At 64.6% G+C, this 56577-nt stretch carries 51 protein-coding genes (1 of these 51 only partly in view); 19 read left to right on the top strand and 32 right to left on the bottom strand.

All coding sequences use genetic code 11. The annotated features are described in order from the left end of the window. From AC0V2Y_RS03325 to AC0V2Y_RS03305, 5 genes are all read left to right on the top strand, one after another. Window positions 1-804: the 3' portion of a carbohydrate ABC transporter permease gene (locus tag AC0V2Y_RS03325; RefSeq protein WP_475416891.1), read on the top strand. It extends 111 nt beyond the left edge of the window; 804 of the gene's 915 nt are visible here — the last part of the coding sequence; its start codon lies beyond the left edge, outside the window; it ends in the stop codon at window positions 802-804. Between the two features lie 8 nt (window positions 805-812). After that, complete coding sequence (locus tag AC0V2Y_RS03320; protein ID WP_070218105.1) at window positions 813-1652, top strand: carbohydrate ABC transporter permease; 840 nt, start codon at window positions 813-815, stop codon at window positions 1650-1652. Window positions 1653-1662: 10 nt separating this feature from the next. Further along, entirely contained in the window at window positions 1663-2796 is a 1134-nt protein-coding gene (locus tag AC0V2Y_RS03315; protein ID WP_475416892.1) for an ABC transporter ATP-binding protein, read from the top strand. Between the two features lie 92 nt (window positions 2797-2888). Further along, window positions 2889-4124: a carbohydrate porin gene (locus AC0V2Y_RS03310; RefSeq protein ID WP_475416893.1), complete on the top strand. Its 1236-nt coding sequence runs from the start codon at window positions 2889-2891 to the stop codon at window positions 4122-4124. Window positions 4125-4222: 98 nt separating this feature from the next. Continuing rightward, the gene (locus AC0V2Y_RS03305) at window positions 4223-5245 is read left to right on the top strand and encodes a ParB/Srx family N-terminal domain-containing protein (protein ID WP_475416894.1); all 1023 of its coding nucleotides are present in this window, start codon (window positions 4223-4225) and stop codon (window positions 5243-5245) included. A gap of 71 nt (window positions 5246-5316) precedes the next feature. Here AC0V2Y_RS03305 and AC0V2Y_RS03300 read toward each other — a convergent pair whose 3' ends face one another. From AC0V2Y_RS03300 to AC0V2Y_RS03280, 5 genes are all read right to left on the bottom strand, one after another. After that, a complete protein-coding gene (locus AC0V2Y_RS03300) occupies window positions 5317-6426 on the bottom strand; it encodes an ABC transporter ATP-binding protein (RefSeq protein ID WP_475416895.1) in 1110 nt (369 codons plus the stop codon). Window positions 6427-6435: 9 nt separating this feature from the next. After that, window positions 6436-7305, bottom strand: coding sequence for a carbohydrate ABC transporter permease (locus AC0V2Y_RS03295; protein WP_070290751.1), 870 nt, complete (start codon window positions 7303-7305; stop codon window positions 6436-6438). Then, window positions 7302-8186 carry a carbohydrate ABC transporter permease gene (locus AC0V2Y_RS03290; protein ID WP_034777935.1) on the bottom strand — a complete coding sequence of 295 codons (885 nt, stop codon included), beginning with the start codon at window positions 8184-8186 and terminating at the stop codon, window positions 7302-7304. The genes AC0V2Y_RS03295 and AC0V2Y_RS03290 overlap by 4 nt, the downstream gene beginning before the upstream one ends. Window positions 8187-8301: 115 nt before the next feature. Continuing rightward, the gene (locus AC0V2Y_RS03285) at window positions 8302-9555 is read right to left on the bottom strand and encodes an ABC transporter substrate-binding protein (RefSeq protein ID WP_475416896.1); all 1254 of its coding nucleotides are present in this window, start codon (window positions 9553-9555) and stop codon (window positions 8302-8304) included. Between the two features lie 269 nt (window positions 9556-9824). Continuing rightward, a complete protein-coding gene (locus tag AC0V2Y_RS03280) occupies window positions 9825-11111 on the bottom strand; it encodes a carbohydrate porin (protein WP_475416897.1) in 1287 nt (428 codons plus the stop codon). Window positions 11112-11456: 345 nt separating this feature from the next. On the opposite strand from AC0V2Y_RS03280, the gene AC0V2Y_RS03275 reads away from it, so the two are divergent. Both AC0V2Y_RS03275 and AC0V2Y_RS03270 read left to right on the top strand, forming a co-directional pair. Further along, entirely contained in the window at window positions 11457-13370 is a 1914-nt protein-coding gene (locus AC0V2Y_RS03275; RefSeq protein WP_475416898.1) for a glucokinase, read from the top strand. Then, entirely contained in the window at window positions 13354-14418 is a 1065-nt protein-coding gene (locus tag AC0V2Y_RS03270; protein WP_475416899.1) for a LacI family DNA-binding transcriptional regulator, read from the top strand. The genes AC0V2Y_RS03275 and AC0V2Y_RS03270 overlap by 17 nt, the downstream gene beginning before the upstream one ends. Before the next feature lie 20 nt (window positions 14419-14438). On the opposite strand, the gene AC0V2Y_RS03265 is transcribed toward AC0V2Y_RS03270, so the two are convergent. The 5 genes from AC0V2Y_RS03265 to AC0V2Y_RS03245 form a co-directional block, all read right to left on the bottom strand. Further along, the gene (locus AC0V2Y_RS03265; RefSeq protein WP_475416900.1) at window positions 14439-14891 is read right to left on the bottom strand and encodes a hemerythrin domain-containing protein; all 453 of its coding nucleotides are present in this window, start codon (window positions 14889-14891) and stop codon (window positions 14439-14441) included. 264 nt (window positions 14892-15155) lie between these two features. Continuing rightward, window positions 15156-16088: a carbohydrate kinase family protein gene (locus tag AC0V2Y_RS03260; RefSeq protein WP_475416901.1), complete on the bottom strand. Its 933-nt coding sequence runs from the start codon at window positions 16086-16088 to the stop codon at window positions 15156-15158. After that, complete coding sequence (locus tag AC0V2Y_RS03255) at window positions 16085-17299, bottom strand: AGE family epimerase/isomerase (protein WP_475416902.1); 1215 nt, start codon at window positions 17297-17299, stop codon at window positions 16085-16087. Before AC0V2Y_RS03255 ends, AC0V2Y_RS03260 begins: the two co-directional genes overlap by 4 nt. A 68-nt stretch (window positions 17300-17367) precedes the next feature. Next, window positions 17368-18369: a tetratricopeptide repeat protein gene (locus tag AC0V2Y_RS03250; protein ID WP_475416903.1), complete on the bottom strand. Its 1002-nt coding sequence runs from the start codon at window positions 18367-18369 to the stop codon at window positions 17368-17370. Continuing rightward, window positions 18366-19208, bottom strand: coding sequence for a tetratricopeptide repeat protein (locus AC0V2Y_RS03245; RefSeq protein WP_475416904.1), 843 nt, complete (start codon window positions 19206-19208; stop codon window positions 18366-18368). The genes AC0V2Y_RS03250 and AC0V2Y_RS03245 overlap by 4 nt, the downstream gene beginning before the upstream one ends. Before the next feature lie 134 nt (window positions 19209-19342). On the opposite strand from AC0V2Y_RS03245, the gene AC0V2Y_RS03240 reads away from it, so the two are divergent. Continuing rightward, a complete protein-coding gene (locus tag AC0V2Y_RS03240) occupies window positions 19343-19732 on the top strand; it encodes a DUF1090 family protein (RefSeq protein ID WP_475416905.1) in 390 nt (129 codons plus the stop codon). Here the strand turns inward: AC0V2Y_RS03240 and mmsB are convergent. Genes mmsB through AC0V2Y_RS03225 form a run of 3 tightly spaced genes read right to left on the bottom strand, consistent with a single transcriptional unit; the run spans window position 19729 to window position 23391 of the window. Continuing rightward, window positions 19729-20622 (bottom strand): 3-hydroxyisobutyrate dehydrogenase, encoded by an 894-nt coding sequence (mmsB, locus tag AC0V2Y_RS03235; protein ID WP_475416906.1) that lies wholly within the window; start codon window positions 20620-20622, stop codon window positions 19729-19731. The two genes, AC0V2Y_RS03240 and mmsB, sit on opposite strands and share 4 nt — an antisense overlap. Window positions 20623-20632: 10 nt before the next feature. Next, the gene (locus tag AC0V2Y_RS03230; protein ID WP_475416907.1) at window positions 20633-22147 is read right to left on the bottom strand and encodes a CoA-acylating methylmalonate-semialdehyde dehydrogenase; all 1515 of its coding nucleotides are present in this window, start codon (window positions 22145-22147) and stop codon (window positions 20633-20635) included. 26 nt (window positions 22148-22173) lie between these two features. Further along, complete coding sequence (locus AC0V2Y_RS03225) at window positions 22174-23391, bottom strand: ABC transporter substrate-binding protein (protein WP_475416908.1); 1218 nt, start codon at window positions 23389-23391, stop codon at window positions 22174-22176. Window positions 23392-23511: 120 nt separating this feature from the next. Here AC0V2Y_RS03225 and AC0V2Y_RS03220 point away from each other — a divergent pair, with 120 nt between their 5' ends. The 3 genes from AC0V2Y_RS03220 to AC0V2Y_RS03210 all read left to right on the top strand — a co-directional run bounded on the left by AC0V2Y_RS03220 (window position 23512) and on the right by AC0V2Y_RS03210 (window position 27108). Then, window positions 23512-24429 carry a LysR family transcriptional regulator gene (locus tag AC0V2Y_RS03220; RefSeq protein WP_475416936.1) on the top strand — a complete coding sequence of 306 codons (918 nt, stop codon included), beginning with the start codon at window positions 23512-23514 and terminating at the stop codon, window positions 24427-24429. Between the two features lie 170 nt (window positions 24430-24599). After that, window positions 24600-25130, top strand: coding sequence for an isochorismatase family protein (locus AC0V2Y_RS03215; RefSeq protein ID WP_475416909.1), 531 nt, complete (start codon window positions 24600-24602; stop codon window positions 25128-25130). 106 nt (window positions 25131-25236) lie between these two features. Continuing rightward, window positions 25237-27108 (top strand): carboxypeptidase-like regulatory domain-containing protein, encoded by a 1872-nt coding sequence (locus tag AC0V2Y_RS03210; RefSeq protein ID WP_475416910.1) that lies wholly within the window; start codon window positions 25237-25239, stop codon window positions 27106-27108. Between the two features lie 21 nt (window positions 27109-27129). Here AC0V2Y_RS03210 and AC0V2Y_RS03205 read toward each other — a convergent pair whose 3' ends face one another. The 3 genes from AC0V2Y_RS03205 to AC0V2Y_RS03195 are packed head-to-tail and all read right to left on the bottom strand — an operon-like array spanning window position 27130 to window position 31348. Beyond that, a complete protein-coding gene (locus AC0V2Y_RS03205; RefSeq protein WP_475416911.1) occupies window positions 27130-28287 on the bottom strand; it encodes an acetyltransferase domain-containing protein in 1158 nt (385 codons plus the stop codon). A gap of 3 nt (window positions 28288-28290) precedes the next feature. Continuing rightward, window positions 28291-30381, bottom strand: a complete 2091-nt coding sequence (locus tag AC0V2Y_RS03200; RefSeq protein WP_475416912.1) for a TonB-dependent siderophore receptor — start codon at window positions 30379-30381, stop codon at window positions 28291-28293. A gap of 55 nt (window positions 30382-30436) precedes the next feature. Next, on the bottom strand, window positions 30437-31348 hold the full coding sequence (locus tag AC0V2Y_RS03195) for a LysR family transcriptional regulator (protein WP_475416913.1): 912 nt from the start codon (window positions 31346-31348) through the stop codon (window positions 30437-30439). Window positions 31349-31467: 119 nt separating this feature from the next. Here AC0V2Y_RS03195 and AC0V2Y_RS03190 point away from each other — a divergent pair, with 119 nt between their 5' ends. Together AC0V2Y_RS03190 and AC0V2Y_RS03185 are read left to right on the top strand one after the other, a co-directional pair. Continuing rightward, entirely contained in the window at window positions 31468-32454 is a 987-nt protein-coding gene (locus AC0V2Y_RS03190; protein WP_475416914.1) for a zinc-dependent alcohol dehydrogenase family protein, read from the top strand. Between the two features lie 73 nt (window positions 32455-32527). Further along, entirely contained in the window at window positions 32528-32851 is a 324-nt protein-coding gene (locus AC0V2Y_RS03185) for a tetratricopeptide repeat protein (protein ID WP_475416915.1), read from the top strand. A gap of 5 nt (window positions 32852-32856) precedes the next feature. On the opposite strand, the gene bla is transcribed toward AC0V2Y_RS03185, so the two are convergent. The 12 genes from bla to AC0V2Y_RS03125 form a co-directional block, all read right to left on the bottom strand. After that, the gene (bla, locus tag AC0V2Y_RS03180; RefSeq protein ID WP_475416916.1) at window positions 32857-33786 is read right to left on the bottom strand and encodes a subclass B3 metallo-beta-lactamase; all 930 of its coding nucleotides are present in this window, start codon (window positions 33784-33786) and stop codon (window positions 32857-32859) included. Between the two features lie 81 nt (window positions 33787-33867). After that, window positions 33868-35631 (bottom strand): M56 family metallopeptidase, encoded by a 1764-nt coding sequence (locus tag AC0V2Y_RS03175; protein ID WP_475416917.1) that lies wholly within the window; start codon window positions 35629-35631, stop codon window positions 33868-33870. Next, window positions 35628-36020, bottom strand: coding sequence for a BlaI/MecI/CopY family transcriptional regulator (locus AC0V2Y_RS03170; protein ID WP_475416918.1), 393 nt, complete (start codon window positions 36018-36020; stop codon window positions 35628-35630). The genes AC0V2Y_RS03175 and AC0V2Y_RS03170 overlap by 4 nt, the downstream gene beginning before the upstream one ends. 61 nt (window positions 36021-36081) lie before the next feature. Then, window positions 36082-37575, bottom strand: a complete 1494-nt coding sequence (locus tag AC0V2Y_RS03165) for a hypothetical protein (protein WP_475416919.1) — start codon at window positions 37573-37575, stop codon at window positions 36082-36084. A 98-nt stretch (window positions 37576-37673) separates the two neighbouring features. Beyond that, entirely contained in the window at window positions 37674-39020 is a 1347-nt protein-coding gene (locus AC0V2Y_RS03160) for a DUF3422 family protein (protein ID WP_475416920.1), read from the bottom strand. A 121-nt stretch (window positions 39021-39141) separates the two neighbouring features. Continuing rightward, window positions 39142-40350, bottom strand: coding sequence for a multidrug effflux MFS transporter (locus AC0V2Y_RS03155; RefSeq protein ID WP_475416921.1), 1209 nt, complete (start codon window positions 40348-40350; stop codon window positions 39142-39144). Next, window positions 40347-41021, bottom strand: a complete 675-nt coding sequence (locus AC0V2Y_RS03150; protein ID WP_475416922.1) for a CerR family C-terminal domain-containing protein — start codon at window positions 41019-41021, stop codon at window positions 40347-40349. The genes AC0V2Y_RS03155 and AC0V2Y_RS03150 overlap by 4 nt, the downstream gene beginning before the upstream one ends. A 122-nt stretch (window positions 41022-41143) precedes the next feature. After that, a complete protein-coding gene (locus tag AC0V2Y_RS03145; protein WP_475416923.1) occupies window positions 41144-41608 on the bottom strand; it encodes a copper chaperone PCu(A)C in 465 nt (154 codons plus the stop codon). A gap of 17 nt (window positions 41609-41625) precedes the next feature. Next, window positions 41626-42222, bottom strand: coding sequence for an SCO family protein (locus AC0V2Y_RS03140; RefSeq protein ID WP_475416924.1), 597 nt, complete (start codon window positions 42220-42222; stop codon window positions 41626-41628). 62 nt (window positions 42223-42284) lie between these two features. Beyond that, on the bottom strand, window positions 42285-42671 hold the full coding sequence (locus AC0V2Y_RS03135; protein ID WP_475416925.1) for a DUF2946 domain-containing protein: 387 nt from the start codon (window positions 42669-42671) through the stop codon (window positions 42285-42287). Between the two features lie 20 nt (window positions 42672-42691). Next, window positions 42692-43315, bottom strand: a complete 624-nt coding sequence (locus tag AC0V2Y_RS03130; RefSeq protein WP_475416926.1) for a helix-turn-helix transcriptional regulator — start codon at window positions 43313-43315, stop codon at window positions 42692-42694. Window positions 43316-43377: 62 nt separating this feature from the next. Next, a complete protein-coding gene (locus AC0V2Y_RS03125) occupies window positions 43378-44079 on the bottom strand; it encodes a Crp/Fnr family transcriptional regulator (RefSeq protein WP_475416927.1) in 702 nt (233 codons plus the stop codon). Between the two features lie 115 nt (window positions 44080-44194). Between AC0V2Y_RS03125 and AC0V2Y_RS03120 the strand changes: the two genes are divergently transcribed. Then, window positions 44195-45829 (top strand): acyl-CoA synthetase, encoded by a 1635-nt coding sequence (locus AC0V2Y_RS03120; RefSeq protein WP_475416928.1) that lies wholly within the window; start codon window positions 44195-44197, stop codon window positions 45827-45829. Window positions 45830-45833: 4 nt separating this feature from the next. Here the strand turns inward: AC0V2Y_RS03120 and AC0V2Y_RS03115 are convergent, their stop codons facing one another. The 3 genes from AC0V2Y_RS03115 to AC0V2Y_RS03105 form a co-directional block, all read right to left on the bottom strand. After that, window positions 45834-47240: an MFS transporter gene (locus tag AC0V2Y_RS03115; protein WP_475416929.1), complete on the bottom strand. Its 1407-nt coding sequence runs from the start codon at window positions 47238-47240 to the stop codon at window positions 45834-45836. A gap of 77 nt (window positions 47241-47317) precedes the next feature. Beyond that, a complete protein-coding gene (locus AC0V2Y_RS03110; protein ID WP_475416930.1) occupies window positions 47318-48034 on the bottom strand; it encodes a ribonuclease T2 family protein in 717 nt (238 codons plus the stop codon). A 70-nt stretch (window positions 48035-48104) separates the two neighbouring features. Then, a complete protein-coding gene (locus AC0V2Y_RS03105) occupies window positions 48105-49205 on the bottom strand; it encodes a branched-chain amino acid aminotransferase (protein ID WP_086147210.1) in 1101 nt (366 codons plus the stop codon). 196 nt (window positions 49206-49401) lie between these two features. Here AC0V2Y_RS03105 and AC0V2Y_RS03100 point away from each other — a divergent pair, with 196 nt between their 5' ends. From AC0V2Y_RS03100 to AC0V2Y_RS03085, 4 genes are all read left to right on the top strand, one after another. Further along, a complete protein-coding gene (locus AC0V2Y_RS03100) occupies window positions 49402-51948 on the top strand; it encodes a PepSY domain-containing protein (RefSeq protein WP_475416931.1) in 2547 nt (848 codons plus the stop codon). A 135-nt stretch (window positions 51949-52083) separates the two neighbouring features. After that, on the top strand, window positions 52084-52269 hold the full coding sequence (locus AC0V2Y_RS03095) for a hypothetical protein (RefSeq protein WP_070222074.1): 186 nt from the start codon (window positions 52084-52086) through the stop codon (window positions 52267-52269). A 140-nt stretch (window positions 52270-52409) separates the two neighbouring features. Continuing rightward, window positions 52410-52565 carry a hypothetical protein gene (locus tag AC0V2Y_RS03090; RefSeq protein ID WP_175445243.1) on the top strand — a complete coding sequence of 52 codons (156 nt, stop codon included), beginning with the start codon at window positions 52410-52412 and terminating at the stop codon, window positions 52563-52565. Window positions 52566-52864: 299 nt separating this feature from the next. Further along, the gene (locus AC0V2Y_RS03085) at window positions 52865-53263 is read left to right on the top strand and encodes a bacteriohemerythrin (RefSeq protein ID WP_475416932.1); all 399 of its coding nucleotides are present in this window, start codon (window positions 52865-52867) and stop codon (window positions 53261-53263) included. A 7-nt stretch (window positions 53264-53270) separates the two neighbouring features. Here AC0V2Y_RS03085 and AC0V2Y_RS03080 read toward each other — a convergent pair whose 3' ends face one another. After that, window positions 53271-54122, bottom strand: a complete 852-nt coding sequence (locus AC0V2Y_RS03080) for a hypothetical protein (protein ID WP_475416933.1) — start codon at window positions 54120-54122, stop codon at window positions 53271-53273. A 327-nt stretch (window positions 54123-54449) separates the two neighbouring features. On the opposite strand from AC0V2Y_RS03080, the gene AC0V2Y_RS03075 reads away from it, so the two are divergent. Continuing rightward, window positions 54450-56577, top strand: a 2128-nt coding sequence (locus AC0V2Y_RS03075; protein ID WP_475418321.1) for a TonB-dependent siderophore receptor, incomplete at its 3' end; no start/stop codon positions are given.

The raw sequence follows: 56577 nt of genomic DNA, 5'->3' as shown, positions 1-56577 counted from the left end.
ACGACCGATGAGGGCGGCCAGCACCATTTTGCCGGCCTGGCCAACTACGCCACCATCCTGTTCGACCCGCAGTGGTCGCAAAGTTTCTGGAATGCGATGTGGAACAACTGCAAGTTTTTTCTCATCCACATGCTGCTGCAAAATCCCATCGGCCTGCTGCTGGCCACCCTCTTCAGCCTCAAGGGCTTGAAGGGCGAGCGCAGCTACCGCACCCTGATCTTCCTGCCCACATTATTGTCCGTGGTGATCATCGGCTTCATCTGGCAGCTGATCCTGTCGCCGCTGTGGGGCGTGGGCCAGTCGCTGATGGATGGCGTGGGCATCGGCAGCTACTTCGCGCCATGGCTGGGCCAGGAATCGACGGCCCTGCTGACCATCGCGCTCATTTCTGTTTGGCAATACATCGGCATTCCCATGATGCTGATCTATGCGGCCCTGCTGGCCGTGCCCGAGGAAATCATCGAGGCGGCCCACGCGGAAGGGGCCGGCGCCATGCGCATCTTCTGGCAAATCAAGCTGCCGCTGATCTGGCCCACCCTGGGGCTGGTGACCATCCTGACGTTTGTCGCCAACTTCAATGCCTTCGACCTCGTGTATTCCGTGAAAGGCGCGCTGGCGGGACCGAACTACGCCACCGACATCCTCGGCACCTTCTTCTACCGCACCTTCTTCGGCTACCAGGCCCAGCTGGGCAGTCCCACCATGGGCGCGGCCGTGGCCACCATGATGTTCCTCGTCATCCTCGCGGGCGTGGGCGTGTATTTCTTTTTCGTGCAGCGCAAGCTGACACGCTACGAACTGTAAGGGCCGCCATGCGCAACGTTTCCACCCGCCCCCTGGGCCGCGCCGCCGTGCACGTGATCCTGGCCGGCTACACCCTGATCGCCCTGTTCCCCATCGTCTTGATCCTGATCAACTCGGTCAAGACGCGGGCCGCCATCTTCGACAATCCGCTGGCCCTGCCCACGCCCGCCACCTTTTCCCTCGTGGGCTTTCACAAGGTGCTGGCCAATTCGGACTTCCTGCTGTACTTCGGCAACAGCCTGTTCGTCACCCTGCTGTCGCTGCTGCTGATCGTGCTGTTCGGCGCCATGGCGGCCTGGGCCCTGTCCGAATACACGTTTACGGGCAACCGCCTGCTGACCCTGTACCTGGCGCTGGGCATCATGATCCCCATCCGCCTGGGCACGGTCTCCATCCTGGAACTGGTGGTGCGGCTCGACCTGATCAATACCCTGACGGCGCTGGTGCTCGTGTACACGGCGCAGGGCTTGCCGCTGGCCGTGATGATCCTGTCCGAATTCGTGCGCCAGGTGCCGCGCGAACTGAAGGATGCGGCGCGCTGCGACGGCGTGGGCGAATTCGCCATCTTCTTCCAGGTGATCCTGCCCCTGATCCGCCCCGCCATCGCCACGGTAGCCGTGTTCACCATGATTCCCGCCTGGAACGACCTGTGGTTCCCGCTGATCCTGGCGCCATCGGACCGCACCAAGACCGTCACCCTGGGCGTGCAGCAATTCATCGGGCAATACGTGACCGACTGGAACTCCGTGCTGGCGGCGCTGTCGCTGGCCGTCATTCCCGTGCTCGTCATGTACGTCATTTTCTCTCGTCAACTGATCCGCGGCCTGACGTCCGGCGCGGTCAAATAATAGGTGCACCATGGCCCATGTAAGCCTGCAACAACTGACCAAATCCTACGATGGCCGCCACAATGTGCTGGCCGGCATCGACCTCGACATCCGCGACGGCGAATTCGTCGTGCTGGTGGGCCCTTCCGGCTGCGGCAAGTCGACCTTGCTGCGCATGCTGTGCGGCCTGGAAAGCATTTCGCACGGCACCCTCTCCATCGGCGGCAAGGTCGTCAACGACCTGCCGCCCGCCGAGCGGGGCATCGCCATGGTCTTCCAGAGCTATGCGCTGTATCCGCACATGAGCGTGTTCCGCAACATGGCCTTCGGCCTGAAGATCGCCGGCGCCGGCAAGGACGACATCGCCCGGCGCGTGCGCCACGCGGCCGCCATCCTGAAGATCGACCACCTGCTCGAGCGCCTGCCGCGCGAACTGTCGGGCGGCCAGCGCCAGCGCGTGGCCATCGGTCGCGCCATCGTGCGCGAGCCGCAGCTGTTCCTGTTCGACGAGCCGCTGTCAAACCTCGACGCGGCCCTGCGCGTGCAGACGCGGCTGGAAATCGCCAAGCTGCACCGCCAGCTGAACGCCACCATCGTGTATGTGACGCACGACCAGGTCGAGGCGATGACCCTGGGCGACAAGATCGTCGTCATGCATGGCGGCCATATCCAGCAGGCGGGCACGCCGCTCGAGCTGTACCAGCAGCCGGCCAACCGCTTCGTGGCCGGCTTCATCGGCGCGCCCATGATGAATTTCTTCGAAGGACAAGTCATCGCCGCGCAGGACGATGGCGTGCGTGTGGCCCTGGCCAGCGGCCAGGAAATCACGGCCCTCGTCGATCCGGCCGGCCTGCATGCGGGCGATGCCGTCACGGTGGGCCTGCGCGCCGAACACATCCTGGAAAACGGCGATGGCGGCGCCCGCTTCCAGGGCGTCGTCAGCCTGGTGGAACACCTGGGCGAAGCCAACTTCATCTACCTGGCGCTGGACAACGGCCAGGAACTGGTGATACGCGGCGACGGCAACAACCGCGTGCCGCTGGGCCAGCCGTTCACGGTCTCGGCCGCCAGCAGCGCCTTCCACCTGTTCGACGCGCAAGGCGTGGCGCGCACGCGGCGCCAGCCCGGCAACCTGATTTCATCGAAACAGATATTGGCCGCCTGAGCCTTCCGCCCAGGCAGCCCCCCGATTGGATCGGCAGCGATCCGGTATACGACGTGCCCAAGCACGCATTTTAATAACGACAAGGAGATTTCATGCAACACCCGATCAAGACCTCGCTGGCCCTCGCCTGCACCATGCTGCTGGCCTGCGGCGCCGCCCACGCCAGCGATGCCGAAGGCGAATACCACGGCTACTTCCGCGCCGGCCTCGGTTCGAGCACGGACAGCCGCGGCCCGCAAAGCTGCTACGGCCTGGGCGGCAACACCATGCGCTACCGGCTCGGCAACGAATGCGACACCTATGGCGAATTCGAATACCAGAAAGAAATGGCCAGGTCGCCCAACGGCGTCAGCTTCGTCGGCCACGTCATGGTGGCAGCCTACACGCCCAGCTCCGCCGTCAGCGATGCGGACCTGAGCATGTCGAAGATGTACGTGGAAGCGAAAAACATACCCACGCTCAACGGCGGCACGGCCTGGATCGGCAAGCGCTACTACATGCGTCCCGACATCCACATGCTCGACTTGCAATATATCAATATGAACGGCACTGGCGGCGGCATCGACCAGTACAAGCTGGGACCGGGCCGCATCAGCTATGGTTTCTTCAAGGATAACGACAAGCCCGGCAACTCGGCCATCCGGCAAAATCTCGTCTACCAGGGCATTCCCGTCAATCAGGATGGCACGCTGGAAGTGCTGACCACCCTCATCACGCCCGACAAGAAGGACAGCACCTCGCACGGCGGCTGGCAGGCGACCGTGCTGCACAAGCAGGATAAAGTGTGGGGCGGCGCCAACACCTTCGGCATCCAGTACGGCGTGGGGCCGGGCACGGGCGCCGGCGGCCAGTGCTGCGACCGCATGGGCACCACGGGTTCGATCCGCAACGGCAGCGACGTCACGCGCCTGCGCATCTTCAATTCGCTGTGGATACAGCCGACGCCCGAATGGAGCGCGGAAATGGTGGCCATCGTCCAGCGCGACAAGTCCAACGTCTCGGGCGGCAGCTCGACCTGGACCACCCTGGGCGTGCGCCCCGTGTATGCCGTCAACGACAACTTCAAGCTGCAGTTCGAGCTGGGCACGGACCGCGTGACCTCGCCCACGGGCGGCGCCGCGCAGCGCCTGACCAAGCTGACCTTCGCGCCCACCCTGACGGCGGGCAAGGGTTACTGGTCGCGTCCCGAGTTGCGCGCCTTCGTCACCTACGGCAAATGGAACGACGCCGCCACGGCCGCCGTCAACAAGGCCAATGAATCGGGGCCCGTGTACGGCAACGCCACCAGCGGCACCTCGTTCGGCCTGCAAGTGGAGACGTGGTTTTAGAAGCTGTCTTGATCTGGCGCAGTGCATGCGCCTATCGGACTGCGCGAAATCGCGTGCCGCGCTATGCTGCACGCCATACCGCTCACTTCGGAGGTCGCATGCACGCCGCATTTCCCCAGGCCGCCGCCGCGCTGGCCCTGTCTTTCGCCAGCATGGCCTGGGCCCGCGATGCCGCCGTCGCGCCCGCCCTCAGCGCGCGCCAGCAGGCGCTGATGTCCACCGTGGTGGGCAGCGCCGCCCATCCGCGCATCCTGCAGGTGCGCCTCGATGAATTGCATCCGACCCAGCCGGCCATCGGCTACGACCAGGTGTATTACAAGCTGGGACGCTATGCGGCCGAAGAAAAACATATCGCCGACATCGCCAAGCCCAGGAAATTTGCCGACCTGTGCGAAGCCAATGGCCAGGGCGACGTCTTGCCCGGCACGGCCAACGTGGCCGGCGCCACTCTGGCCGCGCCACCGGCCGGCTACCGCTGCAAGGCGGCCGTCGGCAGCCGTCCGGACGACATGAAGACCGTCGTCATCGGTCCGCGCGGCATCGTGTACCTGACCGATGGCCACCACACGTTTTCCGCCTTCCGGGAAGCCGATGGCGGGCGCAATCATCAAATGCAGGTCTGGGTCAAGGTCAGCGACAATTTCAGCGCGCTGGGCGAAGCGGCCTTCTGGACCCGCATGCGCGCAGAAAACAAGGTCTGGCTGAAGAACGGCAAGAACCAGGCCATCACGCCGCAGCAGCTGCCATCCGCCATCGGCTTGCGCACGCTCGGCGACGATCCCTACCGCTCGCTCGTCTACTTTACGCGCGGGATCGGCTACGAGCCGCCCAGCAAGGCCACGGAATTTCTCGAGTTTTACTGGGCCGACTGGCTGCGCGGCATGCCGGCGCTGGACCTGGCGCGTGTCGACCTGCGCGACCCTGTCGCGTATGCCAATGCCATCCTGCTGGCCGCGCAGGCGATGGTGGCGCTGCGGCCCGGCGACAGCGTCAGCGGCGGCAAGAGCGCGCGCGAACTGGGCGCCCTGCGGGAAGTGAACCGGGAAGCGTTCGATGAACTGATCGACGACAAGGGCAAGCTGCGCCACGCCATCGCGTATAAGAAATCGCTGGCGCAATAAGCGCGGCGGCGTAAACGACAACGGCCCGCCTGTCATGCGACAAGCGGGCCGTTTTTATTGGCAGGTGGCGCTTACGCGATACGCTCGCCGTTGGCCGGATCGAACAGGGCCGCCTTCGACAAGTTGAACGACAGCTGCATGGTCTGCCCCGGCAGCACCGCTTCGCGCGGGTGCGTGCGGCAGGTCACGGCGGCGCCGTTCAGGCGCGTCGTCAGCAAGGTGTCGGGGCCGGTCGGCTCGACCAGGTCGATCAGGCAACCGAGTTCCTGACCCACATCGCCGTGCGCGCTGCTCATGTCCGTGATCTGCTCCGGACGCACGCCCAGGATCACGTCGCGGCCCGCATAGCCGCGCAGCTTGTCGGCCGCGAACGGCAGGGCCAGGCGCAGGCTCTTGCCCGCGTTGTCGATGGCGACAAACACCTCGTCACCCTCGATGACAGGCTTGACGGTGATGAAGTTCATCGATGGCGAGCCGATGAAGCCGGCCACGAACAGATTCGCCGGATTGTCGTAGATTTCCTGCGGCGTGCCCAGTTGCTGCACCACCCCATCCTTCATGACGGCGATCAGGTCGCCCATGGTCATCGCCTCGATCTGGTCATGCGTGACGTAGACGATGGTGGCCTTCAGGCGCTGGTGCAGCAGCTTGATCTCGGCGCGCATTTCCACGCGCAGCTTGGCGTCCAGGTTCGACAGCGGTTCGTCGAACAGGAACAGCGAGGGCTTGCGCGAGATGGCGCGGCCCATGGCGACCCTCTGGCGCTGGCCGCCCGACAGCTGCGCCGGACGGCGGTCCAGCAAGTGCGTGATCTGCAGCGTTTCGGCGACGCGGGCGACGATTTCTTCCTGCTCCGCCTTCGGCACCTTTTTCACGTTCAAGCCGAACGCGATGTTTTCGCGCACCGTCATCGACGGGTACAGCGCATACGACTGGAACACCATGGCGATGTCGCGGTCCTTCGGCGGCAGGTCGTTGACCACCTTGCCGTCGATGAGGATTTCGCCCGAGGTGACGCTTTCCAGGCCGGCCACCATATTGAGCAAGGTCGATTTGCCGGAGCCGGAGCCGCCGACGAGGATCAGGAACTGGCCATCCTTGATCTCGATGTCGATGCCTTTCAGGACTTCGACGCCATTCGTGTACACCTTGCGGATGCTGCGTATCGATAAACTGGACATATTCTTTCCTTAACCTTTGACTGCGCCTGCGGTCAGGCCGCGCACAAAATAACGGCCTGCGACCAGATAGACCAGCAGGGTCGGCAGCGCGGCAATCACCGCGGCGGCCATGTTGACGTTGTATTCCTTCACGCCCGTGGACGTGTTGACCAGGTTGTTCAAGCCCACCGTGATCGGCTGCGAATCGCCGCTGGCGAAGACGATGCCGAACAGGAAGTCGTTCCAGATCTGCGTGAATTGCCAGATGATGCAGACGACGAAAATCGGACCCGAAATCGGCAGCACGATCTTGCGGAAGATCAGGAAGAAGCCGGCGCCGTCGATGCGCGCTGCCTTGATCAGCTCTTCCGGCACGCCGATATAGTAATTGCGGAAGAACAAGGTCGTGAAGGCCGTGCCGTACACCACGTGCACGAAAACCAGGCCGGTGGTGGTATTGGCCAGGCCGAATTCACCGAGCAAACGCGCCATCGGCAGGATCACCACCTGGAATGGAATGAAGCAGCCCACCAGCAAGGCGGCGAACAGGATTTCCGAACCGCGGAAGCGCCAGTGCGCGAACACATAGCCGTTGAAGGCGCCCAGGAAGGTCGAGATCAGCACGGCGGGAATCACCATCTTGATCGAGTTCCAGAAGAACGGCTGCATGCCGTCGCAGGTGACGCCCGTGCAGGCCGAAGACCAGGCCTTGGCCCAAGAATCGAACTGCCACACGTGCGGCAGTGCCAGCAGGTTGCCGCTGCGGATCTCGTCGAGCGACTTGAACGACGTCGACAAGGTCACGTACAGGGGCACGATGTAGTACACCGCGAACAGAATCAGCAGCAGGTATACCACCACCCGTCCAAGGGTGAGGCGATTATTGCGGGTAGGTGTCATCTCATCGCCTTTGCGCTGCGCGTTTCCAGGTACATCAGCGGCACGAGCACGGCCACGATAGTGGCCAGCATCATCATTGCCGATGCCGAGCCCAGGCCCAGCTGGCCGCGGGTGAAGGAAAACTGGTACATGAAGATGGCCGGCACGGACGACGAATTGCCAGGTCCGCCAGCCGTCAATGCGATGACCAGGTCGAAGCTCTTGATGGCGATATGCGCGAGGATCAGCAGCACGCTGAAGAACACGGGACGCATGGCGGGAATCACGATGCGCCAGTAGATCGTCGGCAGCGATGCGCCGTCGACTTGCGCCGCCTTGATGATTTCATCGTCGATGCCGCGCAGGCCGGCCAGGAACAGGGCCATGACAAAGCCCGACGACTGCCATACGCCGGCGATCACCACCGTGTAGATGGCCATGTCGGAGTTCACCAGCCAGTCGAAGGTAAACGAGGTCCAGCCCCAGTCGTGCATGACCTTTTCCAGGCCCAGGCTGGGATTGAGCATCCATTTCCAGGCCGTGCCGGTGACGATGAAGGACAGCGCCATCGGATACAGGTAGATGGCGCGCAGCGCGCCTTCGGCGCGGATTTTCTGGTCCAGCAGGATGGCCAGGAACAGGCCGATGGCGATGCTGCAACCGATGAACAGGACACCGAAGATGCCGAGGTTCTTGAGCGAGGTCCACCAGCGCTCGTTGTCGAACAGCTCGTAATATTGCACCAGGCCGGCGAACTCGTAGTTCGGCATCAGCCGCGATTCGGTCAGCGACAGCCAACCGGTCAAAAAGATAAAACCATAGACGAATACCAGGCTGGCGATGAGCGTGGGGCCCAGCACCATCTGCGGTATCCATCGGTCGAATTGCTTGCGTATGGACATAGGACAGCCGTAGAAGTAAAAACTGCGTGTGGCGCCGGCCCGGCCGAAGCCAGCGCGGACGCCTGCGATGCATGCGATGCAGCGGGCGCCGGCGGGAGTGCCGGCGCCGTCGTGATTACTTCACTTTTGCCGCTTTGGCCAGGGCGGCAACCGCGTCTTTGGAGCTCATGTTGGTGTTCATGAACTTGGCGATGACGTCGGTCACGGCGCCTTGCGTGGCCGATGCCAGCGCCATGCCGTGGGCGAACGATGGCACCAGGCCGCCGGACTTGTTGGTGGCGTCCATGTCTTCCATCGATTTCAGGGCGCAAGCGTCAAACTTGTCCTTCGATACGCCGGAACGCACGGGGATGGAACCCTTGTTCAGGTTGAAGATCGACTGGAACTTCGGATTCATGATGGCGTTGGCCAGGGCGATCTGCCCTTTCTTCGCATTCGCATCCTTTTGCGTGAACATGGCAAACGAATCGATGTTGAAGGTGTAGGCCTTGTCCGTGCCAGGAGCGGCCACGCACAGGTAGTCCTTGCCCGGCACCTTGCCGGCGGCCGTGAACTCGCCCTTGGCCCAGTCGCCCATGAACTGGAAGCCGGCCTTGTTGTTGATGACCATGGCGGTGGCCAGGTTCCAGTCGCGGCCGGCCGCATCCTTGTCGATGTAGGTCTTCACCTTGCCCAGGGTGTCGAACACCTTCAGCATGGTCGGGCCGGTCAATTCCTTCTGGTCCAGCTTGAGGATGGCCTTCTTGTAGAATTCCGTGCCGCCCACGCCCAGCGCGACGGATTCAAACACGGTGGCGTCCTGCCAAGGCTGGCCGCCGTGGGCGATCGCGATGCCGCCCGATTTCTTGATCTTCTCGGCCGCGTCGAAGAACGCATCCCAGGTGGTCGGGGTGGTGGCCACGCCGGCTTTTTTCAGCACTTCCGGATTGACCCACATCCAGTTCACGCGGTGGACGTTGACGGGAGCCGCAACGTAGTGGCCCTTGTATTTCATGATGTCGGCGACGACTTTTGGCAGAACGGCATCCCATTTGCCTGGAATGGCGGCATCATCGATATTGGCCAGCACGCCTTCCGCGCCCCACTCCTGGATCGACGGGCCCTTGATCTGGGCGGCCGTTGGCGGATTGCCGGAAATGACGCGGGTCTTCAGCGCGGTCGCGGCGTTTTCGCCAGCGCCGCCAGCCACGGCGAAGTCTTTCCAGCCGAAGCCGCTTTCCTTCACGATCTGCTGCAACTGGCCCACGGACTTCGCTTCGCCGCCGGAGGTCCAGTAGTGCAACACTTCCACGTCGGTCGCAAACGCGCTGCCGGCAAACGCCAGGGTGGTCAATGCGGCCAGTTGGGTAATCTTGAATTTCAGTTTCATCTCCACATTCCTTTTTTGATCAAGCTTTTAGGGGGCTTCGGCATACGGGGGCCGAAAAAGGTGAAATCTGCGCCTGTACCGGCGCTCTTGTGCTCAGACCCGCTTGCAAACGGGCATCATCTTGGTGTAAAGACGGCGCCGTGATCCATGACATGACCTACCATGCATTTATATCACGGGACGGCGCCAAAAACGCATCCGCGAAGGATGCGCCAGGTTGATCTGCACTTACAAACGTCAACACTGAACAAAACCGTTTGGTTCGGTGTTTAGAACCAGGTTTCGACTTGGAAGCCGTACGAGGTGCCGCTGGTATTGTTGTTGTAGATCGGGCCGCCGTTGTTCGACGCATTGACCGAGGCGGTGGCCGCATCGTTCCATTTGCCGTAGGTCACGAAAGCGCGCAGCTCGGGACGCGACCACAGGCCAGGACCGGCCGAGATCGTCGGGGCGATGGTCAGCTTGGTCAGGCGCTTGGCCGGCAGGCCGCCCGCTTGCGTCACGCGGTCCGTGCCCAGTTCGCCCACCAGCTTGAAGTTGTTGGTGAATGCGTACACGGGACGTACGCCGACCGAGGTCCAGGTCGAGGAACCGGTGGCGTTCGACTCGTCTTTTTGCCACAGGGCGACGAATTCCATGCCGAAGTTGGCCATCGGCTGGATCGCCATGTCATTGAAGATGCGCGTGCGTTTCACGTCCGAACCGAAATTGGTGTCGCCCGAAGCGCCGAACTGCGCGCCCTTGCCCGTGCCAGGGCCGACGCCGTACTGCACGCCGAAGGTATTGCCGCCGCCGAAGACTTTCGCTTGACGGTGGAAGGCCGACAACTGCCAGCCATTGTGCTTCTGGCCGTAAGCGTCGTTGTCCTTGCCTTCGCCGATGATGTAGGTCGCTGCCAGGTCCAGGGTGCCGTTTTCATTGACGGGAATCTCGCCGTAGATGAAGTTCTGGCGCACGGCGGACTTGGTGCTGACGACGCCGGTCGGCGACACGGTGTTGATGTCGTTGTCCTTGAAGAAGGCGTACGAGAATTTGCCGGGGCCGGCAGGAATGCGGTCCAGGCCGGCGCCCGTGCCGTTCATGTTGATGTACTGCAAGTCCAGCATGTGGATGTCAGGACGGTAGTAGAAGCGCTTGCCGATCCAGGCCGTGCCGCCGTTCAGGAAATCGAGTCCCTGCGCTTCGACATAGGCCTTGACGATGCCCAGCTTGTTGTCGCCGAAATCGGAATTAGGCGCGTAGGCGTTGACCCAGATGGTGGCCAGGTAGTTCACGCCGCCGGACTGGGCGACGGACTTGGTGTAGCCGAATTCCGTGTAGGCGTCGCACTCATTGCCCAGACGATATTTCATGGTATTGCCGCCCAGGCCGAAGCAGCCTTGCGAACCGCCGTCGCCCGAGGTATTGCTGCCGGCGCCAGCGCGCAGGTAGCCGTGGAAGCCTTCGGAGTCGGATGGGTACATGGGGTCGGCGGCAGCGGAACCGCTGGCGATAGCCAAGACGATGGCAGCTGGCAGTGTTTTCAGCACAGCCTTCAACATGTTGCGATGCAGCATGGTAAGTCTCCTCAGTAATTTATTTTTTATCTAGTCATTCGTGGCCGAATGTACTGGCCAGAATTCTTTCCAGCAGGGACATAGTAACTATACTACGAACAAATATCAACATATTATGTTGTAATCCTACGACTACTCTGCGACACTTTATTTGCGCCCGCATTTGCCGTCGGAAGGCACTGCTTTTCATGGTGAGGTGTCCGTTTTTGACCCGACACATGAGCATCTGCATGGCTGGGCCGCATTTTTCGGCACGCGGCACGTATACGAATTAAAATCCTTGGTTTTTGCCATAACGACAGTGCGCCGCCAAGACAGCGCACGCAAACGAGACGAGGCACCGCCATGAAAATTGATGAAAAAATGGAAGTAGCAGGCAGCGATCCGGCGGAGCGTTTCAGTGAAGGGCCGCGCCTGCTGGCAGACATCGGCGGCACCAATGCCCGCTTCGTGCTGGAAACGCGCCAGGGCCACCTGGAAGCGGTCGCCGTGCTGCCCTGCGACGACTACGCATCGCTGCTCGACGCCATCACCGCGTATATGGATAGCAGCGAGGCGCGCGCGGCCGGTTCGGCGCGCGTGCGCCATGCGGCCATCGCCATCGCCAATCCCATCGACGACGACAATATCCGCATGATGAACCATCACTGGTTCTTCTCGATCGAGGCCATGCGCGCCGCGCTGGGCCTCGACACCTTGCTGGTGGTGAACGACTTCACGGCGCTGGCCATGGCCCTGCCCTACCTGCGGCCCGACCAGCGCCAGCAGATCGGCGGCGGCATGGCGCGCGCCGACAGCGTCATCGGCCTGCTCGGTTCGGGCACGGGCCTGGGCGTATCGGGCATGATCCCCGCCGAAGACCGCTGGATCGCGCTGGGCAGCGAAGGGGGCCACGTCAGCTTCGCCCCCTGCGACCAGCGCGAGATGGACGTGCTGTCCTTCGCCTGGCGCGAGCTGTCGCACGTCTCGGCCGAACGCCTCGCCTCCGGACGGGGGCTGGAACTGATCTACCGCGCCCTGTCCGACCGGGCTGGCCGGCATGACGTCCCGCCGCTGCTGGCGGCCGACATCACCAGCCGCGCCCTGAACAATGAATGCGACGTGTGCCTGGAAGCGGTGGACTGCTTCTGCGCCATCCTCGGTTCCATCGCCGGCAACGTGGCCATGACCCTGGGCGCGCTGGGCGGCATCTATATAGGCGGCGGCATCGTGCCGCGCCTGGGACCTTTGTTCGAACGGTCGCAGTTCCGCGCCCGCTTCGAGCAAAAGGGCCGCCTGAACGAATACCTGGCGCAGATCCCCACGTTTCTGATCACGGCCGAACTGCCCACTTTCCTGGGCATCGCCGCCATCCTGGCGCAAAAGCTCAAGCGCGCCCATACCGGCGCGCCCGTGCTCGAATCCGTGCGCCAGGCGCGCGGCCGCATGAGTCCATCGGAATGCAAGGTGGCCGACTGGGTGCTGAAGGAGCCGAACGCCATGCTGACCCTGCCGATCGCCGAAATCGCCCAGCGGGTCGGCGTCAGCCAGCCGACCGTGATGCGCTTTTGCCGCTCGATCGGCGTGCAGGGCCTGGCCGATTTCAAGCTGAAGCTGGCCTCCGGCCTGACGGGCGGCGCCATCACGGTGGCCCACTGCCACGTGGAGATTTCCGACTCCGACGCGGAACTGGCGCGCAAGGTGCTGGGCAATAACGCCTCGGCCGCGCTGGCCCTGCGCGACATGCTCGACGTGAAGGCGCTGACGGAGGCCATCGAGCTGCTGCGCAGCGCGCAGCGCGTGGAATTGCTGGCCGTGGGCAGCGCCCGCGTGGTGGCCGACGACATGCAGCACAAGCTGCTCAACCTGGGCATCGTCAGCAGCTTCTTTGCCGACCCGCAGGCGCAGGAAATGAGCGCCGCCATGCTGAAACCGGGCGACGTGGCGCTGGTCATTTCCCGCTCCGGCGCCCTGCCCGACCTGCTGCGCACCGTCAAGGTGGCGCAGGGCTGCGGCGCGCGCGTGCTGGCGATCACGGCCAGCGGTTCGCCGCTGGCCAAGCTGGCCGACGTGCTGCTGACCCTGAACCATCCGGAAGGCAACCTCAATTTCGTGCCCATGATCGTGCGCCTGCTGCAGCTGATGATGCTCGATATCCTGTCGGTGGGACTGGCGCGGCGCGACACGGCGCAGCGCACCAGCGCCGCCGAACTGGAAGAAGGCCAACTGCACGGCATGCGCATCAGCGGCAAGCTGAAATTCGGTGGCCACCTCGAATAAGGCGGCGCCCGCCGCCCCCGCCCCCGACACGGCCAGCGGCGCCACCGTGCACGACGTGGCGCGCCTGGCCGGCGTCTCGGCCATGACGGTGTCGCGCGTGATCAACGGGCGCGCCAGCGTCAGCACGGCCACGCGCGACAAGGTCGAGGCGGCGATCGCCAGCCTGCGCTACCAGCCCAACCTGGCGGCTCGCGCCGCCCGCACGGGCACCCTGCGCATCGGCCTCTTGTACAGCAACCCCAGCGCGGCCTTCCTCAGCGAATTTTTAGTTGGCGCCATGGACCAATGCCGCCAGGGCGGCGGCCAGCTGCTGCTCGAACGCTGCGAAGACCTGGACAGCCAGCGGGCCGGCATCGATTGCCTGGTGGCGGCCGGGGTGGACGGCATCCTGGTGCCGCCGCCCCTGTGCGATTCGCCTGCGGTGCTGGCGCAGCTCAATACCATGGGCATCCCCGCCATCGCCGTGGCCACGGCGCGCCCGTCGCCCGATGTGTCGGCCGTGCGCATCGACGACTACGAAGGCGCGCTGGCCATGACGCGCCATCTGCTCGCGCTGGGCCACCGCGACATCGGCTTCATCGAAGGCGACCCGGAGCACACGCCCGCGCTGCTGCGCCGCCAAGCCTTCGAGGACGCCATGCGGGAAGCGGGCTTGCAGGTGCCGCCGCACAGGGTGGCGCAAGGCTATTTTACGTATCGTTCGGGACTGGACGCGGCGCGCCGGCTGCTGGCGCAAGCACCGCACCCCAGCGCCATCTTCGCCAGCAACGACGACATGGCCGCCGCCACCCTGGCCGTGGCGCACGGCATGGGCTTGCAGGTGCCGGCGCAACTGAGCGTGTGCGGCTTCGATGACACGCCCGTCGCCACCACCGTCTGGCCCGAGCTGAGCACCATCCACCAGCCCATCGCCGACATGGCGCGCGCCGCCGTCAGTCTCGTCATCGACGAGATACGCCAGCGCCGCGCGGGGGAGACGGCGCCCGCCACGCACCACCTGATGGCATTTACCTTGATGGAACGGGCGTCGACGGGACCAGCGCGCTAATCACACGCCGCCAGGCAGGCTCAGGCCTGCATTGCGGGCAGATGCATTCCCGCCTTGCGCGCCGCGATCTGGCCGCCCATGGCCAGCAGGTCGAGTTGCGCCTCGCGCGCACGCGGAAAAATCTCGTCCTCCTCTTCCTGTACGTGCTGCTCGATTTGCCTGGACAAGACCTTGACCTTGGCGTCGTACAAGTCTTCGCCGGGCGCCATGGCGACGATTTGCGCGATCAATTCCTTGGCCGAGGCGTGTTCGACGGTGGCTTCATTGATCAAGTCTTCGTTCGAACGGCTGGCGTCGCGCACGGCAGGGTAGAAGATTTCCTCTTCCGCCATCGTATGCTTGCTCAATTCCTCGCAGATTTTCAGCGCCAGCTTGCGTTTGCTGGCAAGCGACCTGTCGCTGAGCCCCTCATACTGTTCGAACAAGTCCTTCACCGTCTGATGATCTTGCGTCAGCAGTTCGATCGCATCCATGTCTTGCATTCCGACATTTCGCCGGGAAACGGAAGCTGCCTGATGGGATTGCGTAGCCATGATGTGGTCTCCAGGTGTGCAATGAAGTCCCCATTCTAGACGGGGCCATGCGGCGTCCATGTAGGACGATTGCCAACGTCAAGGTAGGCCTGGCGGGAAGGTCAACGCGTTTCGATGCAGATCAAGCTGACCATGATAAATTTTTGCATTGCGCAAAAAGTATGCGTGGCGCGCCTGCCTGTCCGGCGCGCCACGCCGTGCGACTTAACGCAGCTGCGTGCGCCGCGCCAGCGATTCCACCAGTTCCACCGAGGGCGGCGAGCCGCCGGCCGCCAGGCAGGCGCCCGCCCCGGCCGCGACGGCGAAGCGCAAGTGCTGGCCGCCATCCGCATCGGGCCGGTACATCAGGCTGTACAGCAAGCCGCCGATGCTGGCGTCGCCCGCGCCCACCGAGTCGACCACCTCGATGGCGGGCGGCGCCGCCTGCCATGTCTGTTCGCCCCGGTACAGCGCCGCGCCCTGCGATCCGCGCGTATACAAATACGTGGCGTGCGGATTCCAGCCGCGCAGCACGGCAAACGCGCCATCGATGTCATCGTGGCGGAACAGGCCCGCCAGGTCTTCGTCCGACACCTTGATCACGTCGGCCAGCTCCGTCATGCGGCGCAGGGTGGCGTCGTAGCGTTCATCCATCATGATGCGGAAGTTCGGGTCATAGCTGATCTTCACGCCGGCCGCCTTGAGTTCCTGCGCCAGCGCCACCAGCTTGCCCGCCAGCGGTTCGCGCGCCAGGCTGATGCCGCCGAAATGCACCCATTGCGCGCCCTGCATCCAGCCGGCGGGCAACTGCGCCGCGTCGAAATGCAGGTCGGCGCTGTCGTCGCCGATGAAGTAATACGTGGGCGGATGCAGTTCATGCACGATGGCCAGCAGCGGCGACTTCGCGCGGCGCTGCAAAAAACGCATGTCCAGGCCCGCCGCGTCGGTCGCTTGCGCCAGCGCGTCGCCGAAGACGTCGAGGCTGACGGCGCCCGCAAAGGCGCTGGGCACGCCCAGGCGCGCCATCACGCGGGCCACGTTCCAGGTCGAGCCGCCCACCTGGCTGCTCCACGCGTCCGCGCCCGTGCGGAGCATGTCCGTCAGCGCTTCGCCGGCCGACACGAATTGTGGAAACTCGCGCGTGACGGCGGCGCTCATGCGGCACCGCCGATCACGTTCAGCACTTCATAGCAGGCGCCCATGGTGTGGTAATCGGTCTTGCCGGCAGGGCTTTTCTCCTTGCTGATTTTCTGGTTTTCCGGCGTCAGGATGCGGTACCAGGCGCCGTGTGCATGGTCGACGAAGTGCTTCCAGCTGTAATCCCATATCTTGTCGTAGCTTTGCCAGTAGGCGTCGTCGCCCGTGCGCGCGGCCAGCACGGCGGCGGCGGCGAAGCTTTCCGCCTGCACCCAGAAGTATTTGTCGCCATCGCAAATCTCATTCTGCGGGCCGAAACCGTAGTGGATGCCGCCATGCGCGCCATCCCAGGCCTTGGCCAGCGCCGTGTCGTACAGTGCGCGCGCACGGGGCAGCAGCCACTCCGATGGGCCGGCCATGAACCTGGCGTGGCGCTCCATGATCAGCAGCAGCTTGGCCCATTCCGTGAAGTGGCCGGGCTGGTAGCCCCACGGACGGAAGATATTGCTCTTGTCGTGCAGGTTGTAATCCCAGTCGATAGCCCAGTCGGGCGTGTAGTGTTCCCAGATCATGCCGTTGGCCAGACCCGCCTGGCGCACCGTGATGTTGTGCGCCAGGGTTTCGGCGCGGTGCAGATATCTCGCCTCGCCCGTCGCCTCGAACGCGGCCAGCATGGCTTCGCACGCATGCATGTTCGCGTTCTGGCCACGGTAACCGTCCAGGGTGGACCAGTCGGCGCTGGCCACGTCCGCGTACAGGCCGTGTTCGGGCAGCCAGAAGCGCTGCTCCATCAGTTCGAACGTTTCGTCCAGGTAGGCGTGCGCTTCCGTCACCCCCGCCTGCAGGGCGTGCGCATACGCGAGCAGCACGAAGGCCAGGCCGTAGCAGTGGTTGGCGCCGTCTTCCACCGTCTTGACGCCGTCTTTCCACGACAGTTGCCAGGCGTAGCCCCCCGTGGCCGGGTCGCGGTGCACGTCGCGCAAAAATGCCACGCCATGGCGCAGCGCCGCCTGGTAATCGTCGCCGCCGAAATGACGATACGCCATGGCGTAATTGAAGATGAAGCGCGTGCTGCTGACCAGGTGGCGTGTGGCAGCGTCGTAGACGGTGCCGTCGTCGAGGAAGAAATGATAGAAGCCGCCGCTCGCATCGATGGCGCGCGGGTGGTAGAAGTGCATCGTGTGCTGGATGTGCTTTTCAAGCATTGCCCTGGAGCGGAAATCGGGATTCATGGGTCTCTCATGATATTGTTATCGATAACAATGATGATAGCATGCCGTTTCCGCCCCGTCTCGTCCACCTAGGGAGTCTTGGCCGGCTTGCGCTTTTCACGCCACAGCGCCGCCTGCGCGGGATCGGCCGTCTGCCCCAGCTCGCCCTGATCGTACACCTTGACCAGCCGCTCGATGGCTTCCGCGTCGCCCTGCTTCGCCGCCAGCAGATACAGCGCGAAGGGCTGGGGCGCCGGCCCTTGCCGCGTGGGACCGCCGCGGCCCTGCTCCAGCAGGCGCGCAAAACCCGTCTGGCCCGGCGGGCTTTTGGCGATGGCCGCCATTTCATACCAGCCCAGGGCCGCCTCGTCGCTCTGCGGCACGCCCTGCCCCACTTCATACGAATAGGCCACATTGTTCAAGCCGGACGGATCGAGCGCCTTGGCCGCCCGCATGTACCAGCCGAACGCTTCCCTGCGCTGCGCGTCATCGTGCGCCGTCATCATCAGCCGGTAGCCGATTTCATTGTAGGCGGGGATGAAGCCGTTTTCGGCATAGAACTTCAGCCAGTGCAGCGCGTGCGCCTGTTCTTCCGGGCTGCTGTGGATGTTTTCAAAGTGCTGGGCCACCATGAAGTTGGCCAGTTCCACGCCTTGCGCGGCGCCCTTGCGCGACCAGTATTCGCCCAGCTTGCGGTCGACGGCCATGCCCTGGCCCAGCGTATAGGCCACGCCCAGGAATGCCTGCGCCGGGCCATAGCCGCCTTCGGCCGATTTCCGCATCCACGCCAGGCCGGCGTCGCGGTCGCGCGGCGTCCCCTCGCCCTCGTGCAGCATCTGCGCCAGCTCCAGCTGGGCGGCCGCATCGCCCTTTTCCGCGGCGCGGCGCGTCTTGTCGTAGGCGGCGACCTTGTCCGGCGACAGGTCGGCCGGGCGGTCGATCACCGCCTGCACCCTCGCGCGCATGTCGTCGAGGCCCTTGGTGTCGAATTCGGCCAGCGCCGGATGCTGGCGCGGTTCCTTGGAGGACGCGGGCTGCGCCAGCACGGGCTGCGCCAGCGCCAGGGTCAATAACAATACGATGGTCTTCATTTCTTCTCGCTTTCCGCCAGCCTGGCGCGCCATTCGGCGGCGTCTTCGGCATTCGCCGCCTGTCCCAGTTCGCCCTTGACATACACGTCGAGCATGCGCCGCATGGCGGGCAAGTCGCCGCTCCATCCCGCCCGCTCGTACCAGACCAGGGCCAGCTTGTCCGACTGTGCCACGCCCAGGCCCAGCTCGTGCGCGCGGGCCAGGTTGCGCATGCCGGCCGGCTCCTTTTCACGCGCCGATCTGTCATACCAGCGGAAGGCCTCGCCGCGCTCCTGCTCATCGGCGGCTGCGCGCATCAGGTGTTCACCGAGCGCGTTATAGGCAGGAATAAAGTGCTCTTCGAGCGCGGCCTTCTTCAGCCAGGCGATGGCCAGCGCCTGTTCTTCGGCAGGGCTGCCGCCATCGATGAATTCCAGCGCCAGGATGGTTTGCGCCAGTGCGTCGCCCTGCGCCACGCCCTTGCGCAGCCAGTATTCTCCCTGCACGCGGTCGATCGGCACCTTGCCGCCCACCGTGTAGGCCAGGCCCAGGGCCGATTGCGCCGGCGCATAGCCGCCTTCGGCCGACTTGCGCACCCAGGCCATCGAGTGCGCCGTGTCTTGCGGCGTGCCGACGCCCAGCTGCAACATGCGCGCCAGTTCCAGCTGCGCCTCCACGTCGCCCGTTTCAGCCATACGCCGGGTCTCGGCAAACTCGGCGATGCTTTCCGGACTATGACTGGCCGCATCGGCCCGTGCCTTGATGGCGATCAGCTGCAGATCGAGCAATGTGGGCGAGGTTTGCGCCAGGACGGGCAGCGGCAATAGCAAAGGGATCAGCAACAGTAATTTCTTGGGCATGCGGCGGTGTCGAAAAGAAGAAAACACGCATGGTAGCCGATGCCATGCGGGACAGGCGCGCACGGCAGGCGACGTTTGACAGGGGGCGTTGGCGGGCTTACATTGCACGGGCCCACCACTGACACAGGAATGCCATGAACCTTCTATCGAAAACCGCCTTGACCCTGCTGCTCGCCGCAGCCGCCATGGGCGCCAGCGCCGCCGACACCCAGCTGGCAGGCTGCGCCGCCAAGCGCGAGAACATCCGCAGCGAATTGCGCCAGGCCAAAGAACAGGGCTTGTCCGACAAGGTCGCGGGCTTGACGCGCGCGCTCGACGAAGTCAACGCCCACTGCCGCGACAGCAGCCTGGTCGAACGCCACAACAAGAAGGTGCTGAAGGCGCAGGCGAAGGTGAACCAGACGGAGCGTTCGCTGCGCCTGGCCCAGGAAGCCAATAAAGAGCCGAAGAAGATCGCCAAGCTGGAAGGCAAGCTGGAAAAAGCCAGGGCCGATCTGGCGGCCCTGCAGGCGCAACAGCCTTAGGCTTTCTCGCCCAGCAGCTGATAAATGCTGGAGAAATCCAGCGCGCCCGCCCCCGCCTTGCTGTGCAAACTGTATAGATTGCGCGACAGGGCGCCCAGCGGCACGCTAGCCCCGCTGGCCAGCGCGCTTTCCACGGCCAGGCCCAGGTCTTTCAGCATCAGGTCGACGCCAAAGCCGCCCGTGTAGCCGCGCGACGCGGGCACGTTCTCGGCCACGCCCGGACACGGGTTGTACACCTCCAGGGTCCAGTTGCGGCCCGAACTTTTCGCCATCACGTCCGACACCACTTTCGGGTCCAGGCCATTGGCCACGCCCAGGCGGATCGCCTCGCTGGTGCCGATCATCAAAATCCCCAGCAGCATGTTGTTGCAGATCTTGACCGTCTGCCCGCAACCCGAGCCGCCCGCGTGGAAGATCGCCTTGCCCATGACGTCCAGGTAGGGGCGCGCCGCCGCCAGCGCGGACTCTTCGCCGCCCACCATGAAGGTCAGGGTGCCGTTGGTGGCGCCCGCCGTGCCGCCCGAGACGGGCGCGTCCAGCATGGGCATGCCCTTTTCCTCGGCCGCGCGGCCCACCTGGCGCGCCGCCTCGGTGGAAATCGTCGAACAGTCGATCAGCAGGGTGCCGGGCCGCGCCTGCGCCAGGATGCCCGCGTCGCCAAGGTAAGCTCCCAGCACGTGGCGGCTGGCCGGCAGCATGGTGATGACAATGTCGGCCGCGCCTATCGCCGCGCCCTGGTCGTCGGACACAAGGCCGCCGCCGGCGGCAAACTGCCGCACGCTGGCCGGCAGCAAATCGAAGCCCGTCACGGCATGGCCCGCCCGCACCAGGTTTTGCGCCATGGGCAGCCCCATGTTGCCCAGGCCGATAAAAACGATATTGGTGCTCATCGCCGCCTCCTTATTTCATCGCAATGGTGGTGTTGACGCCGCTGCCGCCATCGTCCGGGGCGAACCAGCGCGCCGTGACGGTCTTGGTCTGCGTCCAGAAATACAGCGCTTGCTTGCCGTTCGGCCCCAGGTCGCCCAGTTTCGACGCGCGCGAGCCCGTGAAGCTGAAATAGGCGACGGGCACGGGAATGGCCACGTTGATGCCCACCTGCCCCACGTCGATCTCGTTCTGGAACTTGCGTCCCGCCCAGCCGGACGAGGTGAAGATCGAGGTGCCGTTGCCGTTCGGGTTGGCGTTGATGAAGGCGATCGCTTCGTCGAGCGTCTCCGTTTCGACCACGCACATGGCGGGGCCGAAAATTTCCTGCGTGTAGACGGCGTTCGATGCCGCCACCTGCGAGAAAATCGTCGGCCCCATGAAGTTCCCGCCCTCGTAGCCTGCCACCTTGTGGCCGCGGCCGTCGAGCAGCAGCTGCGCGCCTTCGTCCACGCCCGCCTGGATCAGCTTTTCCGCCCGCTGCATGGCGGCCTTCGACACCATCGGCCCCAGGTCGGCCGTGCGGTCGCTGCCCGGTCCTACTTTCAATGCTTTGGAACGGGCGACGATTTCCGGCAGCCAGGAACGCGCCTCGCCCACCAGCACGACGACGGAATTGGCCATGCAGCGCTGGCCGGCCGCGCCGAATGCGGCGCCGATCAGGTTATTGATCGCCTGCTCCTTGTTGGCGTCGGCCAGCACCACGCAATGGTTTTTCGCGCCCATCATCGATTGCGCGCGCTTGCCCGATTCGCTGGCGCGGCGGTACACATGCGTGCCCACGTGGGTGGAGCCGATGAAGGAGACGGCCTTGATGTCGGGATGGTCGCACAGCATGTTGACGACGTCGGCGCCGCCATGCACGACGTTCAGCACGCCCGCCGGCAAGCCCGCCTGGTACATCAGCTCGACCAGGTACATGCTCGAGGACGGGTCCTGTTCCGATGGTTTCAGCACAAACGTATTGCCGCAGGCAATCGCGATGGGGAACATGAAGCATGGCAGCATGACGGGGAAATTGAAGGCCGTGATGCCGGCGCCCACGCCCAGCGGCTGGTAGATATTGTAGACATCGACGCCCGTGGCCGCGTTTTCCGCGATCTCGCCCAGCTGCAGGGTGGCGATCGAGCACGCATGCTCCACCACTTCCAGGCCCCGCATCACTTCCCCTTCCGCGTCGGGCAGGGTCTTGCCGTGTTCGCGCGTGATCAGTTCGGCCAGGGCGCCGATGTTTTCGCGGATCAGGTGCTGGTACTTGAGCATGATGCGCATGCGCGCCGCCAGCGGGGTATTGCGCCACGTCTTGAATGCTTCCTTGGCCGTGGCGACGGCCAGGTTGACTTCGTCGGGCGTGGAAAACGGCACCCTGGCGACGATTTCCTGCGTGGCCGGGTTGACGACGTCGCGCCATTCCGTGCTGGTCGAGGCGTGATGCTTGCCGGCTATGTGCAGGGGGACGGCGGGAACTGAGGTGAGGGCTTGGTTCATGTGAGGCTCCGTAAGGTATTCGATGGTTATTTCTTGACCAAGTTGCACGCCGCCCCATCCATCGGCTTGAACGCCTGGTCGGCGGGAATGGTGGACAGCACTTTCAGGTAGTCCCACGCGCCTTTGGATTCGGCCGGGGTCTTCACCTGCACCAGGTACATGTCGTGTATGACGCGGCCGTCGGGGCGGATCGAGGCGTTGTTCATGACGGCGTCCTTGATCGGCAGCTCGCGCATTTTCTGGGCGACGATCTTCGAGTCGTCGCTTTTCGCCGCCGCCACCGATTTCAGGTAATGGTAGACGCTCGAATACACGCCCGCCTGCACCATGGTCGGCTTGGCGCCCTTGTTGAGCGCCTCGAAGCGCTTGGCGAAGGCGCGGCTGCGGTCATCGTAATCCCAGTAAAAGCCGTCCGCGTAGACGAGGCCCTGGGCCGTTTCCAGCCCCAGCGCATGCACGTCGGAGAGGAATACCAGCAAGGCGGCCAGGCGCTGGTCCTTGCCGCTGCCGATGCGGAATTCGCGCGCCTGCTTGATGGCGGAGACCACGTCTGCGCCGCCGTTGGCCAGGCCGATCACCTGCGCTTTCGAGCGTTGCGCCTGCACCAGGAAGGACGAGAAATCGGACGCGTTCAGCGGATGGCGCACGGCGCCCAGCACCGTGCCGCCATTGCGCTTGACGACATCGCTGGCGTCCTTTTCCAGCGAATGGCCGAACGCGTAATCGACGGTGACGAAATACCAGGATTTCTGCCCCAGCTTGGTCAGCGCCGCCGCCGTGCCGGCCGCCTGCGAATACGTGTCGAACATCCAGTGGAAGCCGTTCGGCGAGCAATCCTCGTTCGTCAGGCGCCCCGTGGCCGGGCCGCTGAACATGGCGATGCCGCCCTTCTCCTTCATCAGTTTTTGCACGGACAGGGCCACCGAGGAATTGGTCAGATCGGCGATGGCGTCGACCTTGTCGCGGTCGATCCACTCGCGCGCCTTGGAAGCGGCGATGTCGGCCTTGTTCAGGTGGTCGGCCGAGAGGATTTCGATCTTCATGCCCTTGCATTCAGCCTTCAGACAATCCTCGACGGCCATCTGGCTGGCGACGACGGAGCCGCGCCCGCCCATGGCCGAATACGGGCCGGACATGTCGGTCAGGATGCCGACCTTGACGACGCCATCGGAAATCTGCGCGTGCGCGCCGCCAAAGGAAAGGGTGAGCGCCAGCGCGCCCATGGCCAGAATGGTTTTTTTCATGCGTGTCTCCAGGTGGATGGGTTTTTCTTATATGTATAGATGCATTCTGCATGTGTAAAAATATGCACTCAAGTGAAATTAATGCATAATTCCTTTGCAAAAATGCACAAGGAGAACAAAGTGCTCGATTGGGACAATGTACGGGTCTTCCTGGAACTGACGCGCAGCGCGGGCCTCGTCGACGCGGCGAAAAAGCTGGGCATAGACCATTCCACCGTGTCGCGCCGCATGCGCAAGTTCGAGGAGCAGGTCGGCACGCAGCTGTTCGACCGCAATTACGTGGGCTACCAGCTGACGCCCGAGGGCCACCGCCTGATGGAATACGCGGAAACCATGGAAAGCACGGTGTTTGCCGCCACCGAGGAGCTGGGCGAACACAACCGATTGCTGTCGGGGCAGGTGCGCCTGGGTGCTACCGAGGGCTTCGGCGCCATCGTGCTGGCGCCCCACCTGGCGCAGTTTTGCGGCAGATACCCGCACATCAGCGTGGACCTGATCGCCGTGCCCCGTTTCGTCAGCCTGTCCAAGCGCGAGGCGGACGTGGCCATTTCCATCGAACGGCCCCTGTCCGGCCCGTATGTGGTGACCAAATTGTCCGACTATCGGCTGAAACTGTACGCCACGCCAGCCTACCTGGCGCGCCACGCCCCGATCACCAGCGTGGCGCAACTGGCGCAGCACCCGATCATCGGCTATGTGGACGACCTGGTCTTCAGTTCGGAGCTGCGCTACATGGATAACGTGGCGCCCGATTCCCTGCGCGCCTTCCGCAGCACCAGCGTGATCGCCCAGTACCACGCGGCGCGCGCGGGCCAGGCGCTGGCGATCCTGCCCTGCTTCGTGGCGCAGCAATCGAACGAACTGGTGCCCGTGCTCGACGGCGAGATCGACCTGCTGCGCGCCTTCTGGATGATCTCGCCCAGCGAGCGGCGCAACATCGCCCGCGTCAGCGCCCTGTGGAACTACCTGCGCGGCGCCATCGACCTCAATCACGCCTATTTGATGGGCGAAACGGCCGCGCCCAGCTGGCCAAGCTGAACGCAAGCTACACTGTCGCCACATATTAATTACTAACAACGCCTGATAAAACCGTAGCGAGCGGAAGGGAGTTGTGGTCGAGACGCGCAACTGTACGAAGGTACAGTGAGCATCGCAGGCCGCGACTACCGACGCGCAGTAGGTTTTGGCAGGTGTTTCAGGAGATCGCCATGCTGATGGATGCAAACCAGGCTGTTTTAGTCATTGTCGATCTGCAAGGCCGTTTGATGCCGGCCATCCACTACGCGGGCCTGGTGCTGGCGCAAAACCTGCGCCTGGCCAGGATCGCCCGCCTGCTCGGCGTGCCCGTGCTGGGCACGGAACAGAACCGCCAGGGACTGGGGCCGAACGTGGAGGAAATCGCCGCCCTGTGCGAACGGACCTTGCACAAGACGCATTTCGGCGCCTGTGCCGACGGCTTACAGGCGATCTTGCCGCCCGGACGCAAACAGATCGTCGTCACGGGCTGCGAAGCCCATGTGTGCATGCTGCAGACGGCCATCGGCCTGCTCGAACTCGGGTATGACGTCATCATCGCCATCGACGCCGTCGGTTCGCGCCAGGCCGCCAGCCGCGATGCCGCGCTGGCCCGCCTGGGCAAGCTGGGCGCGCAGCTGGTGACGGTGGAAATGCTGGCCTTTGAATGGTTGCGCGACTGCAAGCATCCGCGTTTCCGCGAGGTATTGGCACTGATTAAATAAGCACTCCTTTACGCAGGATCAAGCCCGAAGGCCATCCATTTGCTAGCTTGGTAACAGCGCCGCCACTGCGAGCGGCGCAGTTGTCCAACCGAGCTGGAGAACCATCATGGCCTATATCCTGCGGGGCAAGCTGTGCGGCTTGATCTGTGCCGAGTGTCCTGAACCGTTGTCGCACGTCATCGTGCGCCTGTACCGGCCACGCGAGTCGCAAAACGTCACGGCCCTGGCCGTGGCCAGCGCCAAGGAAACCTTCGCCATCCTCACCAACGAGGAAGTGCAGGCGAAAGCCCCCTTCCTGCTGGCCGAAGCGCGCACGGATGACGACGGCAACTACAGTTTCACCCTGGAAGGCGATTATCAGGGCGAGGCCGTGGAAGTCGATATCCTGTGCCCTACCGTGCCGCATCTGAAGCCGGGGCCGAAAGACCCCGTGCCGCTGCAGTTTTCCATCACCACCCTCCAGCCCCGCTGGCGCCAGGTCGACAACGATTTCCTCGCCATCTGGGATTACTGCCTGCCGCAGCGCTTCTGGTGCCTGGTGCGCTCCCGCTTCGGCGCCTGGACCATCTGCGGCCGGCTGCGCACCTGCGACGCGCCGCACGCGCCGATCGCGGGCGCCACCGTGCGGGCGTTCGATACGGACTGGCTGCAGGACGATGCGCTGGGCGTTGCCGTCACCGATGCCACGGGACGCTTCCGCATCGACTACCTGACGTCGGACTTCACGCTCACGCCCTTCTCGCCGTTCATCAACGTGGAATTTGCCAGCGGGCCCGACGTGTACTTCACGGCACAGCTGGGCAGCGTGACCATCCTGTCGGAAACCCAGGCCAACGGCCGCCAGCCGGGGCGCGAAAACGTGGGCCACTGTTTCTGCGTCGAATTGTGCTCGAAAGACGTCTTGCCGCAGGACGTGGAAGGCGTGCCCCACTGGCAGCAGGTGGAAATCTTCGACATCCACCCCTTCCCCTCGCTGGCGGGCTTTTCCGCGCAAGGCTATGCGGGCGGCCCCGGCGCCTCGTACGTGTTCGCCGGCGGCGTCACCTTGAAAGGCAATTGCCCGCTGCGCAATAGCGCCATCCCCGCCAATCCGCTCGAGTACCGTTTCCTCATCGGCGAATGGTCCTGGCCCGGCGGCAGCGACGACCCGACGGCCATCCCGACGGTGCCGCCCGCCAGCCTGGCGCCGCTCACACAAGTGCTCGGCACCCTCGTCGGCTATGTGTTTTATACGAACGGACTGGGCTTGAGCGACTCGGCACAAGTGATCGTCGATGCGGGCGATCTGAAACCGGGCGGGTGGATACGGGTGGACGGCAAGCCCGTCACGGTGGACATGCGCGATGGCACGACGGCCGTCGTCAACGTGGCGCCCAACATCTTCCTGCGCACGTTTGACTTACTTACCGTGAATACGCCCGCCATCACCAGCCTGCATCCGGCCAAGCTGCCGGGCGGCTTGCCCATCCTCGACGCGGGCCGCAGCCTGACGGCGACCGAAAGCGAACCGATACGCCGCTACCGCATGGGCTTCGAGGTGCGCGATGGAAATACCCTGGCGCTGCTGGCCACGGACGGGCTCGACTCCATCGTCTTCGACAACTCGCCCGTCATCGTGGCGCTGGACCTGGAAGAGTTGCGCAGCAATGCCTGCAACCCCATCGCGGGCGGCCTCGTGCATATCCTGTACACGATCGACCATCCGCATTTGCGCTTCTTTAATATCACGATTTCCAACAACAACGGCATCGCGCACCCGCCGCCACCGCTGCCGGCCGCCAGTTTCACGCCACCACCGCCACCGAGCAACTATCTGTTCCGCGGCGGCGCGGGCGGTCCTCACCTGTCGGGCAACAATGGCGGCTTCCCCGTCAACGTGGCGCTGGACCCGCCGTGCGCCTACCGCGTGGCCATCGGTTGGCAGACGCGGCATTACCTGGCATCGGCGCATAGCATCGACAGGCTGTACTGCAAGTAGGCGTTGGCAAGCAGGCGTCATTCAGAAATAACGCACCCACGCCTGCTTCGACGCGCGCTTGTAGCTGGCAAACGCGCGGCAGGGGAAGTACAGCACGGGCATCAGCACCAGCGCGATCAGCCAGACTTGCCAGATGTGTTCGACGCCGTAGCGGGTGCCGTGATTGGCGCCCAGCACGGCCGTCAAGGCCAGGCCGATGGCCAGCAGCAGATACAGGTGCAGCAAGTAATAGAACATGGGCGCACCGCCAAAGGTGGCGCAAGCCCGCGTGAATCCGTTATCGACGCTTTCCAGCCAGGCCAGGCCCAGCAAGCCCAGGCCCAGGGTGAACAACAAAAAGTCCAGCGACGGCGGATATTTCGTGAAGTTCAGCACGCTCATGGCCGTGCGCAAGGCCGTGTCGCCCGCCACCCAAGGCAGGGTTTCGCCATACAGATTGAAGCCGCGCAGCAGGCCCAGGAGCAGCAGGCTGCCCGCGCCCAGCGCCAGCAGCCAGCGCCGCCGTGCCGTGGCAGAAAATGCGCGCGCATACAGGGGGCCGGCAGCATAGCCTAGCACGATCACGCCTATCCACGGCAGCAGCGGATAGCTGACCTTGATCTGCATGGCGCCGTCCGCCACCAGATAGCCGCGTTGCAGCAGCACCGTCAGAGCGTAATAGCCAAGGCTGCCCTGTTCCGCGCGCAAGCCGGTCATCAAATGCTGCCCCGCGATCATCGCCGCGCCCAGCACGAGCAGCACGTTCAAGGGCAGCTTGTGCAGCACGGCCAGCGCCATCATGGCCAGGCCGATGACCCAGATCACCTGCAGGTACAGCACGGCGGGCGGAAACGCCCCGCTCCACGCGAAATTGACGAACACCAGTTCCAGCACGACCAGCAGCAAGCCCCGCTTGAACAGGAAACCGGCCGCGCTGCGGGGACCGGCGGCAGGATGCGCGTACAGCCAGGCGGACAGGCCCGTCAGGAAAACGAACATGGGCGCGCACACGTGGGCCGCCAGGCGCGTGAAGAACAGGGCCGGATCGACGCTGGCCGCATCCATGGGATCGCTGACCTGATGGTGTAAAAAGACGGTTTCGCGCACATGGTCGAACAGCATGATCAGCATGACGAGGCCGCGCAGCACGTCGATGACGGCGATGCGGGTGCGCAGGGTGGCAGATGTAGTCAAGGTCATCCCTTAAAAGCGGTAATGGGCATTCAAGTTCAGCGCGCGCTCCGCCCCCGGCGCCACCCACAGCTGGCTGTAGGAACTCGCATAGTAGCTGCGGTTGAACAGGTTTTCCACGCTCAAAGCGAATCGCAGTCTGGCGCTGGGCGCATACGACGCCAGCAATCTGGCCGTCGTATAGGCAGGCAGGGTAAATTGGCTGCTGACGGCCACGTCGCCCAGGCGCTCGCCCACATACTGCACGCCGCCGCCCAGGCTGGCCGTTCCCGTGCCCAGCGCGAACTGCTGTGTCGCGAGTACATTGGCGCTGTGGCGCGGCACGTTGGCGAAGCGGCTGCCCGTCACGATCGTATTGTCGCCGCGCGTGACGGTGGCGCTGGTGTAGGCATAGGCGCCCGAGATGCGCAAGCCGCGCGCCAGTTCGCCCGACACGTCCAGTTCCAGGCCCCGGCTGCCCACCTCGCCCGCCGCGATGGCGAAATCCGTGTTGACGGGATTCGTCGTCAGCACATTGCGCTTGCGGATGTCGTACACGGCCACCGTGCCCGTCAGCTTGCCCGTTTCCAGCTTGGCGCCCAGTTCATACGAGCGGCTGCGCTCGGCCGGGAAAGCCTGGTTATCGATGCTGATGCCGCTGTTGGGCCGAAAGCCCTTCGCCGCGCTCGCATACAGCGACCACATTTTCGACGGCTGGTAGACGAGGCCCGCGCGGGGGCTGGTGGCCGACAGCGACTGGCGGTTGCCCGTGTTCAGGCGATGGTTCGCCACATCCTGCGTGTAGCTGTCGTGGCGCACGCCGAGCAGCGCCTTCCATCGGGCGCCCAGGTCAATCTGGTCCTGCGCATACAGGCCGCGCGCCTGCTGCCGTTCCTGCGTGTCGATGGACAGGGCCAGCGGAGCGGCCTTGCCGCCGTATACGGGCGCGTAGATGTCGATGGCATAGACATTCGCGGCACTGGGGTTGCGCCGCAGCTGCACCCGGTGGTCGTCGAAACGATAGGCGTCCACGCCGGCCAGCACCTCGTGTGCCAGCGCGCCCGTTTTGAACTTGCCCAGCAACTCGACGCGGGCGGAGGCGTCGGTGGCCGAGAAATCGCGGTGGCGGCGCTGGCGGTTCAGGGTGCGGCCATCGGCCAGCAGCTTGTTCGCCTCGGTCGAATAACCGCACAATTCGCTGTCGCGCCAGGAAGCACCGGCCTGCAGCGTCCAGTCGTCGGACAGCGCATGGTGGATAAACAGCTGCTGCCCCAGCGACTTGACCGTCATGGGGCGGTCGCCCGGTTCGCCCAGGAAGCGCGAGACGGGGACAAGGCCCAGTTTGCCGTTCACGGCCAGCACGCCCCGGTCGAACGGCGCGCGCTGGCGCACCGCTTCGATTTCATACGACACGGTCGTGTGCTCGCCCGCCAGCCAGATAAACGAGGGAGAAAACAGGCTGCGTTCGACTTTCACCGTATCGCGGAAGCTGTGCCCGTCCTCATGCGCGGCGTTCAGGCGGTAGGCGACGGTCTCACTCAACGGTCCCGTCAAGTCGACGGCGGTGCGGCGCGTCTGAAAGCTGCCCAGCGCAACATCGGCGCTGTATTCCGGTGCGAATTTCGGCTTTTTCGTCGTGATGTTCACCGTGCCGCCCGGCTCGCCCCGGCCGTACAGGGCCGACGCGGGGCCTTTGAGCACTTCCACGTTCTGCGTACTGCCGCCATCGCGCATGCCGTTGTAGCCGCGGCTGGAACTGAAACCGTTGACCATGTAGTCGGAGCCGAAATTCGGATCGCCCGTGAAACCGCGCATGGCATAGCTGTCCCACAGGCCGCCCAGCGGACTTTGTTTTGAAATACCGCTGGCCAGGTCCAGCGCGCCGGCCAAAGTCGTCACGCCCGCGTCGCGCAGCAAGTCGCCCGTCAGCACGCGCACGCTTTGCGGCAAGTCCATCAATAAAGCGTCCGTCTTGGTGGCGCCCGTGGCGGACAGGCTGCGGTAGTGCTGGCGCTCGGCCTTGACGGTGACGACATCGCCGGCCTGCACATCATCGATTGCCAGTGACCAGGGGCTGGCGGCAGCAAGTAACAGCGCCACGGGGCGGCGTAAAAACACGGGCATGGAATTCCTGACGAGGGCGCAAATCAATGCAATAGGCTTGCATTATAATTGATAATCAATTCTCATTAAAGCTGTCATCAAAAATCTGCGCCAAAAAATCCACGAACACCTGCACCTTGGCCGCGCGCAGCTGGCGCGGGTGGAACAGCGCCCACAAGTCCGGCCCCCGCGTGCGGAATGGCTGCAGCACCGGCACCAGGGTTCCCTCGCGCAAAGGCTGCAAGACGGAAACAGACAGGGCCTGCACGATGCCGCAACCGGCCTGGGCGGCGGCGATCATCGATTCGATATGGTCGAAAGACAAGGCCGCGGCCGGCGTGTGGGCGTACGGCTCGCCTGCTTCCCCATCCTGGAACAGCCACGGCCGCACCTGGCGCGCTTTCGGATACAGGAAATGCAGGCAGGCAAACTGGTCCAGTTCCTGCGGCGTGCGCGGCACGCCATGCCGGGCGATGAAGGCGGGGGAAGCGCAGCACAGATAATCCATGCTCAGCAGGCTGCGCGCCACCAAGGACGAATCCTGCGGTTCGCCGATGCGCAGCATCACGTCGATGCCCTCTTCCACCATATCGACCAGGCGGTCGCTGACCGTCAGGCGCAGGGAAATGTCGGGATAGGCGGCGGTAAAGCGGGGCAAGGCGGGCGCCACCAGATTGCGGCTGATGCTGCTGGGCATATCCACGCGCAGACTGCCCGAGGGTTTCCCTGCCGCCTGTTCCAGACTGGATTCCAGCGCCGCCATGCCGGCCAGCACCTGGTGCGCCTGCGCATGGCACTGCTGGCCTTCGGCCGTGAGCGACATGCTGCGCGTGGTGCGCTGCAACAGGCGCACGCCGAAATGCTTTTCCAGCGCCGCCACCTGATTCGTCACGGACGAGGTGGAAATGCCCAGGCGCTGCGCCGCCTTGCTGAAACCGCCCGCCTCGACCACGGCGCAAAACACGCGCATCGCTTCCAGCCTGTCCATGTATTGCCCTCCTGTTAACCAATGATTATCCACGATACTGAAATAGTGCATCGGGCCGCGCCCCATTTTTCTTTGCACGCCGTCCGCCTAGACTGGGGCATCAACCACAGGAGAACATCATGCAAGCCCTCGTCCTCAACACCTTTTCCACCCGCATGACCATCGAACACCTGCCCGTGCCGCAGCCTGGCCCGGGGCAAGTCCTCGTGCGCATCGCCGCCAGCGGCGTCAATCCGCTGGACACGAAGATCGCCGCCGGCGCCGCGCCGCACGCCCGGCCCAGCCTGCCCGCCATCCTTGGCATCGACGTGGCCGGCACGGTGGCGGCCGTGGGCGAAGGCGTGACGACTTTTCACGTTGGCGCAACAGTGTATGGCATGGCGGGCGGCATCGGCGGCATCCAGGGCTCGCTGGCCGAGTACGCCATCTTCGACTCTGCCCTGCTGGCGCCCGTGCCGCCCGCGCTGAGCATGCGCGAAGCGGCCGCCTTGCCCCTCGTCTTCATCACGGCCTGGGAAGGGCTGGTGGACCGCGCCCACGTGAAGGCGGGAGACAGCGTACTCGTGCATGGCGGCGCGGGCGGCGTGGGACACATGGCCGTGCAGCTCGCCGTCGCCCTGGGCGCGAAGGTGTCTGCCACGGGCAGCGCCGCCAGCCGCGCGGCCATCGAAGCGCTGGGTGCGCGCTTCATCGATTACCGCACCAGCACGGTGGACGACTACGTGGCCGAACACACGGGCGGCGCCGGCTTCGACATCGTCTACGACACGGTGGGCGGCGCCACCCTGGACGCCAGTTTCAAGGCGGCACGCATGTATGGCGGCCACGTCGTCAGCTGCCTGGGCTGGGGCACGTTCGCACTGAGCCCGCTGACGGCGCGCGCGGCCAGCTACTCGGGCGTGTTCACCCTGCTGCCCCTGTTGAGCGGCGAGCATCACGCGCGCCATGGCGCGATTCTGCGCGCAGCCAACAAATTAATAGAGGCGGGCAAGCTGCAGGTACGGCTCGATCCGCGTCGCTTCACCTTACGCACGGTGCACGAGGCGCATGTGGCGCAGATGGACGGCAGCGCGCGCGGCAAGCTGGTGGTGGATGTGGCGGATTGACGAGCAGCTTGTTTCTTGCACGCGCAAGCGTTAATATACAAGTATTGACTTGCATATTAAGGTGAGGCCGGCAATGCGTGAACAACTGGAAAAACTGCTGGCGCAGGGCCGCGACAACGCCCTGCTGCGCTTTGGCCTGGGCGATGCCTGTCTGAAAGACAATGACGCCGAGCAAGCGGCCGTCCACCTGGCGCAAGCCACCGTGCAGCAGCCAGGCTATTCCGCCGCCTGGAAACTGCTGGGCAAGGCCTTGCACCAATTGGCCCGGCTGGACGAAGCCGAGTCTGCTTGGACCACCGGCGTGACGGTGGCCCAGCAGCAAGGCGACCTGCAAGCCGTCAAGGAAATGACGGTGTTCCTGAAACGCCTGCAAAAACAGCGGCAGGCGGCAGGGTAAAACGCTCAATGCGCGTGCGCGGCGCCCTTGGCCTCAAGAGGCGCCGCCTCGCCCCGTTCCTTCGCCAGGCGCTTGGCCAGCAAGCCGCCCGCTTCGGCCGCATAGGCGCGGCAGGCGCTGGCGTCGATCAGGGGATTGCTTGTGGCGCTGCGCTTCGCGGCCTTGCCCAGCACGTCCGTCGTGCCCGGATGCACGGGGATGATGATGTCGCATGGCAAGGCGGCCACCTTGGCGATGCTCGCTTCGAACGCGGCCGAGACGTCCGGCGTCTTGCCTTTGCCCGTATAGGTGAAATCGCCGCTCGCATACGGGTTCAGGCTGTCCGCGTACACCACGTTCAGGCAGCGCGCATCTTCGCACGAGGTCCAGGTCCACGTCGTGCCGCCCGGCGTGTGGCCTGGCGTCATGTGAGCCGTGAGCACCAGGGGGCCGACCTTGACGGTATCGCCCTCGCCCACCACCTCGACCTTGGCCACCTTGGCCACATGCACGACGGGATTGGCCTGGTATTGCGGGTCATCCTTGCCATTAGTGCCGCTTTGCAGGCCCAGGGCGCCCGAGGCGCTGGCCATCACGGTGGCGCCGCTCGCCCGCTGCAGCGCGGCAATACCGCCCGCATGGTCCCAATGGGCGTGCGAATTGAGGATATATTTCACATCCTCGATGCGAAAGCCCAGCGCCTGGATGTTGGCCACGATCAGGGGCGCCGATTGCGGCAGCGCGCCGTCGAGCAGGATATGGCCCTGCGGGCTCGTCACCAGCACGGCGGACAGGCCTGCCGTGCCCACATACCAGCTATTGCCATAGATATTGAACGGCTTGACGGGCGCGTTCCATTCCTTGCAATTGTCGCAATTAACCGGTTTATCCTGCACCGGGGCCGGCGTCTTTGCCTGCACCGTGCCTGCCGCCATGGTCGCAACCGTAGCCAGCATCAACTTCGCCAATAGTGTCATCTTCATCTCCAGAGTGTAAAAAGAAAGGCGGCCGCACGCGCGGCGCGCCAGGGGGGGGTATCAATGCATGCGGCCTGGGCTCCCGGCCAGGGTGTCACGGATGTGTCCGGCGTCGAGCGAGCGCCGCTGCGCGCCGTCGGCATCGAGCAGCACCACGGTGACGTGCTTGCCGCCGCTGCGCATGCGCATGGTCAGGCAGCTGCCCGCCTCGTGGCTGCTGCCCGTCTTGGACAATAAAATATCCCAGCCCTTGCCGCCCACTAGCGGGTTGGTGTTGCGCAAGGTGCGGAGCTTGCCATTGACGGCTACGCTCGCCTGCGGGTGGCTGGTGATGCGGGCGATGTCCGGATAGCGCGCGGCCGCCGCGACGATCTTCGCCACCTCGCTGGCCGTGGAGGTATTCGCCGGCGAACTGCCGACGGGGTCCGTCAGGGTGGTGCGGCGCAAGTCCAGGCTGCGGATCTTCGCCTGCAAGGCTTGCTGAAACGCCGCGCTGCCGCCGGGATAGGTGCGCGCCAGCGCGGCGGCGGCGCGGTTTTCGGACGGCAGCAGCGCCAGTTGCAACAGCGCGCCGCGCGACACGGCCACACCCTCGGCCAGCAGGCTGTGGCGCTGCAAGGACGAGCCGCCATCGGCGCGCACGATGCGCAGCTGTTCGTCGGGGTCGAGGGCTGCATCGAGCACCACCATGGCAGTCATCAGCTTGGTGATCGAGGCGATGGGCACGACGGCGTCCGCATCTTTCGCCATCAGCACCTTGCCGCTGGCGTCGTCGAATACCAGCATGTGTTTCGCGCTGACGGGCAAGGCCAGCATATCGGCGGCGGCATCGGCCAGCATCGCCCCGTTGACGGCGGGCTTGCCCTGCACCTGCAGCAGCAAGGTGGCGCAGGCCAGCAGCAAGGCGGGCACGGCCAGTTTCCAGCCGGCCGTATCAAGCCCGGGCGCCATCAGCCGTTCGATGCGCGTGAGCAGCGCCCCGCCCCGGGCCGACATCAGCAAGCCGGCATGTTGCGGGATGGCCGTGTGCAGGGACAAGGCATGCAACGCCGTGGCCAGCTGCTGCGGGTCTTGCAGCGCCTGTGCGGCCAGGGCGTCGGCCACCTGCTCCCGTTCGGCCCGCATGCGCGCCGACAGCCACCAGACGACGGGGTGAAAGAACAGCAGCGCCTCGGCCACGCTTTGCAGCAGGTTGACCAGGTAATCCCAGCGCCGCACATGCGCCAGTTCATGCGCCAGCAGCGCTTCGAGCAAGGCGACGGGCATGCCGCTCAGCAAGGCGGCCGGCAGCAGGATGACGGGGCGCCAGAAACCCACCGTGACGGGGCTGGACAATCCCCCATGCAGCTTCAGCGGCACTTTCCGACTGCCGTGCAAGCCCATGCGCAGCGCCAGCGCATCGAGGCGCGCCTGCCAGATGGCCGGGGCAGCGACGGCCTGGCGGCGCAGCTTGCCGACCCAGGCCAGGCCCAGGCACAAGCGCAAGCTCATCAGGGCGACACCGGCGCTCCAGGCCAGCACCAGGGCCGGCATCCACGCTTGCAGCGCGGCGCGCCAGGCGGGCGGCGCGGCCAGCGGCAGTTGGACAGGAGATATGCCAGACAGCAGAGAAAGCAGATGGATGGCGGGAATACACAGGCACAGCAGCAGCGCCAGCGCGCAGACGGCATAGCGCCAGCGCGCGCTGGCATGACGCAGCAGCCAGAGCAGGACGGCGGACACGGCGCCCACGATCAAGCCCTGCCAGACGAAATACAGCAAGACCCAGCCCAGCGCAGGGACCAGCTTGCCCAACTCGATGCCCAGGCGCAGATCCAGGTTCATGGCTGTTGGCCATCCTTGCTGCGCAGGATTTTTTCAATTTCCAGGCGTTCCGCGTCGCTCACGTGCTCGCGCAGCGCCGTCAGCACGAGCGCCTTGCCGGAACCGGAAAACACCTTGCCGATCAAATCCTTGAGCAAGCTGGTCTGCAGTTTTTCCTGCGCGTCGACGGCAGCATACAGCTGCGGCCGCTGGCTTTCGTCGCGGCTCAGCAAGCCCTTGCCATGCATCAGCTGCAACTGGCGCAGCACGGTGGCGTAGCTGGCGTCGGCACGCTCGGCGGCCAGGGCGTCGTACACGGCGCGCGCGTCGGACGGACCGCGCCGCCACAGGATGCGCAGCAGATCCAGTTCGGCGGCCGTAGGATGGGGAGTGGCGGTATTTTTTAACATGACGCTAGAATACCGATTCTAGAACTCCATGTCTAGAACTTTTTTTCTAGCGCATGCCTGACTAAAAATCGCGCAGGCGGTCGAACAAGGCGTACAGCGCCGCCACATCCGGCAGCGGCACTTGCGCCAGCACCTGCTCCAGCGCCACATAGATTTCATCGCGCTCCACCGTCTCGATGACGCTGGAACGCCGCTCTATCTGGTTGAACACGCCGACGTAGGCGGTGACCATCTCCTGCGCCATGGCTTGCGCCATCCCGGCATCGTTCGCGCCGTCGAGCGTGCGCGCCGTGGCCAGCAGCTTTTTATACGCCTGCGCGGCCTTTTTGGCATATGCCGCCGCAATGTGTTCGCGGCCATCCCAGTCGCGGAACGGGTTATCCAGGTTTTCCGCCAGCCATTCCGGCTTGCGCGGCCGCGTCACGGACAGGTCCAGGCCCAGCGCCGCCGCCTTTCTATAACTGGCCTTGATGGCCTTGGCGGCGTCGGCCGGCAGGCTGGCCAGGCACAGGCTGGACAAGGCCGGCAACTGCGCCGGCGCGGGGAAGTCGTCGGCACCGTAGCCAAACAGTTCATACGCGGTGAAGGAGCGCAAACGGTCCAGTCTGGCGATGCAGGCCACGTTCGACGCCAGCCCCGGCTTGCCCCACACGGTCAGGTCCGTCAGCACGGGGAAACGCTGCGCCACGGCGTCGAAATCGACCACCGGCATCGCGCTCAGCGACAGGCGCGCCAGCTGGTCGAGGCCGTGGAATGGCGCCAGGGCGCCGGAACACTGCAGCCGCAGGAAACGCCCCGCATGCGGATCGTCGATGCGCAGCGCGGGCGACGGCGCGCCATCCAGTATCAGGGTGCTCAAACCCTCGTTCAGGCGCAGCGAGCGCAAGCCTGCGGCATGCACGACGAGGCGGCTGACATTGCTGTTGCGCAAGTCGAGTTCGCCCTCCGTCGAGGATTGCCAGTGCACTTCGTTGATGATGGGGTTGCCGTTGATGTAGGCGGCCAGCGCCGCGCTGCCGTGGCGCGTTTCGATGGTCGTCAGGCAAGGCAGCTGGTCCAGTTCGGACAAGTCGCTGATCGCCTGCAGGATATCGTCGCCGATGCGGCTCGTCTTCTGGCGCACGGCCTGGCCGCCGACCATCACTTCCTCGCTCGACGCCGCCTTGAAGCGCTGGCGCCTGGCCGGGTCGACCTGCTCCCAGCGGCGCTGGCGCCAGACGCTGTCGCCCAGGTGCCAGCCGCCGCTGTAGCTTTTCACTGCCGTCTCGACCAGCGGCGCGACATTGGCCACCAGGGTGTAATGGCGCGGCACCTTTGCGCTGGCAAAGCTGTGGTCGTGGCGCTTGTTCCAGAAATAGTAATCGCACACCAGGGGGCGCATCGCCTGCACGGCGTGCGCATCGGGCAAGGCGTCGCCCGTCCAGTCCAGCTGCAAAATGGCGGCCAGCGGGGGGCTGCCGGACGCAGCATCGTCGATGGCCGTGACCTGGCAAGCCACATACTGCTGCAGCCTGTGCGAAAACACACTATAGATATCTCCAACCTTGGCAAGCACGCTGATTTCCTTGTAGCAAACAATGAGGCCAGCACGATAGCAAAGATTGGCGGCGCGCGGCGTACGCACCGCCGGAGCCGCAAAGCTGCTTACACGGCTCAGTCCGCGTGCAGCTTGTGGTGCATGCGCCGCAAGCCCAGCCAGACGGCGGCCGCCACGAACGGCACCAGGGCGCCGACGAGGATTTCCGGATTCACGGGCAGCCCCATCACCTTGGCCGCCTTGCCCGTGTAGCTGAACAGGCCGATCACGTAGTAGGAAATGGCCGCCACGGACAAGCCTTCCACCGCTTGCTGCAGGCGCAGCTGCTGGGCCGCGCGGGCGTTCATCGATTGCAGGATTTGCCGGTTCTGCAATTCCTGCACGATACCCACGCGCGTGCGCAGCAAATCGTTCGTGTTGGCAATGCGCTGCGCCATCGCTTCCTGGCGGCTGGCCATCGCTTCGCACGTGTTCATGGCGGGCGTCAAACGGCGGTCCATGAATTCCTCGACCGTGGGGATGCCCTCGATGCGCACTTCGCGCAACTCGTCGATGCGCGCCTTGACGAGGCCCATGTAGGCTTTCGAGGCGGAAAAACGGTAGCTATTGTCGAGTGACAGCTTTTCTATGCGGGCCGCCAGGCGCGTGATGCGGTCCAGCAAGGTTTGCTCGGCCACGCCGTCGTCGGCCTTGACCAGGCCCGGCGCGTCGTCCGTGTCGACCATGGCGGCGGCCAGGGTGGCCAATTCGTTCTCGATGGCATTCAGGGACGGCGCCGCCTGCATGGCGTAGGGCAAGCCCAACAAGGCCATCATGCGGTAGGTTTCGATTTCCAGCACGCGCTGCACCAATCGGCCCGACTGCTGCGAGCGCATGCCCGCGTCGCGGATGACGAAACGGCTGAAGCCGTCGGACTGGATCGTAAAATCCGTCCACAATTCGCCGCCCTGCAGCACCTTGCTGCCGGCCAGGGTATTGCCTTCGAACACGCGCGACAAGCCCTGCATGAAGATTTCGGCCGGCTCCGTCGCCTGCTCCAGCACCACGTGCGCCGCTACCATCAGCTTGCCCTTCAAGCCCACCAGCCATTGCTGCGGCAACTGTTCCAGGGGCATGCGTTCGAACGCCTGCTCCAGGGGCGAGGCCGCGCCCGGATGCTCGGCGAAGGTAAACGTGGCAAATTCCGTGTGGCATTCCCATTTCAGGCGGAAGCGGCCGAAGTCGTAATAGAAATACTTGGCTTCGGCAGCGGGCGGCGTGACGCCGAAATGCGTGCACAGGGCCGCCAGAGTGGCGTGCTGGGCCGCCATATTCGACGCGCCGGGCGCCGCGCTGTCATCTTTATAAACGGCAAGATGGGTGATCAGCTCGGGAGCATCGAGCTGCAAGAACGGCCGCGAGTGGATTTCCGCGGCCAGTGGCACGCGCAAGGCGTGGTTCAAACTGGAGTTAATCAAGTGCATGATAGCCAAAGGTAAAGTTGCAAAACTGCTTAGACCCTGCCGCGTGCTGTGCCGCCCGCGGCAGGGTCTGATTGTCACAGTGTAACAAAGCAGGAAGCATGCCATCCTTTTCCGGGGCCTGTCATGCTGTTTTAACAACTCCAGCCGCGCCCCGCCCCGTCACCTGAGGGCTGCCCAGCCACCAGAACGCGGCGGCCAGCGCGACGGCCGAAGCCTGTCCCAGCGCCAATTTAAACGCGCTGTCGAACAGCAACGGTGCGACAAAACCGGACACCAGCGCGAACACCAGCATTTGCACGAAATTCTGCAGGGACGCGGCCAGGCCCCGCATCTGCGGGAAAATGTCGAGCGTGGACATGGTCATGCCCGGCAAGGCCAGCGACATGCCGAACGCGTACAGCATCACGGGCACGACGGCGAACGGGATGCCGGCCGCGAACCAGTGGTTGTAAGCGATATTGATCGCCCCCGTGGCCGCCATGGCCAGCAAGCCCCAGCGCACCAGTACGGCGCTTTTCACCGTATGGGCCAGCTTGCCAGACAGCGCCGAGCCCAGCACCAAACCGGCCACCATGGGGATGAACATCCAGCCGAAGGCCGTTTCCGGCAAGCGCAGCAATTCCAAGATGAAATGCGGGGCCGAGGCAATGTACAGGGCGAAGCCGCCAAAGGCGAAGGCCACGGCCAGCGAACGCAGCAGGAATGCCCGGTGGCGCAAGGCCAGCCAGTAATTGCGCGCGATGTTGGCCGGGTGGAAGGGTTGGCGTTGCTCGACGGCTAAACTTTCCGGCAAGCCTTTCAGGCAGGCGAGCGCCAGCAGCACGGTGACGGAAAAGGTGAAGACGAACGTGGATTGCCAGCCATAGGCCACGTGCAGCCAGCCGCCGATGATGGGCGCGATGGCGGGCGCGATGCCGAACACCATCATGATGTTGGCCAGCATCTTTTGCGCGGCCGCGCCAGCTAAACTGTCGCGCACGACGGCTTGCCCGATCACCCTGCCCGCCCCGGCCGACGCGCCCTGCATGCCGCGGAAAAACAGCAGCCAGCCAAAGCTGGGCGCGAACGCGGCGCCGATGGAGCCGGCGGCAAAGATCAGCAGGGATGCCAGGATCACGGGACGGCGGCCGAACGAGTCGGACAAGGTACCGTAGAACAAGGTCATGAAGGCATAGGCGGCCAGATAGACGCTCAGGGTCTGCTGCACCAGCACGCTGCTGACGTCGAAATGCGTGCCGATCGCGGGAAACGACGGCAGGAAGGTATCGGTGGCGAACGGGCCCAGCATGGCCAGCCCGGCCAGTACCAGGGTCAGCTTGCGCGCCGTCATGCGCCCGCCTGCACGGCATATTGACGGCGCATGCCGTCGAGGGCCGCCAGCGAAAATTGCGCGATGTGGCGCGCGATGCTGGCGGTGCCCGCCTCGTCATAGGTGATCTCCGGCACCACCAGTTCATGCACGATGCGCGAACGGGCATAGAACACGGCCTGGCCGATCACGCTGAACACGCATTTCTGCACCACGTCATCCGGCATGGCTGCGCCCACCACGCCTCGGATCAAGCCCGTGAACAAGGCGTGCTGCGGGCGCACATGGCGTTCGGCCAGCTTGTGGATGGCAGCCGTCGGTTCGATCAGCTCGCGCGCCACCAGGCGGCTGAACAGCGATGCCGAGCCCGAGCGCAGCATGTCGGAGACGAGCGCCTCGATAGCCAGGCGCAACTGTTCCACGGGCTGCAACTGCGCCCGCGCGCTGGCGGCCGCCACGTCGGCGGCCGAAGCTTGCGCCAGCGCGCGCGCGTAGTCGAAGGCGGCCAGGTGCAGCGCTTCCTTGCTATGAAAATAATAATTGACCATCGCCACGTTCACCTTGGCCGCCTCGCAGATCTTGCGCACGGACGCGACCTTGTAGCCTTCGTCGGCAAACAGCTGGGCCGCCGCCTGCAGGATGCGCGCGCGCGCCGGTTCGTTTTCTTTTTCGCTTTCCTTTTCTTGCTTCATGCCATTCCCATCATTTAAACAACTGTTTAATATTCTGCGGCATTATATCAAACAGCCGTTTAACTTTCAGGCGGGCGCAAAAAAGCCCGGCGAACCGGGCTTTTCAAGGGACAGCGGCAGGCTTAGTGCTTCATCGCCGGCATGCCGGTGGCGCCCAGCGGACGCGCCACGGCATGGACTTCGATGGTTTCGTGGTGCTTGTCCTCGCCTTCGACGACCAGGGTGAGCGGGATCTTGTCGCCCGCCTTCACCTGGCTTTTCAGGTCCAGCAGCATCACGTGGTAGCCGCCCGGCTTCAGCTCGACGGCTTTGCCGGCCGGCAAGGCGATTTCCTTGATCTGGCGCATGCGCATCATATTGTCGGCCATGCTCATTTCATGGATTTCCGCCACGCCCGCCACGGGCGAGCGCACTTCCAGCAAACGCATGGTTTTCGGCGCCGTGATCTGCATGAAGGCGCCCGTGGCTTTTTGCTGCGGCACGGTGGCGCGCACCCACGGGTCGGTGATCTGCACGGAAGTCTGGGCAGCGGCGGAGAAGGACAGCACGGTCAGGGCCGTGGCCAGCAGGGTTTTCAGATGGGTCATGATCATTTCCTCGGTAGTTATAAGGTGTATTTCGATTTCATCAGGGTCTTGATGTCCTGCACGCACTCGTCGCCCGTCAACTGGTGTTTCAAACCCAGGCGCATGCGCCCCTCGTTATCGAGCACATAGCTGATGGCCGTGTGATCCATCGTGTACGAGCTGCCGCTCGGCACGCGGCGGTAGAAGACCTTGTAATTGAAGGCCGTCTGCGCCGTGTTCTTCGGGTCCGTGCGCAAGCCGAGGAAGCTGGGGTCGAAGGCGCGCATGTACTCGCCCAGCAACTCGGGCGTATCGCGTTCGGGGTCGATGCTGATGAAGAGCACTTGCAGCTTGTCGGCATCGGCGCCCAGTTTCTGGCGGATTTCCAGCGCGCGCGACAGGGCCGTCGGGCACACGTCCGGACATTGCGTGAAGCCAAAGAAGACCATCACATACTTGCCCTTGAAGTCGGCCAGGGTGTAGACCTTGCCGTCGGGGCCGCTCAACGTGAAGTCGGGCTTGTAATCGCCCCCCGTCAAGTCGAGGCCGTTGTAATGGGGTTTCGGCGCTGGCTCGCAAGCGGCAAGCGTGAGCAATCCCGCCGTGCCGGCGAGAAGGAAAAGACGACGTTTCATGGCATTCTGGCCCGATGGGCGTTGTAGTTACGGTTAAGACGTGGAAGGTATGATTGCTGCGCTCAGGCGGCCGATGGGGGACCGCGCGGGCTGGCGGCCAGCCACGCGAACGGCGCTTTGGGCGCCTGGTAAAACAATGGCGGATAGGCGTCGTGGCCCGCGATGACGGCCAGCGGCGAGGATGAGGACGGCGGCAGGCCGACGCTGCCCGCATGGCTCATGCAGAACGGGCAGTGCTCGATGTGGTGCAGCACGGAATCGGTGGTGGACTTGGCGGCCGGCGCCAGGTCCGCTTGCGTGTAGACGGCGCCGCTGGCCGAGCAGATCTCGACGGCGGCATTGTTCGCGTTCGCGTGCAGCGAGGCAAACGCATACGACAGGGACGGCGACAGCGCATTGAGCAGTATCGCCAGGCAGGCGAACCACATGTGCCACTGTTTGCGTTTCAATAAAGATCCCATGGCTCCGATTATAACGGAGTCTGGCTATCGCGTTGCACAGCCGTACCTGCCTGGCCGCGCAGGAACAGGCTGGGGCGCACGCCGGCCACGTCCACGCAGGCGTCGCAAAACGCGGGGATCGAGGCAAAGCCGGAGCCGGCCGCCACTTGCGCCAGGTCGCGCTCGCCGTGCTCGCCCTCGGCGTCCGCTTGCGCCGCCGTGTGCAGCGCGTGCGCCAAACGCTGTTCGCGCACCAGGCTGAGCAATGCCTCACCCTCGGCAAACAGGCGCGCGCGCGCCTTGTGCGGCGTCACTTGCCACAGGGCCGCCAGCCGGGCCGCCGTCCATTTGCCTTGCGGCGTATCAAAGATGTGCTGCGCCAGCGCCTGACTCCAGCGCTTGCCGCCGCCGTGGCCGCCATCGGGCTCATCCCCTTCCAGCGCCAGTGTAAACACGGCCGGCTTGCCCCGCCCCGGCATCACGTCGCAGGCGAAGCGCAAGAAGGCGGGCACGACGAAGCTGTCACCGCTGGCCAGTTTCTTGGTGGCGATTTCATTATGCAAGGTGACAAAACCCTGGCGCACGGTGACGCGCAGCCGGAGCGGAAAGCGCAAGCCCAGCAAGTGCAGAGGATGATCGGAAACGAGTGCCATGCGTCAATTCAATGTCATAAGCCAGCCGCCAGCATGCCACACATCGCGCGCCCAGTCTGTCATCACAGCGACGCCACGCCATAGCGGCGCAAGCCATCGAGGTCGACCACGCGGATCGATTGGTAGGCGATGCTGATCAGCTTGAGCTCGGCCAGATGGCCCAGCGCCTGGTTCACCCGCTGGCGCGAAATGCCGGTCAGCAAGCCGATTTCTTCCTGCGACAGCTCAAGCACGCTGGAAGTGCGCGGGTATAACATGGGGTGGAACAGCTGCGCGATCGCTTGCGCCACCTGGGCGTCGACGGCCAGCAGGCGCTGGTTCTGGATGGTGGCGATGAATTGGCCCATGCGCTCGTTCAGCTGGCGGATGACGAAGGCATTGAAGGAGAGGCTCTCGGCCAGCAGCAGGTGAAACAGCTCCACCGGTACGAGGAGGATGCTCGATGCGCGCACGGCCACCACGTCATAGCGGCGCAGTTCGCGCTTGAGCACGCTGCCCTCGCCGCACCAGCCGCCGGCCGGCACGCCGGAAAACGTGGCGCCGCGCCCATCGGCGTTGTAGACGGCCAGCTTGATCAAGCCCGTGTGCACGCCGATCCAGTGCGCCGACGGTTCGCCGCGCCGCGTGATGAAGGCGCCCGCCTCGAAATGCCGGAGCACGCTGCCGGCGCGCAGCAAGGCCTGGTGCCGCACATCGAGCGCCGGGAACCAGTCGTGGCTGTCGAGTTCCTGCATTGCAAGGTCTACACTATCGTTGCTGTCCATTCCATCCTTCAGACTTGTCACTAAGATGACAGTGATTTTCCAGCGCCGGTGCTATGCTCACCCCTATCAATCCCGAAACAGGGAGCTGCAGAATTTTATTTAACAGGAGACAAGCATGACTGCTGATTTCAACACGGGCCTCGGCAAAAACAGCGCCAACTACGCCGCCCTCACCCCGCTCGACTATATCGCCAGGGCAGCCGCAGTATATGGCAATCGCCTGGCAATTGCACATGGCAGCCTGCGCCAGACGTGGCGCGAAACGTATGCGCGCACGCGCCGCCTGGCATCAAGCCTGATCAAGCTGGGCGTGGGCACGGGCGACACGGTGGCCGTGATGCTGCCGAACACGCCCGCCATGGTAGAAGCGAGCTTTGGCGTCCCCATGGCCGGCGCCGTCCTCAATGCGCTCAATATCCGCCTCGACCTGGCCTCGCTGACCTTCATGCTGCGCCACGGCCAGGCGAAAGTCTTGCTGGCCGACACGGAATTTGCCGAGCTGGCACGCCAGATGGCGGCGCAGATTCCCGGCTTGCGCGTGATCCAGGTCAACGACGTGCTGGGACCGGAAGTGGACGCGTTTTCAGACCTCGACTACGAAACCTTGCTGGCCGGCGGCGACCCCGATTACGACTGGCAGCCGCCTGCGGACGAGTGGGATGCCATCGCCCTCAACTACACATCCGGCACCACGGGCGACCCGAAAGGCGTGGTCTACCACCACCGCGGCGCGGCCTTGAATGCCCTGTCGAACATCTTGGAATGGGACATGCCCAAGCATGCCGTGTATTTATGGACCTTGCCGATGTTCCACTGCAACGGCTGGTGCTTCCCGTGGACCGTGGCCGCCCGCGCGGGCGTCAACGTGTGCCTGCGCAAGTTCGAGCCAAAGCTCGTGTTCGACCTGATGCGCGAATTGCGCATCACCCACTATTGCGCAGCGCCCATCGTGCATGCGGCCCTGGCCAACGCGCCCGCCAACTGGCGCGAGGGCATAGCCTGGACCGTGCGCGGCATGGTGGCCGGCGCGCCGCCGCCGGCGGCCATGGTGGCGAAGATCGAAGCCATGGGCTTTGACTTGATCCACTCGTATGGCTTGACGGAAGTGTATGGCCCCGCCGCCATCTGCGCCGAGCAGGACGAGTGGGCAGCCCTGAGCCAGGAAGAGCGGGCCGTACTCAAATCGCGCCAAGGCGTGCGCTACCACTTGCAAAGCGCCGTGGCCGTGCTCGACCCGGAAACCATGCAACCCGTGGCGGCCGACGGCGAACAGATCGGCGAGATCATGTTCCGCGGCAACATCTGCATGAAGGGTTACTTAAAAAATGAAAAGGCGACGCAGGAAGCGTTCGCGGGCGGCTGGTTCCACACGGGCGACCTCGGTGTCATGTATCCGGACGGCTACATCAAGCTGAAGGACCGCAGCAAGGACATCATCATTTCCGGCGGAGAGAACATTTCCAGCGTGGAAGTGGAAGATGCCTTGTACCACCACCCGCAAGTGCTGGCCGCCGCCGTCATCGCCCAGCCGGACGAGAAATGGGGCGAGACGCCGTGCGCGTTCGTCGAACTGCGCGAAGGGGCGACGGTGACGGAAGCGGAATTGATCGCCTTCTGCAAGAACAACCTGGCCGGCTTCAAGGTGCCGAAAGCCATTTATTTCGGCCCCCTGCCCCGGACGTCGACGGGCAAGATCCAGAAGTTCGAATTGCGCAAGCGCATGCACTCGGACAAGGCGATCGACGTCTAGCCGCTTAGCTGCCCTTGCCGCCCAGCCACGCCGGCTGCGCCACCGCCAGGCGCGCCAGGCTGGCGATGCTGGCCACGGCGGCGAACCCTGCCGCCAGGCACAGCGCATACGTCGTGCCCCGGCTGGCCGACACCGTGAAGCAGTAGGCGACCAGCGCCGCGCCCGTCGCCTGGCCGATCAGGCGCGAGGTGGCCACCACGCCGCTGGCGCCGCCGGCCCGCTCGGGCGGCGCGCTGCCCATGATGGCTTTCAGATTGGGCGCCTGGAAGAAGCCGAAACCGATGCCGCACAGGGCCATGCGCCAGCCGATGTCGAACGCGCTGGGGTGCGTCGGTATCCACACCAGGGTCAGCAAGCCGCCCGCCAGCGCCGCCAGGCCGATGCCGCCCAGCACGCCCGGCGAATAACGGTCGCTCAGCCGTCCGGCCACGGGCGCCATCACGGCCACCAGCACGGCCCACGGCGTCATCAGAAAACCCGTCTCGACGGGCGAGCGGCCCAGGGTCACTTCAAAATAGAATGGCAGAGAAACAAACGCCAGCCCCTGCGCGGCAAACGTGCAGATGGCCGTCAGCGACGACAGCAAGAACAGGGGACGGCGGAACAGGTCGATCGGCAGCATCGGCGCCGCATGTCCCGCCTGGCGGCGCAGCAGCAACATAAAAAAGATCACCACGGCCACCAGTTCCGCCAGCAGGACGGCGCTGGACGCGTGATGGGCCGCGTCGCCGAACAGCAAGATGAGCAAGCCGAAGGCGCCCACGTTGTACAGGGCCGTGCGCGCATCGAGCGTGTGGCCGGACAGTTTTGTCGCCGGCAGCATGCGGCTGGCGAGGAAAAAGCCGGCCACGCCCAGCGGCACATTGATGGCGAACAGCCATGGCCACGAGGCCGTCGCCAAAATCAGCGAGGCGGCCGTGGGCCCGATGGCGAACGCGACAGCCACAACCAGCGCATTGTTGCCGAACGCGCGGCCGAGCAAATGTTTCGGGTACAGGGCGCGCAGCAGCGCCGTGTTGACGCTCATCATGGCGCTGGCGCCCACGCCCTGGAACAGGCGCGCCGCCACCAGCGAAGGCAAGGACCAGGCCAGTGCGCAGGCGAGCGAGGCCAAAGTAAATAAAAACATGCCGGAGATAAACACCCGCCGGTAGCCGGCGATTTCGCCGAGGGCGGAAAACGGCAGCAAGGTCGCCACCATGGCCAGCTGGTAGACATTCACGATCCAGACGGAGGCGGCCGGCGTCGTGCGCAGCTCGCTGGCGATGGCGGGCAAGGCCGTGTTGGCGATCGCCGTATCGAGCGAGGCCATGCCCACGCCGATGGCCAGCGCCAGCATGGCCCATAAACGGGCGCCGGGCGGCAAGCCGTCCTCGCCAACCATGACGGGTTGCGTGTGCCGCTGCTGCATAAATACACTACCTGTTCATCTTGCTGATCCGGACAATACACTAACATGTATGTAAGAAACCTGCAGGACTGGCAAGCTTACTTCTGGCAGTCGATCACTTTAAAATCTTTCGAATAACAGATGCGCAACTCGCCCGAGTGCTTTTCATAGCCGAGCCAGCGGCCCTTCAGCTGCGGGTTGTGCTGCTTCATCCACTGGAACAGTTCGTTTTTCGGCATGGTGCCGTCCGGCAACTTCAAGGCCTGGAACAGTTCGCGTTCCTTCTCGAAATACTGCTTGGCCGTATCGAAATCGCAGGCGCCATGCTTTTCCCATTCGCCCTGCAGCAAGGCTTCGCCGGGCTGCATGCACATGTACGGCAAAATGTCCGACGGCGCCAGCTTCGGCAAATTGCCCTTGCAATAGCGCGGATGCAGTTCCGTCCTGCGCGGCGGCGTCACTGAAATGTCTTCGCAGGTGGCCGGATTGGCCGACTGCGCCCACAAGCCATGCACGATCCAGCCGAAGTGGTTGCTCTCGGCGCACTGGAAGGCGGCCTTCTTCGACACTGCGCCACGGCGGCGCTGGCTGTCGCAAAAGCCGGGCGACCACGACAGTGCCAGCATGAAGTAATCGGTGGGCACGTTCGTGCTTTGCTTGTAGCAGGTGTTTTTCTCGTCCGACGGCTTGACGTCGTAATCGTAGTAGCTGACGTTGCGGGGAATGGCGCAGGCGGCATCGGCCGCGTGGACGGCACCTGCCGACAGGCTGAGGAAAACGGCGGCCAAGGCAGACAGGATAGAGCGAATTTTCATCGTATTTCCTTCAAGATATAAAAACGCCGGCAACTGGGTGCCGGCGCGGTAGTGAAATTACACCATCAACTTAGCAGACGGTATGCATCCAGCCATGCGTATCCGGTGCCGTGCCATGCTGCAGACCCAGCAGGGCTTCGCGCAGGGCCAGGGTGACGGCGCCGTTTTCATTGTTGTTGATGGTCATTTCAAAGCCGTTGGCCTTGGCCACGCCCACGGGCGTGATGACGGCGGCCGTGCCGCAGGCGAACACTTCGGTCATGCGACCCGAGGCGATGTCGTCGCGCCATTGCTGGACGGACAATTTACGCTCTTCCGTCGCATAGCCGAGGTCTTTCGCCATTTCCAGCAGGCTGCGGCGGGTGATGCCTGGCAGCAAGGTGCCCGTCAATTCCGGCGTCACGACGGTGATCTTCTCACCATCCTTGTAGACGAAGAACAGATTCATGCCGCCCATCTCTTCGATGTATTCGCGGTGCACGGCGTCCAGCCACACGACCTGGTCGCAGCCCTTCTCTTGCGCTTGCGACTGGGCCATCAGGCTGGCCGCGTAGTTGCCCGCGCACTTGGCTTCACCCGTGCCGCCCGGCGCGGCGCGCACGAAGTCTTCGCTGATCCACACGGTGACGGGTTTCACGCCTTTCGGGAAGTAGGCGCCGGCCGGCGAGGCGAACAGCACGAACAGGTATTCTTCCGACGGGCGCACGCCCAGGTAAGGGTCGGTGGCGATCATCAGCGGACGCATGTACAGGCTCTCGCCCGTGTTCTTCGGCACCCAGTTGCGGTCTTGCGCGATCAGCGCGTCGCCCGCTTCCAGGAACAGCTCGACGGGAATGGCCGGCATGGCCAGGCGCGCGGCGCTGCGGTTGAAGCGCTCGGCATTCTGTTCCGGACGGAAGGTCTTGATGCTGCCATCGGGCTGGGCAAACGCTTTATAACCTTCGAAGATGGCCTGGCCGTAGTGCAGCGACGACGCGGACGGGTCCAGCATCAGCGGGCCGTAAGCCTTCAGTTCGCCCTGCTGCCACTTGCCGTCGCGGTAAGGAATCACCACCATGTGGTCCGTGAAGATGCGGCCGAAGGCGGGATTGACCATGCGCGCGGCGCGCTCGGCGTCGGACAAGGGGTGGGCGGACGGGGTGACGACGAGATTCGGTGTGGAAGTGGTCATGGCAGCAATGGGAACTAGTGAACAGTATCCCTATTGTAGCGCCTATAGGACCTGATCAGGCAAACGTGGATGGGGCCCGTCCCGCGAAAATAGGGCGCCATCATTTGCGAATGATTCTCGTTTGCGTTAATATGTCAGCCTTCCTTCTTCCCCGCCATGCCTGACGCGCCGCATGGCGGCGCTATCGAAAGCCGCCATGACGACCTCCTCCCTGCCACACTCCCTGCCGCGCGCCGGCGCCGATGAGGCGCCGGAAACCGGCCAGCGGCGCCAGCTTGCCGCCGTCGCGCAACAACGGCGCTGGCACTGGAACTGGAAGCAACTGTGGTTTCAATTGCACTGGTTCATCGGCATCACGGCCGGCACGGTGCTGGTGATCATCGGCCTGAGCGGCGCCACCCTGGCCTTCAAGGATGAACTGCTCGATGTCATGAACCCCGGCGTGCGCCATGTTCCTGTGGAAACGCGCGCCCCGCTGACGCCGGCCCAGCTCGCCGGCATCGCGGCTACCGAACACGGCCAGCGTGTGGCCTCGATCACCATGTATGCGGAAGCGGGCACCGCGCCCCGGCTGTTCTTCGCACCGAAAAACGGCCAGCGGCGCGGCGAGTCCATTTATCTGCACCCGTACACGGGCGCGACCCAGCCGGCGCTGGCGGGCGCGGCATTTTTCGAGTGGACGGAATCGCTGCACCGCTGGCTGCTGCTGCCGCGCGATCCGGGCCGGCAAGTGGCGGGCGCGCTGGCCCTGTGCCTGCTGGGCCTGGCACTCTCCGGCCTGTATCTGCGCTGGCCCCGCCGTCCGCTGGACTGGCGCACGTGGCTGACCTTCGATCCTGCATTAAAAGGCCGCCCCTTCCTGTGGAATCTGCACGCCGTGGCCGGCACCTGGTGCCTGGTGGTCTATGTGGCGCTGACCCTGACGGGCATTTACTGGAGCTATGACGTAGTGCGCGACAATATCGACGCCTGGGCCGGCAAGCCCCCGCGCACGGCGCAGGCGCCCGCGAAAAAGGGTTCAGCTAAGAAAGATGCACCGCCCGTCGACGTCAGTCTGGCCTGGACCAGCTTTCAGCGGCACGCCCCCGGCTGGACCCTGGCCACCGTGCGCCTGCCCGTGCGCCCCGGCGAAGCCGTGCAATTCACGTGGCTGGCCAGCGATGCGCCGCACGAACGGGCGCGCAGCCGCATGAGCATTGCGCCGGCCGACGGCACGCTCACGGAAAACGAACCGTACAGCCAGCAGGCGCTGGGGGCACGCCTCGTCAACATCATTTATCCGCTGCACATGGGCACGTATTTTGGCTTGCCCGGCCGCATCATCGTCACCCTGGCCAGCCTGGGCCTGCCCCTGTTCGCCGTTACGGGCTGGATGCTGTACCTGGGCCGCCGCAAGGCCAAGCGGGCCGTGCAGGCGCAGCGCGCGCTGCTGGGCGCCGGCGCGCCGGGCAAGACGGACACAGGTTTACCGACCCTGGTGGCCTACGCCAGCCAGTCGGGACAGGCCGAGCGCCTGGCTTTGGCAAGCGCGCGCGCCCTCCAGCAGGCGGGCGTGGCCGTCGACGTGCAGTCGCTGGAGCAGCTTGATCCCGCGCAATTGCGCCAGTATGAACGGGCACTGATCGTCGCCAGCACCTTTGGCGAAGGCGAGGCGCCGGACGGCACGCGCCGCTTCGCGCGCCTGCTGCAGCAAACGGCGGGCACGCCGCTGGCCGGCCTGGATTTCGGCATGCTGGCCCTGGGCGACCGCCACTACAGCGCCTTCTGCGGCTTTGGCCATGCGCTGGAACAGCAATTGCGCGCGCTGGGCGCCACGCCTATGTTCCCGCTGATCGAAGTGGACAAGCACGATCCCGCCGCCCTGGCCGCCTGGTCGCAAGCGCTGGCCCGCTGCAGCGGCAGCGCCATCGATGCCATCGGCGTGCAGGAAGAGGCATCGTATGCAGAGTGGCGCCTGGCGCGCCGCGTGCTGCTGAACCCGGGCAGCCTGGGCGGCGAACTGCATGAAATCACCTTGACGGGTCCGATCGATGCCAGCTGGGAAGCGGGCGCGCTGGCGGAAATCATCGGGTGCAACGCGGATGGCAGCGAAGGCGACGCGCAAGGTGAGCACAAAGCCCCGCATGCGCCGCGCAGCTATTCGCTCGCGTCGCTGCCGTCCGATGGCGAACTGCAATTGCTGGTGCGCCAGGAACGCCACGCGGGCGGCGAAAACGGGGGCTACGGCGTCTGTTCCGGCTGGCTCACGCGCTTCGCGCCGCTGGGTAGTCCCATCCGCCTGCGCCTGCAAGCCAATCCTGCCTTCGCCCCCGCCCTGGTCGACGTGCCCTGCATTTATATCGGCAACGGTTCCGGCCTGGCCGGCCTGCGGGCACACCTGCGCGCGCGCCAGCGGGCGGGGCTGGCCCGCAACTGGCTGCTGTTCGGCGAGCGCCAGCAAGCTTTTGACAGCGTCTGCGGCGAAGAGTTGCAAGGCTGGCTGGACGCTGGCCACCTGGCGCGCCTGGACCTGGTCTTTTCGCGCGACGGCAACGATGGCGGCAAACGCGAATACGTGCAGGACCGCCTGCGCGCCAACGTCGGCGAGCTGCGCGGCTGGCTGGCGCAAGGCGCCATCGTCTACGTGTGCGGCAGCCTGCAAGGCATGGCGACGGGAATCGATGCTGTACTGCAAGAAGTGCTGGGCCAGGACGGCCTCGACGCCCTGCTGGCGGCCGGACGCTACCGCCGCGACGTGTATTGATCTGCATCAGCCCGCCGCCGGCACCGCCCGGCTATGTGGGCAGGCGCACGGTCATGGCCAGCCATCGGACTACAGTGGGGGCATCGCGGCATGGCAACATGCGCGCCGCCCCACCCACTGTCTGCGAGGCTAGCCATGAAAAACCCCTGGATGAGCATGTACCTGAGCGCCGCCAACCGCATCGCCAACACGGCGCGCGGCCACGCCACGGCCGCCGTCAAGCGCGAAGCGGCGAAAAATACGCGGCAATTGACGCAAGTGTGGTTCGACTCTTTCCTGCCCGCCGCAGGCAAGCCGCGGCGCAGCCGCAAGGCCAAATAAAAGGCGTCACTGGTGCAGTGCGTCACAGCAACTAGTTGAAGTTTCAATCAGATGAACTAAACTGCAAGCATGGTAGTACATAGGACGTGACCGGCAGGCGCCGCATCCCCGCGCCGCCGCCGGGACACCGGGAGACGACCATGTTGACGCTCAAAGTGCTGCTCTGCCTTGCCTTGTCGGCCCTGATGCTCGTGCCCCTCGTGCTGAGGGATGCGATGCAGACGTCGGCCGGGCAGCAGATGCAGGTGCCGAATGTGGATGCGCAGGGCATGTGGGCCCACTGGCCCAAGCAGTAATACGCGCGGCTGAGGGCAGTTGAACAAGCGCGCCGCTGGCTGCGTTGCTTTGACTTGCCGTACTAGCGTACTGTCTGCGTCAAAGACGCCTTGCCGGCGGCGTTTTTCAGCGGCGCCCGCTAGTGGTGTTCAGCGTTAAAAACCGCTTTGTTGCGGGTGGGAATTTGTTCTCTTCGCCGGCGGCTTTCCTGATCCCCTCTTCAGCATACTTTGATCCAGATCATGGATTTCGCCCTTCGCTGCGTCCACACTGGAACAGTCCGCTTCGCACCGCGACGGACTTAACCGGGGGTATCGGCATGGGTAACTCGCATTGGAAGGATGAGATGGCGCTGGGCGTTCCCGTCATCGACGAGGCGCATGAGGCGCTGTTTCAGGAGCTGGCGCGGCTGGGGCAGTTGAGCGACCAGCATTTCAGCGTGGCGTTCCGCGAGCTGATTGCGGCAGTCGAACGCGATTTCCGCGAGGAAGAGGATTTGATGGAACAAATCGGCTTTCCCTCGCTGGCGAATCACCGCGAACAGCATGCGCGCGTCCTCAGCGGCTTGCACCATGCCTGGGCCGCCGTCGATGAAGGCGACCTGGAACAGGGGCGCCATGCGCTGTCGCTGTTGCCGCAATGGCTGATCTTCCACCAGGCCACCATGGACCTGGCCCTGGCGGCGGCGCTGGAACTGGTGCAGCGCCAGCCTAACTAGCAGTTAATTACAGCAACAGCACCGTCGCCTGCTCGGGCAAGACCACGCGGTAGTGTCCCGGATATTTGTCTTCGCCGTCGAAAATCTTGCAAAACACGGGCTGGTTGATGTCGTTGACGGCCGCCTCGTTCATGGGCAGGGTGGCGATCAGCTGTTCGCCATCCATCAACTGCAAGGCGCTGCCCCGCTCGGCCGCGCAAAAGGCCAGCGCTTGCACGTCGCTGGCGAACGGCCGCTTGTACCACGGCGTAATGGCCCGCACGGCGCGGCGGGCGTCGTGCAGGACTTGCCCCACGCGCGTGACGTTCCAGGCATCGCGCGCCACGGACGGCTGCAGCACGATATTGGCCGTCAGTTCGCCCCTGCCCTTGTTCACCAAAAACGTGCCATCCTGCGCGGCGATATCATCGTTGAGCGGCACGACAAACACGCCGCCGGCCGACACCTTGACCGGCACGGGGGCGCCATTGCCTTGCAAGGCCACGCGCACGTCGTCGATGGTGGCGCTCAGCTTGGCAGGAATCAGGCGCAGGGCCATGACCACGCTGCCGCTCGACACTTGCCACACTTTCCGGGCCGTCAGATAACTGTCGCGGTAAGCCGTGAAGCGCACGCGCGGCGCCTTGGCGTCGCTGCTGGCCGTGATCGTCACCGTCTGCGATGGCAGGGCTTCCTCTGCGCTCACCGCCGGCGCTGGCGCAGCGGGCGTGGCCGGCGCAAGGGGGGGCGGAACGACTGCGGCGGCGGGCGGCGCGCTGGCGCTCTGCAGCGGCGCGGGCACGGCCGGCGGCGCGTGCTCCTGGGCCTGGCCCAGCGACACGACACACAACCATCCGGCACAGGCGATCCATGTACGCATGCATTTCTTTCATTAAGGAAAATATTTTGTCAGCGCCTGCATTATCGCAGAAGGCCGGACGATGCGCCGCCCTTGGGCTGCCTGCGCTCCGCCGCCTGCACTATTTTGGTGCGCACGCTTGATTATTTGGCAAATACCCATTATATTGATAATGATTCTTATTCACAAATCATGACTGGAATCATGCACGACCTTTCCGCCGCCATGCGCGGGCGGAACTGCTATCCGAGCCAGATCCCGGGCCAGCGTCACGCCATCCCCCCAGCCACTGCGCCACTCGCCAGACGAGATAGGAACCCTCACGACTAAAAATACACCAGGAAAATAATGCAATCGACCACCGTCCTCTCTTCTTCGCGCCTGCCCGCCTTGCGCCCCCTGCCCCATCTACTACACATCAGTCTGCTCACCCTTGCCGCTGGCGTGGCCCTGCCCGCACTGGCCGCCGACGCCGCCCCGGCTGACGTGACCATGCCGGCCGTCACCGTGCTGGGCCAGTCAATGGCCACCACGGAAGGCACGCAGTCGTACACGGCTGGCGAAGCCCGCAGCGCCACGCGCATGGACCTGTCGCTGCGCGAGACGCCGCAGTCGGTCAGCGTCATCACGCGCCAGCTGCTCGACGACCTGGGCGCCGTGCGGCTGGACCAGGCGCTGGCGCAGACGACGGGCATCCAGGTGGGCCAGAACGACACGGAGCGCACGACGTTTTATGCGCGCGGCTTCGGCATCAACAATATCCAGATCGACGGCATGGCGCGCGGCGGCAATGCGCCGCTGCAAGACACGATTTTGTACGACCGCATCGAGGTCGTGCGCGGCGCCACCGGCCTGATGGGCGGCACGGGCGACCCGTCGGCCACCATCAATATGATACGCAAGCGGCCGGGGAAGGAATTCCAGGCCAGCGCCGGTCTCATCATGGGACGCTGGGATGATCAGCGCGTCGAGGCCGACCTCTCCACGCCGCTCAACGCCGATGGCAGCGTGCGTGCGCGCACGGCCCTGGCCTGGCAAAAACGCGATTCCTACCTGGACATGTATCACGAACGCAAGACGGTCGGCATGCTCATCGTCGAGGCGGACGTGCGCCCCGGCACCCTGCTGACGGCGGGCGTCGACTTCCAGGACAACAAGCCCACGGGCGCCACCTGGGGCGCCGTGCCCTACTGGAATGCGGATGGCAGCCTGGCGAACTTGCCACGCAACACCAGTCTCACGACGCCATGGAGCACCTGGGCCAACAAGCAGCACACCATCTTCACCTCGCTGGACCAGCACCTGCCCGGCAACTGGAATCTGCATCTCGGTTATGCGCGCACGGAAAGCACGAACCGCACCACCGTCGCCTATGCGGGCGCGGGTCATCCCGACCCGGCCACGGGCGAAGGCATGCGTCTGTGGACGGGCGCCTATGGCCCGGGCAAGAACACGGGCGACAATTTCGACGTCTACGCCAGCGGCCCCTTTACCTTGCTGGGGCGCAAGCACACGGCCATCATCGGCTGGAACGGCGGCAACCAGCGCGCCCGCTCGCTGGGCGGCGAGGCGGAAATCAATTACCCGAACTTCGTCCCCGATTACCGCAACTGGACGGGCAACATTCCCCGCCCCGTGTTTCATCCGGACGGCTCGCACACGGAAACCGTGACGCGCCTGGCGGGCGGCTACGTGGCCACGCGCTTGAGCCTGGCCGACCCGCTGCACCTGATCATCGGCGCGCGCAGCAGCACTTACCGCACGGATACGCGCAACTACGATACGCGGGGCGTGCACACGGACAATAGCGACTTTGCCGAAACGCGCAATGAAGTCACGCCCTACGTGGGCGCCGTGTTCGATATCAACAAGCAATATTCCGCGTATGCCAGCTTCACGCAGCTGTTCAACCCGCAAACGAGCAAGGACCGCAACAACAAGTTCCTGCCGCCGGAAACGGGCGACAATGCGGAACTGGGTATCAAGGGCGAATTTTATGAGGGCAAGCTGAATGCGTCGGCCGCCCTGTTCCACACGAAGAAAAAGAACCTGGCGGAACTCGACCGCAGCGTGCCGCCCGGCTTCCTGCTGCCCGACGGCGGCCAGGCCATGGTGGCCAATGGCAAGGGCGTGACGGCCAAGGGCGTGGAATTCGATGTCTCCGGCCAGTTGTCTCCCGCCTGGGAAGCGAGCGGCGGCTATACCTATCTGCACGCGGCCGAGGCCGATGGCCGCCGCGCCGCCACCACGCAGCCGCGCCATTTGCTGCGCCTGGCCACCAGCTACCGCTTCGACGGCCGCCTGGCTGGCCTGAGGGCGGGCGCCAGCATGACGGCGCAAAGCGCCACCTACAGCGAATCGTGGTACGGCCGTCCGCCATCGGGAACCATCACCAACATCCCGCAAGCGGGCTATGCACTGGTCAACGCCATGGCCAGCTATGCCATCAACCGCCACGCCAGCGTACAGCTGAACG

The organism is Janthinobacterium sp. BHSEK, assembly GCF_056174685.1.
Note: the sequence above shows the minus strand (reverse complement) of the source record. Positions and strands in the feature narration are given on the sequence as shown.

Coding starts and splice junctions, on each gene's coding strand:
- AC0V2Y_RS03320 (WP_070218105.1), top strand. CDS start 813: ATGCGCAACGTTTCCACCCGCCCCCTGGGCCGCGCCGCCGTGCACGTG.
- AC0V2Y_RS03315 (WP_475416892.1), top strand. CDS start 1,663: ATGGCCCATGTAAGCCTGCAACAACTGACCAAATCCTACGATGGCCGC.
- AC0V2Y_RS03310 (WP_475416893.1), top strand. CDS start 2,889: ATGCAACACCCGATCAAGACCTCGCTGGCCCTCGCCTGCACCATGCTG.
- AC0V2Y_RS03305 (WP_475416894.1), top strand. CDS start 4,223: ATGCACGCCGCATTTCCCCAGGCCGCCGCCGCGCTGGCCCTGTCTTTC.
- AC0V2Y_RS03300 (WP_475416895.1), bottom strand. CDS start 6,426: ATGTCCAGTTTATCGATACGCAGCATCCGCAAGGTGTACACGAATGGC.
- AC0V2Y_RS03295 (WP_070290751.1), bottom strand. CDS start 7,305: ATGACACCTACCCGCAATAATCGCCTCACCCTTGGACGGGTGGTGGTA.
- AC0V2Y_RS03290 (WP_034777935.1), bottom strand. CDS start 8,186: ATGTCCATACGCAAGCAATTCGACCGATGGATACCGCAGATGGTGCTG.
- AC0V2Y_RS03285 (WP_475416896.1), bottom strand. CDS start 9,555: ATGAAACTGAAATTCAAGATTACCCAACTGGCCGCATTGACCACCCTG.
- AC0V2Y_RS03280 (WP_475416897.1), bottom strand. CDS start 11,111: ATGCTGCATCGCAACATGTTGAAGGCTGTGCTGAAAACACTGCCAGCT.
- AC0V2Y_RS03275 (WP_475416898.1), top strand. CDS start 11,457: ATGAAAATTGATGAAAAAATGGAAGTAGCAGGCAGCGATCCGGCGGAG.
- AC0V2Y_RS03265 (WP_475416900.1), bottom strand. CDS start 14,891: ATGGATGCGATCGAACTGCTGACGCAAGATCATCAGACGGTGAAGGAC.
- AC0V2Y_RS03260 (WP_475416901.1), bottom strand. CDS start 16,088: ATGAGCGCCGCCGTCACGCGCGAGTTTCCACAATTCGTGTCGGCCGGC.
- AC0V2Y_RS03255 (WP_475416902.1), bottom strand. CDS start 17,299: ATGAATCCCGATTTCCGCTCCAGGGCAATGCTTGAAAAGCACATCCAG.
- AC0V2Y_RS03250 (WP_475416903.1), bottom strand. CDS start 18,369: ATGAAGACCATCGTATTGTTATTGACCCTGGCGCTGGCGCAGCCCGTG.
- AC0V2Y_RS03245 (WP_475416904.1), bottom strand. CDS start 19,208: ATGCCCAAGAAATTACTGTTGCTGATCCCTTTGCTATTGCCGCTGCCC.
- AC0V2Y_RS03240 (WP_475416905.1), top strand. CDS start 19,343: ATGAACCTTCTATCGAAAACCGCCTTGACCCTGCTGCTCGCCGCAGCC.
- mmsB (WP_475416906.1), bottom strand. CDS start 20,622: ATGAGCACCAATATCGTTTTTATCGGCCTGGGCAACATGGGGCTGCCC.
- AC0V2Y_RS03230 (WP_475416907.1), bottom strand. CDS start 22,147: ATGAACCAAGCCCTCACCTCAGTTCCCGCCGTCCCCCTGCACATAGCC.
- AC0V2Y_RS03225 (WP_475416908.1), bottom strand. CDS start 23,391: ATGAAAAAAACCATTCTGGCCATGGGCGCGCTGGCGCTCACCCTTTCC.
- AC0V2Y_RS03215 (WP_475416909.1), top strand. CDS start 24,600: ATGCTGATGGATGCAAACCAGGCTGTTTTAGTCATTGTCGATCTGCAA.
- AC0V2Y_RS03210 (WP_475416910.1), top strand. CDS start 25,237: ATGGCCTATATCCTGCGGGGCAAGCTGTGCGGCTTGATCTGTGCCGAG.
- AC0V2Y_RS03205 (WP_475416911.1), bottom strand. CDS start 28,287: ATGACCTTGACTACATCTGCCACCCTGCGCACCCGCATCGCCGTCATC.
- AC0V2Y_RS03200 (WP_475416912.1), bottom strand. CDS start 30,381: ATGCCCGTGTTTTTACGCCGCCCCGTGGCGCTGTTACTTGCTGCCGCC.
- AC0V2Y_RS03195 (WP_475416913.1), bottom strand. CDS start 31,348: ATGGACAGGCTGGAAGCGATGCGCGTGTTTTGCGCCGTGGTCGAGGCG.
- AC0V2Y_RS03190 (WP_475416914.1), top strand. CDS start 31,468: ATGCAAGCCCTCGTCCTCAACACCTTTTCCACCCGCATGACCATCGAA.
- AC0V2Y_RS03185 (WP_475416915.1), top strand. CDS start 32,528: ATGCGTGAACAACTGGAAAAACTGCTGGCGCAGGGCCGCGACAACGCC.
- bla (WP_475416916.1), bottom strand. CDS start 33,786: ATGCTGGCTACGGTTGCGACCATGGCGGCAGGCACGGTGCAGGCAAAG.
- AC0V2Y_RS03175 (WP_475416917.1), bottom strand. CDS start 35,631: ATGAACCTGGATCTGCGCCTGGGCATCGAGTTGGGCAAGCTGGTCCCT.
- AC0V2Y_RS03170 (WP_475416918.1), bottom strand. CDS start 36,020: ATGTTAAAAAATACCGCCACTCCCCATCCTACGGCCGCCGAACTGGAT.
- AC0V2Y_RS03160 (WP_475416920.1), bottom strand. CDS start 39,020: ATGCACTTGATTAACTCCAGTTTGAACCACGCCTTGCGCGTGCCACTG.
- AC0V2Y_RS03155 (WP_475416921.1), bottom strand. CDS start 40,350: ATGACGGCGCGCAAGCTGACCCTGGTACTGGCCGGGCTGGCCATGCTG.
- AC0V2Y_RS03150 (WP_475416922.1), bottom strand. CDS start 41,021: ATGAAGCAAGAAAAGGAAAGCGAAAAAGAAAACGAACCGGCGCGCGCG.
- AC0V2Y_RS03145 (WP_475416923.1), bottom strand. CDS start 41,608: ATGACCCATCTGAAAACCCTGCTGGCCACGGCCCTGACCGTGCTGTCC.
- AC0V2Y_RS03140 (WP_475416924.1), bottom strand. CDS start 42,222: ATGAAACGTCGTCTTTTCCTTCTCGCCGGCACGGCGGGATTGCTCACG.
- AC0V2Y_RS03130 (WP_475416926.1), bottom strand. CDS start 43,315: ATGGCACTCGTTTCCGATCATCCTCTGCACTTGCTGGGCTTGCGCTTT.
- AC0V2Y_RS03125 (WP_475416927.1), bottom strand. CDS start 44,079: ATGGACAGCAACGATAGTGTAGACCTTGCAATGCAGGAACTCGACAGC.
- AC0V2Y_RS03120 (WP_475416928.1), top strand. CDS start 44,195: ATGACTGCTGATTTCAACACGGGCCTCGGCAAAAACAGCGCCAACTAC.
- AC0V2Y_RS03115 (WP_475416929.1), bottom strand. CDS start 47,240: ATGCAGCAGCGGCACACGCAACCCGTCATGGTTGGCGAGGACGGCTTG.
- AC0V2Y_RS03110 (WP_475416930.1), bottom strand. CDS start 48,034: ATGAAAATTCGCTCTATCCTGTCTGCCTTGGCCGCCGTTTTCCTCAGC.
- AC0V2Y_RS03105 (WP_086147210.1), bottom strand. CDS start 49,205: ATGACCACTTCCACACCGAATCTCGTCGTCACCCCGTCCGCCCACCCC.
- AC0V2Y_RS03100 (WP_475416931.1), top strand. CDS start 49,402: ATGACGACCTCCTCCCTGCCACACTCCCTGCCGCGCGCCGGCGCCGAT.
- AC0V2Y_RS03095 (WP_070222074.1), top strand. CDS start 52,084: ATGAAAAACCCCTGGATGAGCATGTACCTGAGCGCCGCCAACCGCATC.
- AC0V2Y_RS03090 (WP_175445243.1), top strand. CDS start 52,410: ATGTTGACGCTCAAAGTGCTGCTCTGCCTTGCCTTGTCGGCCCTGATG.
- AC0V2Y_RS03085 (WP_475416932.1), top strand. CDS start 52,865: ATGGGTAACTCGCATTGGAAGGATGAGATGGCGCTGGGCGTTCCCGTC.
- AC0V2Y_RS03080 (WP_475416933.1), bottom strand. CDS start 54,122: ATGCGTACATGGATCGCCTGTGCCGGATGGTTGTGTGTCGTGTCGCTG.